This window comes from Psychrobacter sp. TB15, from assembly GCF_000511655.1.
GTDB classification, from domain to species: domain Bacteria; phylum Pseudomonadota; class Gammaproteobacteria; order Pseudomonadales; family Moraxellaceae; genus Psychrobacter; species Psychrobacter submarinus.
On the sequence record NZ_AYXN01000034.1, the window covers coordinates 1 to 49,576 of the forward strand.

Annotated in this window: 44 protein-coding genes, 3 tRNA genes and 1 pseudogene; 24 read left to right on the forward strand and 24 right to left on the reverse strand. The window is 44.3% G+C overall.

The features are described 5' to 3' along the window. Nucleotides 1–46: 46 nt before the first annotated feature. From W234_RS0108005 to acnB, 3 genes are all read right to left on the reverse strand, one after another. A protein-coding gene (locus W234_RS0108005; RefSeq protein ID WP_156923945.1) for an IS3 family transposase occupies nucleotides 47–1,212 on the reverse strand; the annotation gives its coding sequence in 2 pieces (ribosomal slippage) (nucleotides 47–957 and nucleotides 957–1,212; 1,167 coding nt in all). Between the two features lie 133 nt (nucleotides 1,213–1,345). Next, entirely contained in the window at nucleotides 1,346–1,906 is a 561-nt protein-coding gene (kwaA, locus tag W234_RS14675) for an anti-phage protein KwaA (RefSeq protein ID WP_198013354.1), read from the reverse strand. A 273-nt stretch (nucleotides 1,907–2,179) separates the two neighbouring features. Next, a complete protein-coding gene (acnB, locus tag W234_RS0108025) occupies nucleotides 2,180–4,783 on the reverse strand; it encodes a bifunctional aconitate hydratase 2/2-methylisocitrate dehydratase (protein WP_025646364.1) in 2,604 nt (867 codons plus the stop codon). A gap of 391 nt (nucleotides 4,784–5,174) precedes the next feature. On the opposite strand from acnB, the gene W234_RS0108030 reads away from it, so the two are divergent. The 4 genes from W234_RS0108030 (at nucleotide 5,175) to mtnP (ending at nucleotide 8,418) form a co-directional block, all read left to right on the forward strand. Then, nucleotides 5,175–5,594, forward strand: a complete 420-nt coding sequence (locus W234_RS0108030) for a carboxymuconolactone decarboxylase family protein (RefSeq protein ID WP_025646365.1) — start codon at nucleotides 5,175–5,177, stop codon at nucleotides 5,592–5,594. A gap of 117 nt (nucleotides 5,595–5,711) precedes the next feature. Continuing rightward, nucleotides 5,712–6,755: a lipoyl synthase gene (gene lipA, locus W234_RS0108035; RefSeq protein WP_025646366.1), complete on the forward strand. Its 1,044-nt coding sequence runs from the start codon at nucleotides 5,712–5,714 to the stop codon at nucleotides 6,753–6,755. Nucleotides 6,756–6,936: 181 nt separating this feature from the next. Next, a complete protein-coding gene (locus W234_RS0108040; RefSeq protein WP_025646367.1) occupies nucleotides 6,937–7,410 on the forward strand; it encodes a GFA family protein in 474 nt (157 codons plus the stop codon). 111 nt (nucleotides 7,411–7,521) lie between these two features. Then, on the forward strand, nucleotides 7,522–8,418 hold the full coding sequence (gene mtnP, locus W234_RS0108045) for an S-methyl-5'-thioadenosine phosphorylase (protein ID WP_025646369.1): 897 nt from the start codon (nucleotides 7,522–7,524) through the stop codon (nucleotides 8,416–8,418). Between the two features lie 68 nt (nucleotides 8,419–8,486). Here mtnP and W234_RS0108050 read toward each other — a convergent pair whose 3' ends face one another. From W234_RS0108050 to W234_RS0108070, 5 genes are all read right to left on the reverse strand, one after another. Then, nucleotides 8,487–9,125 carry a TIGR04282 family arsenosugar biosynthesis glycosyltransferase gene (locus W234_RS0108050; protein WP_025646370.1) on the reverse strand — a complete coding sequence of 213 codons (639 nt, stop codon included), beginning with the start codon at nucleotides 9,123–9,125 and terminating at the stop codon, nucleotides 8,487–8,489. A gap of 84 nt (nucleotides 9,126–9,209) precedes the next feature. Next, nucleotides 9,210–9,920: a TIGR04283 family arsenosugar biosynthesis glycosyltransferase gene (locus W234_RS0108055; protein ID WP_025646371.1), complete on the reverse strand. Its 711-nt coding sequence runs from the start codon at nucleotides 9,918–9,920 to the stop codon at nucleotides 9,210–9,212. 9 nt (nucleotides 9,921–9,929) lie between these two features. Then, nucleotides 9,930–10,751: a DUF547 domain-containing protein gene (locus W234_RS0108060; protein ID WP_025646372.1), complete on the reverse strand. Its 822-nt coding sequence runs from the start codon at nucleotides 10,749–10,751 to the stop codon at nucleotides 9,930–9,932. A 57-nt stretch (nucleotides 10,752–10,808) separates the two neighbouring features. Beyond that, nucleotides 10,809–11,786 carry an arsenosugar biosynthesis radical SAM (seleno)protein ArsS gene (gene arsS / locus W234_RS0108065; RefSeq protein ID WP_025646373.1) on the reverse strand — a complete coding sequence of 326 codons (978 nt, stop codon included), beginning with the start codon at nucleotides 11,784–11,786 and terminating at the stop codon, nucleotides 10,809–10,811. A gap of 236 nt (nucleotides 11,787–12,022) precedes the next feature. Next, complete coding sequence (locus tag W234_RS0108070) at nucleotides 12,023–13,234, reverse strand: FAD-dependent oxidoreductase (protein WP_025646374.1); 1,212 nt, start codon at nucleotides 13,232–13,234, stop codon at nucleotides 12,023–12,025. A 227-nt stretch (nucleotides 13,235–13,461) separates the two neighbouring features. Here W234_RS0108070 and W234_RS0108075 point away from each other — a divergent pair, with 227 nt between their 5' ends. The 5 genes from W234_RS0108075 to W234_RS0108095 all read left to right on the forward strand — a co-directional run bounded on the left by W234_RS0108075 (nucleotide 13,462) and on the right by W234_RS0108095 (nucleotide 18,470). Beyond that, nucleotides 13,462–14,403 carry an alpha/beta fold hydrolase gene (locus W234_RS0108075; RefSeq protein ID WP_025646375.1) on the forward strand — a complete coding sequence of 314 codons (942 nt, stop codon included), beginning with the start codon at nucleotides 13,462–13,464 and terminating at the stop codon, nucleotides 14,401–14,403. 184 nt (nucleotides 14,404–14,587) lie between these two features. Then, nucleotides 14,588–15,409: a 2,3,4,5-tetrahydropyridine-2,6-dicarboxylate N-succinyltransferase gene (gene dapD / locus W234_RS0108080; RefSeq protein ID WP_025646376.1), complete on the forward strand. Its 822-nt coding sequence runs from the start codon at nucleotides 14,588–14,590 to the stop codon at nucleotides 15,407–15,409. Nucleotides 15,410–15,905: 496 nt separating this feature from the next. After that, a complete protein-coding gene (locus W234_RS0108085; RefSeq protein ID WP_025646377.1) occupies nucleotides 15,906–17,066 on the forward strand; it encodes a multidrug resistance efflux transporter family protein in 1,161 nt (386 codons plus the stop codon). An 80-nt stretch (nucleotides 17,067–17,146) separates the two neighbouring features. Further along, nucleotides 17,147–17,782, forward strand: a complete 636-nt coding sequence (locus tag W234_RS0108090; RefSeq protein WP_025646378.1) for a trimeric intracellular cation channel family protein — start codon at nucleotides 17,147–17,149, stop codon at nucleotides 17,780–17,782. Between the two features lie 25 nt (nucleotides 17,783–17,807). Beyond that, on the forward strand, nucleotides 17,808–18,470 hold the full coding sequence (locus W234_RS0108095) for a trimeric intracellular cation channel family protein (RefSeq protein WP_025646379.1): 663 nt from the start codon (nucleotides 17,808–17,810) through the stop codon (nucleotides 18,468–18,470). Between the two features lie 4 nt (nucleotides 18,471–18,474). Here the strand turns inward: W234_RS0108095 and recJ are convergent, their stop codons facing one another. Beyond that, complete coding sequence (gene recJ / locus W234_RS0108100; RefSeq protein ID WP_025646380.1) at nucleotides 18,475–20,316, reverse strand: single-stranded-DNA-specific exonuclease RecJ; 1,842 nt, start codon at nucleotides 20,314–20,316, stop codon at nucleotides 18,475–18,477. 254 nt (nucleotides 20,317–20,570) lie between these two features. Between recJ and W234_RS0108105 the strand changes: the two genes are divergently transcribed. The 3 genes from W234_RS0108105 to W234_RS13840 all read left to right on the forward strand — a co-directional run bounded on the left by W234_RS0108105 (nucleotide 20,571) and on the right by W234_RS13840 (nucleotide 23,211). Beyond that, a complete protein-coding gene (locus W234_RS0108105) occupies nucleotides 20,571–21,086 on the forward strand; it encodes a hypothetical protein (RefSeq protein WP_025646381.1) in 516 nt (171 codons plus the stop codon). A 161-nt stretch (nucleotides 21,087–21,247) separates the two neighbouring features. After that, nucleotides 21,248–21,634, forward strand: coding sequence for a hypothetical protein (locus W234_RS0108110; protein ID WP_025646382.1), 387 nt, complete (start codon nucleotides 21,248–21,250; stop codon nucleotides 21,632–21,634). Between the two features lie 77 nt (nucleotides 21,635–21,711). After that, on the forward strand, nucleotides 21,712–23,211 hold the full coding sequence (locus W234_RS13840) for an alkaline phosphatase D family protein (RefSeq protein WP_227501942.1): 1,500 nt from the start codon (nucleotides 21,712–21,714) through the stop codon (nucleotides 23,209–23,211). Nucleotides 23,212–23,340: 129 nt separating this feature from the next. Here W234_RS13840 and W234_RS0108120 read toward each other — a convergent pair whose 3' ends face one another. Both W234_RS0108120 and uvrB read right to left on the reverse strand, forming a co-directional pair. After that, nucleotides 23,341–23,721: a hypothetical protein gene (locus W234_RS0108120; protein WP_313781148.1), complete on the reverse strand. Its 381-nt coding sequence runs from the start codon at nucleotides 23,719–23,721 to the stop codon at nucleotides 23,341–23,343. 222 nt (nucleotides 23,722–23,943) lie between these two features. Next, nucleotides 23,944–26,055, reverse strand: coding sequence for an excinuclease ABC subunit UvrB (uvrB, locus tag W234_RS0108125; RefSeq protein ID WP_025646385.1), 2,112 nt, complete (start codon nucleotides 26,053–26,055; stop codon nucleotides 23,944–23,946). Between the two features lie 460 nt (nucleotides 26,056–26,515). Here uvrB and dps point away from each other — a divergent pair, with 460 nt between their 5' ends. After that, entirely contained in the window at nucleotides 26,516–26,998 is a 483-nt protein-coding gene (gene dps / locus W234_RS0108130) for a DNA starvation/stationary phase protection protein Dps (RefSeq protein ID WP_025646386.1), read from the forward strand. A gap of 103 nt (nucleotides 26,999–27,101) precedes the next feature. On the opposite strand, the gene W234_RS14865 is transcribed toward dps, so the two are convergent. From W234_RS14865 to W234_RS0108170, 8 genes are all read right to left on the reverse strand, one after another. Then, nucleotides 27,102–27,608 (reverse strand): hypothetical protein, encoded by a 507-nt coding sequence (locus W234_RS14865; RefSeq protein WP_264673185.1) that lies wholly within the window; start codon nucleotides 27,606–27,608, stop codon nucleotides 27,102–27,104. Between the two features lie 27 nt (nucleotides 27,609–27,635). Continuing rightward, nucleotides 27,636–28,169 carry a cation diffusion facilitator family transporter gene (locus W234_RS14870; RefSeq protein WP_264673186.1) on the reverse strand — a complete coding sequence of 178 codons (534 nt, stop codon included), beginning with the start codon at nucleotides 28,167–28,169 and terminating at the stop codon, nucleotides 27,636–27,638. Between the two features lie 149 nt (nucleotides 28,170–28,318). Then, a complete protein-coding gene (locus W234_RS0108140; RefSeq protein WP_025646387.1) occupies nucleotides 28,319–28,888 on the reverse strand; it encodes an acyl-CoA thioesterase in 570 nt (189 codons plus the stop codon). A 166-nt stretch (nucleotides 28,889–29,054) separates the two neighbouring features. Next, nucleotides 29,055–29,480, reverse strand: a complete 426-nt coding sequence (locus W234_RS0108145; protein ID WP_025646388.1) for a DUF2177 family protein — start codon at nucleotides 29,478–29,480, stop codon at nucleotides 29,055–29,057. Between the two features lie 505 nt (nucleotides 29,481–29,985). Next, on the reverse strand, nucleotides 29,986–31,434 hold the full coding sequence (locus tag W234_RS0108150; RefSeq protein ID WP_025646389.1) for an SAM-dependent methyltransferase: 1,449 nt from the start codon (nucleotides 31,432–31,434) through the stop codon (nucleotides 29,986–29,988). Between the two features lie 161 nt (nucleotides 31,435–31,595). Next, nucleotides 31,596–32,612: a DUF1365 domain-containing protein gene (locus W234_RS0108160; RefSeq protein WP_025646390.1), complete on the reverse strand. Its 1,017-nt coding sequence runs from the start codon at nucleotides 32,610–32,612 to the stop codon at nucleotides 31,596–31,598. Between the two features lie 11 nt (nucleotides 32,613–32,623). Further along, nucleotides 32,624–34,354, reverse strand: coding sequence for an NAD(P)/FAD-dependent oxidoreductase (locus W234_RS0108165; RefSeq protein ID WP_025646391.1), 1,731 nt, complete (start codon nucleotides 34,352–34,354; stop codon nucleotides 32,624–32,626). Between the two features lie 69 nt (nucleotides 34,355–34,423). Beyond that, nucleotides 34,424–35,164: an SDR family NAD(P)-dependent oxidoreductase gene (locus tag W234_RS0108170; RefSeq protein WP_037059396.1), complete on the reverse strand. Its 741-nt coding sequence runs from the start codon at nucleotides 35,162–35,164 to the stop codon at nucleotides 34,424–34,426. Nucleotides 35,165–35,537: 373 nt separating this feature from the next. Here W234_RS0108170 and W234_RS0108175 point away from each other — a divergent pair, with 373 nt between their 5' ends. From W234_RS0108175 to W234_RS0108200, 5 genes are all read left to right on the forward strand, one after another. After that, nucleotides 35,538–36,740: a pyridoxal phosphate-dependent aminotransferase gene (locus W234_RS0108175; RefSeq protein WP_025646393.1), complete on the forward strand. Its 1,203-nt coding sequence runs from the start codon at nucleotides 35,538–35,540 to the stop codon at nucleotides 36,738–36,740. A 303-nt stretch (nucleotides 36,741–37,043) separates the two neighbouring features. Further along, nucleotides 37,044–37,119, forward strand: a tRNA-Asn gene (locus W234_RS0108185). 322 nt (nucleotides 37,120–37,441) lie between these two features. Then, nucleotides 37,442–37,517 (forward strand) — tRNA-Asn (locus W234_RS0108190). 559 nt (nucleotides 37,518–38,076) lie between these two features. Then, complete coding sequence (locus W234_RS0108195; RefSeq protein WP_025646394.1) at nucleotides 38,077–38,409, forward strand: hypothetical protein; 333 nt, start codon at nucleotides 38,077–38,079, stop codon at nucleotides 38,407–38,409. A 318-nt stretch (nucleotides 38,410–38,727) separates the two neighbouring features. Next, entirely contained in the window at nucleotides 38,728–39,456 is a 729-nt protein-coding gene (locus W234_RS0108200; protein WP_025646395.1) for a hypothetical protein, read from the forward strand. A gap of 128 nt (nucleotides 39,457–39,584) precedes the next feature. On the opposite strand, the gene W234_RS0108205 is transcribed toward W234_RS0108200, so the two are convergent. The 3 genes from W234_RS0108205 to W234_RS0108215 form a co-directional block, all read right to left on the reverse strand. Beyond that, nucleotides 39,585–39,675: transfer RNA gene (locus W234_RS0108205), tRNA-Ser, on the reverse strand. Between the two features lie 62 nt (nucleotides 39,676–39,737). Then, complete coding sequence (locus W234_RS0108210) at nucleotides 39,738–40,937, reverse strand: type I glyceraldehyde-3-phosphate dehydrogenase (protein WP_025646396.1); 1,200 nt, start codon at nucleotides 40,935–40,937, stop codon at nucleotides 39,738–39,740. Nucleotides 40,938–41,062: 125 nt separating this feature from the next. Further along, a complete protein-coding gene (locus W234_RS0108215; RefSeq protein WP_025646397.1) occupies nucleotides 41,063–43,006 on the reverse strand; it encodes an AAA family ATPase in 1,944 nt (647 codons plus the stop codon). Nucleotides 43,007–43,272: 266 nt separating this feature from the next. Between W234_RS0108215 and W234_RS0108225 the strand changes: the two genes are divergently transcribed. From W234_RS0108225 to W234_RS0108240, 4 genes are all read left to right on the forward strand, one after another. Further along, nucleotides 43,273–44,799 carry an aldehyde dehydrogenase family protein gene (locus tag W234_RS0108225; RefSeq protein WP_025646398.1) on the forward strand — a complete coding sequence of 509 codons (1,527 nt, stop codon included), beginning with the start codon at nucleotides 43,273–43,275 and terminating at the stop codon, nucleotides 44,797–44,799. 97 nt (nucleotides 44,800–44,896) lie between these two features. Continuing rightward, a complete protein-coding gene (gene adhP / locus W234_RS0108230) occupies nucleotides 44,897–45,925 on the forward strand; it encodes an alcohol dehydrogenase AdhP (RefSeq protein ID WP_025646399.1) in 1,029 nt (342 codons plus the stop codon). Nucleotides 45,926–46,107: 182 nt separating this feature from the next. Further along, the gene (locus W234_RS0108235; RefSeq protein WP_025646400.1) at nucleotides 46,108–46,437 is read left to right on the forward strand and encodes a DUF779 domain-containing protein; all 330 of its coding nucleotides are present in this window, start codon (nucleotides 46,108–46,110) and stop codon (nucleotides 46,435–46,437) included. A gap of 157 nt (nucleotides 46,438–46,594) precedes the next feature. Beyond that, nucleotides 46,595–47,194 (forward strand): YceI family protein, encoded by a 600-nt coding sequence (locus tag W234_RS0108240; RefSeq protein ID WP_025646401.1) that lies wholly within the window; start codon nucleotides 46,595–46,597, stop codon nucleotides 47,192–47,194. A 500-nt stretch (nucleotides 47,195–47,694) separates the two neighbouring features. On the opposite strand, the gene W234_RS0108245 is transcribed toward W234_RS0108240, so the two are convergent. Together W234_RS0108245 and W234_RS14545 are read right to left on the reverse strand one after the other, a co-directional pair. Further along, on the reverse strand, nucleotides 47,695–48,015 hold the full coding sequence (locus tag W234_RS0108245; RefSeq protein WP_025646402.1) for a hypothetical protein: 321 nt from the start codon (nucleotides 48,013–48,015) through the stop codon (nucleotides 47,695–47,697). Nucleotides 48,016–48,534: 519 nt separating this feature from the next. Further along, entirely contained in the window at nucleotides 48,535–48,711 is a 177-nt protein-coding gene (locus W234_RS14545; RefSeq protein WP_156923975.1) for a hypothetical protein, read from the reverse strand. Nucleotides 48,712–48,726: 15 nt separating this feature from the next. Between W234_RS14545 and W234_RS0108255 the strand changes: the two genes are divergently transcribed. Both W234_RS0108255 and W234_RS0108260 read left to right on the forward strand, forming a co-directional pair. Then, a complete protein-coding gene (locus W234_RS0108255; protein WP_025643546.1) occupies nucleotides 48,727–49,167 on the forward strand; it encodes a transposase family protein in 441 nt (146 codons plus the stop codon). A gap of 8 nt (nucleotides 49,168–49,175) precedes the next feature. Next, nucleotides 49,176–49,559, forward strand: a pseudogene (locus W234_RS0108260) (transposase family protein); the annotation flags it as partial. Nucleotides 49,560–49,576 lie beyond the last annotated feature (17 nt).

Consider the following 49,576-nt stretch of genomic DNA (forward strand, 5'->3'; position numbering starts at 1 on the left):
TGACCCCTGCCGTCAAATCCGTACACATAAACTTGGGAGATTTTAATTACGCAGCCTGACGATAATAATCAAACCACACCTGTCTTGGCGATTGATAGCCCAAACCCTTTTGAATCCTCGTCTGATTGTAGTACAGCTCGATATAACTGATAATATCATTGATGGCTGTGAACCTTGTTTTATAGTCTTGATGATATACCAGCTCATTCTTTAATGTGCCCCAGAAGCTTTCTATCGGAGCGTTATCGAAACAGTTGCCTTTGCCGCTCATTGAGCCTATAAATTGATGCTGCTTAATGGTCTTGTGGTAGGCGTGACTGCAATACTGACTGCCTCTGTCTGAATGAACGATTAGCCCTTTGTTTGGACGTTTATTCCTGATGGCCATGTTCAATGCGCGACAGACCAAATCTGCGGTCATGCGTTTGTTGATCGCATAGCCGACCAGCTCTTTGGTATATAAGTCTTTGACTCCCGCTAAATACAACCAGCCCTCATGTGTCCAGATATAGGTAATATCGCTTACCCATGCTTGGTTAGGGCGACTGGTGTCAAACTTCTGATCGAGCACGTTTGGATAGACCAGCTTGTTGTGATTGGAGTCGGTGGTGACTTTAAAGCGCTTATGACTACGACATTTAATGCCGTGTTGCTCTTTGATGCTTCTTACCATATACAGGCTAATGTTATGGCCTTGCTCGCTTAGATGAGCATGCAGTCGATCTGCGCCATAACGTTCTTTCGTTTCATTGTGAGCCGCTTTAACCAGTAATTCAGACTGGTTGCGATGTATCTGTTGGTCGCTGAGATCACGACTTAGCCAGTCGTAATAGCTTGATGGCTTAACCCTTAACACACGGCACATAGTGGTGATGCGAAAGAGGAACTGGTTGTCTTTGATAAAGGCGTACCTGACTAACTGTTTCTCGCGAAGTACGCCGTCGCCTTTTTTAAGATCTCGCGCTCCTCTTCGGCAACTTTAAGCTGTCGCTTTAGGCGTTTTACCTCTTCAAGCGCACTCATAAGTTCAGGGTCATACTGCTTTGTTCCTACAAGCTTGCCTTGATTAGCTTTGTTCTGCCAGTTGGATAGCGTTTGCATGGCGATGCCAAGTTGCTTTGCGGTCGCTGAAATATTGCCGTTGTTATCCGCTATCTTCTTGACGGCTTCAGCTTTAAATTCGTCACTGTAGGTTCTTACTTTCTTGGTCATGGTAAACTCCGATTAATACGCTTAGTTTACCAAGTTTACCTCTACGGTTTCTTCAGCATAGCTCATTTCATCAGAAAAAATACCATCCAATCTAGTTTGCAAATCCTCTAAAGTGTAGTTATCTTCCATTTAATTATCTCACCTTACCAATATAGACGTTATTACTAATTTTGATATAAGATACCTCATTACCATCAATTATACTATTCTTAGATAGAACAGTTATCGACTTAACATCATTACCTCTAAAACCTGCTTCTATTTTGTAAATAGAATAGCCCAGTATAGCTAACGAAGGATTAGAGAAATACATATCAGTTTTAGCATACATATACCCTATTATGGCTATTAAAGCTACAAAAAGTATTTGGTATCTATAATCATCAAAATCAAACGCAACCAAAGGAATTATATAGGTAACCAAGAAGACCAAGTGTTCATAGCTATCATTGCTTACTGACTTTACACTAAACGGTGTATGGTTATTAGCTCCTAACTTACTTCTCAATTTAAACATCAGTAAAAGAGAATATATGAATAGTAGTAAATTAAATAAGCTAAATAGATAGATAGAAAATAGTTCATTCAATTTGATAGAACTACATTTTTCACCCCAACAAACTGGTACAGTCAAGAAAAACACGAATATAAAAAGCATTGATAGTGAAATTAAATACAACTCATACTTTTTCATTATTCCCTCCACCATGCTATTTTAAATCTATTGTATATAAAAACATCGTTAAAAGGCTGTAAACTTTCAGCGTCAGCGACATCAAATGTCGTATTAAGTGTACTTATATAATATTTTTGTAACAACCTGAAGATCTGAGATCCTTTATTAATTTTTAAGTTTATAAAAACTTAATTATGTTTAACTTTTAAACAATCTTTATCATATAAAAAACCCCGCATCATTTTGATACGGGGTTTCTTTTTATCTTATTAATTAGCTTGAAAGCAAAGATTAAGTCAACTGAGCAACGTTAATTTTATCCGCTTCTTCAGTGTACTCTTCCATACGATCGAAGTTCATGTACTGATACACTTCATCGCCCATGCTGTTGAGCATACCAGCGTACTGCTGATATTCATCATTGGTTGGCAGTTTACCGAGTACTGCAGCGACTGCAGCAAGCTCTGCAGACGCGAGATAAACGTTTGCGCCTTGACCGAGACGGTTCGGGAAGTTACGAGTCGACGTCGAAACGGCAGTAGATTTCGGTGCGATACGCGCTTGGTTACCCATACATAGTGAGCAGCCTGGCATCTCAGTACGAGCGCCGGCTTGTGCGTAGACGTTGTAATAACCTTCTTCCATCAACTGACGGGCATCCATCTTAGTTGGTGGTGCGATCCATAGACGAGTCTTCAGGCTACCCGCTGGGACGTCTTGTAGCAGTTTACCTGCCGCGCGGAAATGACCGATGTTGGTCATGCACGAACCAATAAATACTTCATCAATGGTATCGCCTGCGACGTCAGCCAAAGTCTTGGCATCGTCTGGATCGTTCGGGCAGCATAGGATTGGCTCTTTGATCTCGCTCATGTCGATAGTCATATCGATGGTGTATTCCGCGTCCGCGTCAGCACGCATCAGGCTTGGGTTTGCTAACCAGTCTTGCATTTGCTCGATACGGCGGCTGATGGTACGCGCGTCGCCATAACCTTCTGAGATCATCCATTTAAGCAGCGTGATGTTTGAGTTTAGGTACTCAGTTACCGACTCTTCAGATAAGGTGATAGTACAACCAGCAGCACTACGCTCAGCTGAGGCATCAGATAGCTCAAACGCTTGCTCAGCAGTTAGGTCTTCTAGACCTTCGATCTCAAGAATACGACCGTTGAACTCGTTGATTTTTCCTTTCTTATCGACCGTCAAGTAACCTTCTTTGATGGCTTGGTAAGGAATGGCATGGACGAGGTCACGCAAGGTGATACCAGGCTGACGCTCACCGACGAAGCGCACACGCACAGACTCAGGCATATCAAGTGGCATCACACCAGTCGCGGCTGCGAATGCAACTAGACCAGAACCCGCTGGGAATGAGATGCCCATTGGGAAACGCGTGTGCGAGTCACCACCAGTACCCACAGTATCTGGAAGTAGCATACGGTTCAGCCAGCTGTGAATGATACCATCGCCCGGACGTAAGCTGACGCCGCCGCGGTTCATGATAAAGTCAGGTAGCGTGTGCTGAGTCTCAACGTCGACTGGCTTTGGATAAGCAGCGGTGTGACAGAATGACTGCATGACGAGGTCTGCTTGGAAACCTAGGCACGCCAAGTCTTTTAGCTCATCACGCGTCATCGGACCTGTGGTATCCTGAGAGCCAACGGTAGTCATTTTTGGCTCACAGTACATACCTGGGCGTACGCCTGGTAGACCACACGCTTTGCCGACCATTTTTTGCGCAAGGGTAAAGCCTTTACCCGTATCGGCTGGCTCTTCTGGCTTGGCGAATACGTCTGAATGACCCAGACCCATGTACTCACGAGCACGGTTAGTGAGACCACGACCAACGATCAATGGAATACGGCCACCAGCACGCACTTCGTCAAGTAGCGTTGGCGAGTTTAGTTTGAACTCTGAGATGATCTCGTCTGAGTCATGCTTAGTGATTTTGCCGTCATGTGGGTAGATGTCAAACACATCGCCCATGTTTAGGTTATCGACAGCTACTTTTTCGATTGGCAAGGCGCCAGAATCTTCCATCGTATTAAAGAAGATAGGAGCGATATTGTTACCCAGTACCAGACCGCCGCCGCGTTTGTTTGGTACGTTTGGAATATCTTCGCCCATCAGCCATAGCACTGAGTTGGTCGCAGACTTACGGCTAGAGCCAGTACCGACGACGTCACCAACGTACGCTAGCGGATGGCCTTTTTCTTTTAGCTCATCAATAAGGTTCATTGGACCGCGCACGCCCTCTTCGTCAGCAGTAATGCCGTCACGAGAGTTTTTGTGCATGGCAAGCGAGTGCAGTGGAATATCAGGACGGCTCCACGCGTCTTGCGCAGGAGATAAGTCATCAGTGTTGGTTTCGCCTGTGACTTTAAACGTCGTGTAAGTCGATTTCTTTGGTACCTCGTCACGGTTCAAAAACCACTCAGCGTCAGCCCAAGACTGAATCACTTCTTTTGCGATGTCGTTACCGGCTTCGGCTTTTTCAGTCACGTCATTGAACGCGTCAAATACGAGCAAAGTTTTCTTAAGTGCTTCTGCCGCATCTTGAGCAACTTCTTCATCATCCAATGCTGCCACTAATGGCTGTACGTTGTAGCCGCCTTGCATGGTGCCTAGAATTTCAACCGCTTTTTTCTTATCGATAAGTGGTGAGCTCGCCTCACCTTTAACGATAGCGGCCAAAAATGCAGCTTTTACATAAGCGGCTTGGTCAACGCCAGCTGGAATACGGTTTTCTAGCAGGTTCATTAAGAACGATTCTTCGCCCGCTGGTGGGTTTTTTAGTAGCTCAACCAACTGGGCTACCTGTTTTTCATTTAGTGGAAGCGGTACAGTTCCTAGCTCAGCACGTTCTTCGACATGTTTACGATAAGCTTCTAACACAATAATTGTCCTCGTAGTTGGGCTAGTACATTGCGTGAGTAGTCAGAATGACTGCCTGCGTCGATGCACTATAGGAAATAATTAAGGGAATGTGGTCATTGAAATATTTGTGCTGCAATGATAGCTTAAAACGCTCAAAAAGTTAATGGCTTAGGCTGCAAAAGGCGTAGAATCAAGCCATATTCAATATTTATTATAAAAATAGTAGTAGCTACTAGAGTAAATATTAGACATATAAGTTCAATGCATTGGAAAACTAACGATTCAATATTAACTCATGGTTCGATATTAAACTCATGATTCTATATTAAATAGCATCATGACATTAAATAATATCAAGACCGACTCGGCGAACGGTTCCGATTCAATTTTAAAAGTTAAGGATAGTAAAATGAGCAATAACAATGAGCACTCAAACTATAAAAAAGGGTTAAAAGTGCGCACTGAGGTCATGGGCGAGGCTCACGTTAAGCGCTCACTCGATGCCGCCACAGCCTTTACTCAGCCCTTGCAAGATTGGATCATTGAGCACGCTTGGGGCACCACTTGGCAAGACGATAGCGTCTTACCGCGTAAGTATCGCTCCTTGGTTACCTTAGGATTTTTGATTGCGCAAAAGAGCCCGAATGAGCTAAAAGGTCATATCAGAGGCGCGATTAACAATGGCGCAAGCATTAAGGAGATTCGCGAGGTACTCATGCACAGCCTGCCTTACTGCGGCGCGCCTGCTACCCAAGAGGCTTTTCGCGCGGCTATCGAAGTATTTAATGAAATGGGTATAGATATTGATAACTTAAACAAAAAGCCATAGCACAAAGGGTTGAATAATAAACCCTGAGCGCAATATCTGCTATAATAAAGACACCTATAAAGCATGCTGATAATTCCATAAACCCTTATACTATAAAGGGTTAAGAGATCATTGATTATGACTACTGCCGTACAAACCCATGTTCCTGCGCCAAGAGTAAAACCCAAAAAAGCCATTCAAGGTGAAAAGCTGCGCGGCTACGATAAAGTCGCGCGCATCCCGATTAAAGTAATCCCGACAGTCGAAGCGAAGCAAAAGCCGGATTGGATTCGAGTAAAAATGTCCTCACCTGCTGAGGTGGCGCGTATCAAAGCCAAACTACGCGAACAAAAGCTCTATACTGTTTGTGAAGAAGCCGCTTGCCCGAATCTTGCGCAGTGCTTTGGTGACGGCACCGCCACCTTTATGATTATGGGCGACATCTGTACGCGTCGTTGCCCGTTTTGTGATGTCGGTCATGGTCGCCCAAACGAGCTTGATAAGGATGAGCCGCGTCATACCGCCGAGACTATTCAAGGTCTTGAGCTCAAATATGCAGTGATTACCTCAGTCGATCGCGACGATTTAAAAGATGGCGGCGCGCAGCATTTTGTTGAAGTGCTCAACGAATCACGGGCGCTAAGCCCAAACTGCCTGATCGAAATCTTAGTGCCTGATTTCCGTGGCCGTATGGATATTGCCTTAGACTTACTCACCGAAACAGCTCCTGATGTCTTTAACCATAATATCGAGACGGTTCCGCGCCTGTATAAAGCCTTCCGTCCAGGTTCTGATTATCAGCACTCGCTCGATCTGCTCAAGCTTTATAAAGAGCGTCGCCCTGATATCGCGACCAAATGCGGCTTTATGGTTGGCCTCGGCGAGACCGAAGAAGAGGTATATGCGCTACTTGATGATCTCAAAGCGCATGATGTCGATATGATTACGGTGGGTCAATACTTGCAGCCGAGTAAAAATCACGCCCCTGTCGATCGCTATGTGCATCCGGACGAGTTTCAGCGCTATATGGACTACGGCAAAAAGATTGGCTTCTTTAGCATTTGGGCCGGTCCCATGGTACGCTCAAGCTACTTTGCCGATCGTCAGTATTACGGTGAAGATTGCCCTGCGCCGATTCGTAGTAAAAAGGCGCTTGAGGCGGAAGGTAAGCTTGGCTGTTAAGAATGGATTGATAACAAAAAATGGAGACCCTGCTTGGGTCTCTTTTTTTATGCTAATGATTAGCATAAGTCCTTAGCAACTCTACTTAAAGCCACTACACTGCCGGATACAGAAAATGCTATATTTTGTCTAATGAATTTCATAGATACATACCGCTAATTTTATAAAAAAGGACTACCTTATGAGTGACGACTTCACCCCGCAAGAAGGCTCTTGCTCCTGCTATAGCAATACTTATACCATCAACCATACTCCTATGGCTCGCTTTATTTGTCACTGCACGATTTGTCAGGACTATACCGGTAAAGCCTATAATGATGTGACGGTTTTACTAAAATCAGACCTTAGCGAATTAGAGATTGATAAAACCCGCTTTCGTAGTTGGAAAATGCCGCCTAATATCAGCCGCGGACTGTGTAAGCGTTGTCATAAGCCTAGTATAGAGACGGCGGTAGGCGGCAATCTGGTATTAATCCCTACTGATAATTATCCTGATAAAGCGTCCTTGCCAGAGCCTACTATGCACCTATTTTATAATCGCCGTATCAGAGACGTGGATGATAACTTGCCTAAATACGAAGGCTTTGTACAAAGTCAAAGCATGGTGGTTAAGGAGTTGGCTCAAGGGCTGTATAAAAGAGTTACCAAACGCTAATGGTTATCGTCAACCGCTCGGTTTAGTATTTTAAGCGCTATTTTATCTTAAAAGACAAGCGTTACTGATAATTACAATGACTCGTTTTTAACTCCTCCATCTGGGACTGATATGATTTCAACCTTAGTAGAAGACACCGCTCATTTATCCGCTGACATTGCCATTATCGGCGGTAGCGGCTTATATCAGATGCAAGCGCTAAGCAATAAGCGTCAGGTAAAAATCTCAACGCCTTATGGTAAGCCATCTGATGACATTGTCATGGGTGAGCTAAATGGCGTAACTGTCGCTTTTTTGACCCGCCACGGTCAAGGGCACAGATTTAGCCCGTCAGAAGTTCCCTACCGCGCTAATATTTATGCGCTAAAAACTTTGGGCGTACGCTATGTCATTTCAGTCTCAGCGGTAGGCTCACTACGAGAGCATCTCAAACCTTTAGATATGGTCATTCCAGATCAGATGATCGATATGACCAAACAGCGAGCCAGTACCTTTTTTAGTGAGGGAGCGGTGGCGCATGTAGCAATGGCCGATCCTTTATGTGCGGCGCTTGGTGGGGTGTTAAAGCGCGCTTATAGTCAGGCAAATATTAGCGAAGGCCAATGTCATAGTACCGCGACTTACCTCTGTATCGAAGGGCCGCAATTTTCTACTCGCGCTGAGTCCAATTGGTATCGACAGATGAATGCTGACATCATTGGCATGACCAATATGCCAGAGGCTAAGCTTGCACGTGAAGCGAGCATGGCGTATGCTACGCTTGCGCTAGTGACAGATTTTGATTCATGGCATCCAAGTGAGGAAGATGTCAGCGCTGATTATGCGATTCAAAACCTTATGAAAAACGCCGATAACGCGCAGCAAGTGGTCAAACAAGCCGTGGCTTTACTTGCCAGCGAGCAGCCTGACTCTATTGCTCATACCGCGCTAGCGCAAGCGTTAGTCACCCCTATTGAGGCGATGAGTGAAGAAACGAAGACCAAGCTTAATGCATTATTGCCCAAGTAATATCGACCTCTATCACAAAAAAAAGCCATCAAATAGTTGATGGCTTTTGCATTTGTCATAATCGTAAATTAATAATCCTTAAGCTCATAACCATCAAGCCATCCTGCAGGCAGATATTGTAAATCCTCTGGCTCATCGATATCAGGTAGAGGTTGTAGCGAAGCTAATGACCAATTTAGATCTTTAATACGCTGCTTAGTCACTGCTGCCACATCACTGACGCTCCACGTCATATTGGTAAATAGGTGCGCGTTTATTTGCCTAAAGCCAAGCAGTACGTAACCGCCATCAAAAGCAGGAATCATGACGCTATTTAAGTTGTCTAACTGCTGCGCGGCATCTTGAATCACTGCCGCCGTCAAACTGGGACAATCGCTTCCTATTAACAACACCTTTTTAAACTTTGACAAAGCTTGCGTACTAGCCGTGTACATACGCTCTCCTAAATCACCATCGGCTTGTGCTGACCATGTCAATGACTCTGGTAGATTCAGCGTTTGCCAGCAAGGAGTATTAGGAGGGGGACTGACACATAATTCAACGCTAAAGCCCGTTGCTAACGCTTGCTCTACGCTATGTAGTAATAGCTGCTTTGCCATTTTTGCTGCACCATCACTGCCAAGCGCAGGTTGCAAGCGGGTTTTTGCCATGCCTTTAGCAGGGAATTTAGCGAATAGGATAATGCAGGTATTTTGTTCTTGAGTCATATTAAGAGTTTTCTATATTTAATCCACTATACAACAAACCCAGTGTTAGCATAGCTGTATTATTCTGATTTAGGCTTATCTATATTACTTATAATAACGCGCTTTAATGTTGTCCGCCGAGACGCCGCGCCAATAATCAAAACGCAGCTGCCACATCAGCAGTATCGTGCGGCAAGTGCCATGCTGCTCCCAGCGCCTCGCCGAGGTAATGACTTTAGTCTTTAGACAAGCAGGTTTAGACTTTGCTTTAAGCTGCTTGCATAGTTCAACATCTTCCATCAGCGCTTGCTGAGGATAGCCGCCAACTTGCTCAAAAAGCTTACGGGTAATAAAAATCGCTTGATCACCAGTTGCAATACTCATTAATCGTGAGCGTAAGTTTATCATTTGGCTGACCACCCAAAGCATCGGCTGACGACTATTTAACCTGACATCAAAACGCCCCCACTCTGATTTTTGTATAGCCATTTGGATAACAGAAATAGCTTGAGTTGGCAGCTCAGTATCAGCGTGTAAAAATAGTAGTATGTCGCTTGTTGCTAAGGACGCGCCTTTGTTCATCTGCCGCGCACGACCTGCTTGTGACTTAACCACTTGCCAATTAATAGCTGACTGATTACTGTTATTTAAATCTGCAATAAACTTTTGTGCCCATTCGAAGGAATCATCGTTTGAACCGCCATCAACAAAGATAATTTGCGGCGGTGATGGGTTTAGCCCAGCGATATGAGTAAACAAATGAGGCAGATTATTTGCCTCATTGAGTATAGGAACGATAATAGAAACCGTGGACATGCTATCTCACTACTTCTTGTTCAAATTCCAATTATAATTGGTATAACTGATCTTAGTCTTGCCGCTTTTTAAGTCAGCAATTTGTGATTTATTAAGACCGAGCGGTGAGCTATAACGCGCCAAAAACCCTTCTAAATCTCTGGTGCCGCGCCAATTACTCTCAAAGTCCTCTTTATACCACTTAAATATTGGCGAGATCTCAAGCGTGCTGCCCTTGAGACGGTTACGACTACTATCGGCGAGGAAATTGCGGGTGACTTGCTCTAATTGTTTATCGAGTTTACTGCCTGTGTAAGCATCATCCAACAATGCAGGACAACCAATGCTAGCACAGTTCACCGCAAAGTGAATACGCGGCTCATTATAGCGCCCAGAACCGCGAATCAGGTTGTGCTCGATATCATCAAGCGAGCGCTTTTTACCCAGTACGTTGACAAAGTCTTGTTTCCAAGGCGAGCTAAATATACCGCCGATATCCTTAATCGACTTTATATTAGGGTACTTAGTCAGCACTAAATCCACAGTACCCGCATTATAGACGTTGATTAAAAACGCCAATTGCTCATCTTTGCTCCAGCGGTTAAACTCAGACCGACTGACCGTAGCCGTCGCTGCCAAATAGCCATCAAGCTTGCTTTGGTCCGCTTTCATGCCGTTGTAATTAACGACAGATGCTTTGCCCCCGTTGGTCATAGTGACGTTTTTGTTTAGTAAGCTATCCCAAGTACTGTGGTTAAAATCAGCATAGGCAGCGCTTGATAGCATAAGGCTTGCGGCAATAAGGGCTTTGGTCGTTAAAGCTTTAGAAAATGGAGTTTTAGTTATAAGCATGAGATGAGCTCCGTTAATGCTGATAAGTTTTTTAAATCAAGGTGCTTAGAACTAGCTCTAAGCCACACTTACTTTTTCGTCTTCTAAAGCGCCGCCGCAGCTACTACCTTGCCCTGCTGTGCAGCCGTAACAATGGTCACCGATAGCGATATCGTCACCAGTAGGATTTTGGGTGAGCAGATCGCGCAAATGCTGGCGCGATTTATTGGGTACAGGCATCTCAAGCTGTTGATTAAAGTCACAATCGAACAGCTCGCCGAGCCAATTAACACTAATGGTCGAGCGGCACATCACCTCTTTAAGATTCCCCGCATCATAGTTATCTTTGAGCAAATCCATATAAGGATGGAACTCGTTCTTAGCCAATAGTACCGCACCAAAACGTTGAATCGGCATATTGGTCAACGCAAAAAGCTGATTAAACTCTATATTAAAGTGCTCTTTTAATTCACGTTTATAGTCCGCCTCTAGCATCTGCTGATTGGGTGGTAAGGTCGCGCCTTGTGGGTTATATACTAGATTTAAAGTCAGACCTGTATCTGCACGTCCATAACCCAAAGCATTAAGCTTATGTAGCCCTAAAATACTGTCGTCAAACGCGCCTTTGCCGCGCTGCTTATCGACGTTCTCAAGTGAATAACAAGGCAGTGAGGCGACCACTTCGACGCCATTATCCGCTAAGAACTGCGCCGTATCCTCAAAACCTTCTTCCATCAAGATCGTCAAATTACAGCGATCAATGACTTTAACGCCAAGTTTACGAGCCTCGACGACTAAGTATTTAAAATCGTCATGCATCTCGGGTGCGCCGCCGGTCAAATCAAGTGTATCGATATTTTGCGCTTGCAGTACTTTTAAAATCAGCTCAACCAACTCGCGCGACATCATCTCAGTACGATAAGGGCTTGCTGCCACATGACAATGCACGCAGGACATATTGCACAGGTAACCTAGATTGACTTGCAGCGTGGTTAATTTACGGCGCTTAATAGCAGGAAAATCCGTATGTTCAAGCAATTCAATAGTGGATTTCATAGCGTATGACCTTTGGATGATAATGGTTTTAATCTTTGATATTTACTGAGTATACAAGCAGAATATAGGAAAACTTTAAAGATGAATAGCTTTTTTGAGTGTTAACTCATTTATTATTACACTGTTTAATTATTCTATTGTGACGCGCAGTGGTAGCCAGTGTAACTAAATAATCAATAGTGCTAAGCTATTGTTTTATAAATTAATATCTTTAATGCGGTTCGTGCAGCCTCTACTTATTTTGCGTTGACAAAACGCTTGTCGATATAGCGCTTAAGATACCAAATCCAGCATCCCTGCGCGCTGAAATTGCCCCAACTGCCGATTGCGTACTTGTCACCGCAAGCGAGCAAATACAAAGTGCGGTTTTTGGGTCGATAGCTTTTTAACTTATCTCCTACTAAATAAGCCAGTAAGTTATCCGCTTCCACTTTGCCGCCAAATACTGCATGCACCCCAGAATGTGCCATCTCTCGATCCACGCGTGACGCCACATCGCCTACGGCAAAGACATTATCATGCGAAGTGCTTTGCTGCTTATCATTGACCGCAATAAAGCCCTTATCTACCGTTTCAAGGTTAGTCTGCGCGGCCCACGCCGAACCCATCACCCCAGTAGCCGCAATAGTCGCATCGGCCGCTAGCGTTTGCTTAGAGGTCGCTAATTTACCACCAGCTAAACCTTTGGCGCGCTCGTAGATAATCTCAATATTACGGCGCTGTAATTGCTTGATGACGCGAGAGCGAAAGCCTGCATCAAAGCCTGATAGCAGCTGCTCACCGCAAACCAAATAAGCTTGATGACTAGGATTAATTTGCTGCAAAGCAAACTGCGCGGCCATCACCAGCTCCGTTGCTGCAGCGCCTGCTCCGACTACTGCAACTTTATAATCACTCACTTGCTCAGCTTGCTTAAGGATCTGCTGCCACTGCTCGACGAAATTGAATATGGGCCTTACGGGAATTACGGTATTCTTTAGATTTTTATCTGCCAAATCTTTATCTATTAAGTCTTCATTAACTAGGCCGTCTGTATTAAGCCAAGTCATATCAGTATCTGCGCCTGTATTGAGCGACAGCAGCTCGTAATCAAAACGTTCGTCTTTAGCGTTTTTAGCGTCTTTAGCGTTTTTGACAGTAATAACCGTTTGAGTATCCGCATCGACAGCTATGATAGGTCGCTGTATTAGCGTCACGCCAGCACGTCTGCACAGCGCAGCGATATCGATACTGATCTCACTACGCTTATAATGAGAAGCCATCCAGCCCGGCAACATACCAGAATAAATCGTCTGCGGATGCTCAGTAATCACGCTTACTTCTACCTCCTGAAGATTATCTAAACGCTTACGGGCAAGCCTACGTAGCAAACCTATATGAGCGTGCCCTGCTCCAGCGAGCAGTAGTTTTTTGATAGGGCGCTGTTTTTTAGGGAATAGCTTTTTCATAACTTAGGCTTTTATGGATGATTAGAAAATATCGCTAAGATTAAAACATAAGTTAATATAATTTTAAGTCAGTCTATTGTAGGATGGATAAAATGTTTGGCCATTAATAAGGCCAAACGATATATGATCGCGCTAAGGCCAATGCAAGCGCGCAATAGGCCGTAATATTATAAACAGGCTGTATATTAACTATTCAACTTATCAAGGACCCTTATATGAATACTGCTATGAGCAATACTGAGCAAATTACTTCATCGAATACCAGCCATTATTTGCATCATACTTTCTTTACGCCAAAAGACAGCTCGGTAGATATAACCGCCACCCTACTAATCGTTCATGGCATGGCGGAGCACAGTGGTCGTTATAGCGATTTTGCGCAGTTCTTAGCAGATCACGGTATCGCTGTTGCCACTTATGATCAGCTCGGTCATGGTAAAACGGTCAAGTCAGAGAGTGAGTTTGGCTTCTTTGGTGAAGAGCACCCAGTGCAGTCGTTGCTAAAAGATGTGATTATCATGGCCGATAGCCTAAAAGCGAAGCATCCGGACGTGCCGCACTTTATTATGGGGCATTCAATGGGCTCGTTTATTGTGCGTACGGTGATGAAGCATCATGCGCACAGTTTTGCTGGTGCGATCTTGATGGGTAGCGCTGATACTGATCCTTTAGCCAAGGTTATTTTACCTATCAATAAAGCGCTCGCCAAAATCGCTCCCAAAAAGCCAAATGCCGTGTTTGCTAACATCATGAATAAAATCTTTAATAGTAAGCTGAATAATCGTATTTCTTCTTCACAGTTTGCTTGGCTCACCGAAAACCAAGCCAGTATCGAAGCGTATGAAGCCGATCCTCTAACCGGTTTTGACTTTACTAATAATGGTTACTTAACGCTATTTAACTTAATGGAATCCGGTCTAAACAAAAACTGGGCCGCGACTATTAATAAAGACTTTCCGATGCTGTTTATCAGCGGACAAAATGACCCCGTGGGTAATATGAGCAAAGGCATACGTAAAGTAGTCAACCGCTTAAATGAGCAAAGCTTTAGTGAGGTGGAGGTCAAGCTATATCCGCATATGCGTCACGAGCCACTACACGAACTTGAAAAACAGAGGGTTTATCAAGACATCTTGGACTGGATAAATAGTCATATCAACACTGTATAGCAGCCACTACTCTCAAGCTATAGAGTCACTATGCAATCGAGCGAATCTGTCTGAAGTGTCATTGCCAAATTGAGCTGACTAAAAGCCTGTGATTTGCTAAAACCTATAAAATTGGCGACAATACCAGCAGCAAGTGATAGCTCTGTCTTTATCGTACTTTGAATATTAACTTTTAGGAATTTTTATGTCATTACAACAAACCATCGAACAAGCTTTTGAAAATCGTAACGAGTACAGCCCAGCCAATATGCCACAAGATGTTCGTGAAGCTATCGAGCAAGTGCTTGAGCAATTAGACAATGGCAGCTTGCGCGTTGCGGAAAAAAAGGACGGCGAATGGGTCGTTAATCAGTGGGCGAAAAAGGCCGTCCTACTCTCGTTCCGTCTTAATGACAATTATGTGCAAGCTGCCGGCGAGCATGTGCAGTTCTATGACAAAGTACCGACCAAATTTGCTGATTGGAGTGAGGCGCAGTTTAAAGAAGCAGGCGTACGCGTCGTGCCACCAGCAGTCGCTCGTAAAGGCTCTTATGTCGCAGCAGGCGCGGTACTGATGCCATCATACGTCAACATTGGCGCTTATGTTGATCAAGGCGCGATGGTCGATACGTGGGCGACCGTTGGCTCTTGCGCGCAAATCGGTAAAAACGTCCATCTATCAGGCGGCGTCGGTATCGGCGGTGTGCTTGAGCCGCTACAAGCCAACCCGACTATTATCGAAGACAACTGCTTCATTGGTGCGCGCTCTGAGATCGTCGAAGGCGTTATCGTTGAGGAAGGCGCAGTCATCTCTATGGGCGTCTATATCGGTCAATCTACACGCATTTATGACCGCGAAACGGGCGAGATTCATCGCGGTCGTGTCCCTGCAGGTTCAGTCGTCGTTCCAGGCAGCTTACCTTCTGAAGACGGTACGTACAGTCTATACGCTGCTATCATCGTCAAAAAAGTCGATGCGCAAACGCGTGCAAAAACAGCGGTTAATGAGCTGCTACGCTTAGACTAATCTGCTCGCGTATACGTTGATTTTTGTACCAAACCGTTTTTAGGGCGTGTCCTCAATTCAATCGATAGCCATCTAAATGGGCTAAAAATGGCTAAATCTGGCCAAACGGTGTCAAATAGCTGACTAATATCTCGATATTACTTGCGATATCTTCCTTGTTTGACTGCGATTTATCTCATTTTTATCACCATTTTTAAAATGAGGACACGCCCTAGTAAAATAACTTTATATACAGATGCTGGAGCATGGCTTCAGCATCTTTTTTTATATTTTAATTTTTTATGTATTAGCCGCAGCGTAATATCATTGGTTACGTTATAATTCACCGTGATTTTTTGCGCTATCCTCGCATAAAGCGGCCGCAGCTACGCCCTGACTTTTTGCACAAGCTTATCGCCTCGGCGTTATCATAAACAGCTAAATAGCTGTATCAAGGGCACAAGAAAAACGGTATAAATCGCTCACACGACACGGAAATAAGCATAAGGGCACAAAGATGATCAAGCTAATACTACTGGGCTTATTGGCAGGGGCGTTTTTTAGCTCGACATTTATTTTAAATGAGATGATGAGCGCGGCAGGCGGCCACTGGTTTTGGTCGGCGAGTCTGCGCTATGTCTTTATGTGGCTGATAATCACCGGCATCATCTTGTTTCAGCAAGGGATGGGGCGCCTCAAAGCTTTGACAGCGGTCTTTTGTCAGCACTGGGTTTTTTGGTGCCTCACAGGCAGTATTGGCTTTGGGCTGTTTTATGCAGGTATCTGCTATGCCGCCGATCATGTGGCAGGCTGGGTGGTCGCGGCGACCTTTATGTTTACCGTCGTTACCAGCTTATTGGTGCTGATGGTCTTTGGCCAGCGTTTTGATAAAAAATTCATCCTTTATGCCCTTTTGGTGTTTGTTGGCGTGGTGATGGTCAATGTCAGTGAGGGCTTGCACGCCGCTGCACTTGCCGACACTGATATTGCCCATGCCGTCCCTATAGCACAGATGCTGCTCTATGGCGCACTGCCCGCCCTTATTGCCGCCTTTAGCTATCCGATTGGCAATCAGTTGGTCTGGCAAGTCACTCATAACTCCCGCACGCCAGCGTTACCTGCCGACTTGGCAGATCAGTCGCACGCCGTATCTGGCATTGCCGACACCCTTGACGAGCCACTCACCTCTGAAGCTTATGATCTGCCGCCTACTTTATATGACACTAATACCATCAGCACCGCTCTAAATGCTCTGCCTGCCGCCGCACCTGCGCCGTCACTACTGCAAACTCTGATCCATCGTATCCCCTCGATTGAGACTACCTTACTACACAATGCCTTTAACAAAGTTTGGCTAATGACTCTGGGGAGTTTGCCATTTTGGCTACTTTTGGGCATGATAGTGCGACCCGAGCTGGCCGATAGCACACAAATGTTCAATACATTGCTGGTGGCTTTGTTGGCCGGGGTGGCGGCTACTACTATATTTTTGTACGCGCGCGGTCAGGCGATGACCTCAAGCGAAGTGGCTGGCGTCGATGCCACCCAAGCCAGTGAGGTGATTTTTGCCCTTATCGGTGGGATATTATTACTGGGTAACTCGGTACCTTCAGCGATGGGTTTGCTCGGTATTGGTTTGATCATTATCGGGCTGATATTTTTTGCTAAAGACGGTTAAACACAAAGCAAGCTTTTATTTATTATTGAATATAATTAACTATCTACCATAAAGAGCCGTCAGCATGGAAAAACATAACAATGGTTAATGACTTGATTTTTCCTGATATTTTATTGTATCTGCTAGATATGGTTGGGGTGATTGCTTGCGCTATCGCCGGCACCTTGCTGGCTCAGCATAAAGGCTTTGATATCGCCGGTTGTATCTTAGTCTCTATGGTGAATGCGATTGGCGGCGGAACTTTGCGCGATATGGCTTTGGATCGCCACCCGCTATTTTGGATGACCGATCTCAATTATGTCATCGTCATCACCGCAACCTCCCTTACCCTACAAGTGTTTTTTCATCTGTATCATAAAATCGACAATGCGCTGAGGTTCTTTGATGCAATAGGGCTTGCCGCCTTTAGCGTCATTGGCTTTAAGGTCGCTCTTCATCAAGATATGTCGCCTCTGATTGCCATTATGATGGGCGTTTGGACGGCTATTATTGGCGGCTTACTACGCGATATTATCTGCAATGAGATACCGCTTGTGCTGCAAAGAGAGATCTATATCACCGCGAGTATCGCAGGTTCCGTGACTTATCTATTGCTCGACTATTTAGGCCTAAACCCTGGGCTTAACGAGTTTATTATGCTCGGTGTTATCTTTGCCGTACGTATGTTAGCAGTAAAGTTTGACTGGCATCTGCCTTCCATTCGTCTCGTTGATTGATACTAATAACCACTTAGCCGCGCTTATGTTAAACATTGCTTTAGATACAACCTTAATCACTACTTTTAACCCGCGTTCGTTATTATATTTATTCGATATGATAGGTATCGTTGCGTGCAGTGTTTCTGGAACGATTTTGGCCAAGCACAAAAACTTCGATGTATTTGGCTGTTTATTGGTCTCAATTGTCACAGCGATTGGCGGTGGTACCGTGCGAGATGTGATCTTAGATAGGCATCCACTATTTTGGATGATGGATATGAGCTATCTGACAGTCATTACCATAGCTTCTATAACGACGCAGATATTTTTTCATCCCAACTCAAGGCGGGTTGATAAGTTTTTAAAACTCACTGATACCATTGGGCTATCAGCTTTTACGCTAATCGGTATCAAAGTTGCCGATAGCATGGGCGCTAATGTGCCCGTAGCCTTGCTATTAGGTGTTATTACGATCATTGTCGGTGGCATCATTCGCGATATGATCTGTAATGAGATTCCGCTGGTACTACAACAAGAGATCTATATCAGTGCCGCTTTAGCTGGCGGTATTTTGTACTTCGCTTTGTACAATTTGGGGGTAGCAGTTTGGGTTGCAGATATCTGTACTATGAGTGCTATCTTTAGCATCCGTATGTTGGCTATTCGCTACGATTGGCAGTTCCCATCCTTAGAATGGCGGCGTTAGACTCTTAGTTTACTAAAGCCAAATCTTTGACCATCAGCTGTAAGCTGCGTTTACCATTCCATTCATTGACATCGAGCTCAAAGAGGATATGTACCTTTTCGGCGCGGTAATCCCAGACATCGGTATCAAAATTAAAATAAATAGCATCGATAGGATACTGCACACCAGGATAGCGTAAGGAGAGTTTGAGATGCTTGTCTTTGAGTATCTTGAAGCTTAATACTTCAAAGACGCCATCGAATATTGGCGCGGCAAAGCCATGTCCCCAGATACTCGCGTCGGCCAACTCATCAGCGAACCATAAGCTAAAGTCGCTTGCTTGCAGCTCACCATCGGTGAATTTTTGCTCAGCGAAAACCTCTTGATCCAGCTCCGCCAATACCTCATCAAAAGCGGCGACAAACTCATCAAAATTGCGACGTTTAATCGTCAAGCCAGCGGCCATCGCATGACCACCAAAGTGGGTAATAAGCTCGGGGTTTTGCTCAGCGACTTGCTCAATAGCGTCGCGAATATGCACCCCAGCGATGGAGCGCGCCGAGCCTTTAATTGCGTCGTCGTCTCCCGTACGTTCGGTATCTGCAGGAGCAAAGACAATACTGGGCCGATAGTGACTTTCTTTTAGGCGGCCTGCGACGATACCGATGACGCCTTGATGCCAGTCGTCCTGATAGAGCACTAAGCTGCGCTTGGTAGCAGTGGCTGGCCCAGCACCTACGGTTGGTTTTGTTTTGACTGTAGGGGCGATAATAGTATCATCGCTGCCTTCTAGATCAGTCTCTAGAGTATTGTCAGCTGCGCTATCATTCTCTAAATCCTTAATAATTTGATCAGCCTGCGCCCGCATCTCGCCCTCGACTTGTCGGCGACTGCGATTAAGTCGCTCAAGATCATGTGCTAAGCGCTGGGCTGTCCCCCAGTCATCGGTCAATAAGCACTCAATACCGATGCGCATATTGTCCATACGTCCCGCTGCATTGATCCGTGGCCCCAATACAAAGCCAAAGTCCTGCGCATGCAGCTGCTTAGGGTCACGTCCTGCTTGCTCAAGCAAGGCTAAAATACCGATGCAGCAGCGCCCTTGGCGAATGGCATTTAGCCCATGATGGACAAGGATACGGTTATTTTTATCGAGTACGCCGACATCAGCAATAGTGCCGAGCGCTACTAAGTCTAGATATTGACTGACTTGCACCGCCGGTTTACCCGCTTCACGTCTAAGCTTTGCAAGCCTGCCTAAGACATAAAACGCGACACCGACTCCTACCAAAGCCTTACTATCAAAGCTGCAGTCTAGCTGATTAGGGTTAACCACTGCTTCAGCCGGCGGCGTCGCTTTGGTCGTTAGATGATGATCGGTAATGATAACGGTGATACCGTCCGCTTGCGCGCGGGCAACACCCTCATGACTTGAGATACCATTATCAACGGTAACAATCAAATCAGGCTGATAAGTCTCAATGCCTAATTCGACAATCTCAGGCGTTAGACCATAGCCGTACTTAAAGCGATCGGGCACTAAGAAATCGACTTGCGCGCCCATCTGAGTTAACGCACGCATCATCAGCGCCGTACTCGTTGCACCGTCACAGTCAAAGTCGCCGACGATTAAAATGCGCTTGCCCTCGTCGATAGCTGCATCTAATAAGCGCACTGCTTGTGTGACGCCATGCAAGTCTTCAGCAGGCAGCAAACCTGAAAGCTGAGTCTCAAGCTCTTCAGGCTGCATGATACCTCGGCCGGCATATAACCGAGCCAGGGTGAAAGACTGAGCAGCGAGCGCTTGCAGCGCGATGGGTAGCTCGTCGATACGAGCACCAGTAAAGCGGGGAGTTAAATTTAGCATAGCGGTATTCTACTGGCTTTAGTAGAGGGTCACAATATTAATTTTTATCTTACGACCACTTATCGTTTGAATAATCTGCTGCATAGCTGTTAGAGAAAAACTTATGATAGCAGTTACAAAAACCGTGCATTTTTGCGCTACTTTTCTGCAATTTGCTACAAAGCTATGATTGTACAGTGCAGATATTTCCTTAAACTATAAATTAACTTTTTTGTTTCCACTTTTAACTATTCACCCTATTATAAGGATAATTTATGAAAACGACGCCAAAAGCTGAAAAACTTCCTAACACTATTGATCCCAACTTAGACCTCGAACAAGTCAGAAAAGAGTGCTTAAAATTAGTCAAAAAACGTGCGAAGTTTTCAGCCGGTGTAGCGGTTGTGCCTGTACCGTTTTTTGATGTTGCTGTTGATGCAGGTATGCTCACTCAGCTCATCCCTGAGATTAGTGAGCGTTTTGGCCTCATCGAAGACCGCAAATCAGCCATTGATCTAGAGTCGCGTGAGGTACACTGGAGCGCTATCAGAGATCGGACCGTTGACTTCGCAGGTTTAATGGCCACTCGCGGTATCGTCAAAAAGACCGTTCAAGGCTTCGGCGGCCGTATCGCAGCAAAACAAGTGACGAAGTTTGTACCATTAGGCGGGCAACTCGTTGCAGCGACTATGGGCTACACTATCTTCAAAAAAATTGCCTCTGATCATGTTGAGGATTGCTACAAACTTGCCAAAGAGATTCAGCAAAAACAAAGCAGCAAAAACGTCTAAACCATCAGTTAAATCATTAATGACTAGATACTTGCAACCATATCGCCAGTTAAGCGTCGCTTAGCTGGTTTTTTATATCTCATGTATAAAGCTTGCCACTATTAATTAAAAACCAGTCGTGCTATTTTGCCTATTACAAATTCAGCTTAAAGGACTAAATAATGAAAAAACTTGTACTCTCCACTACTATGCTAGCGGCTCTTGCTCTAACAGGCTGCGCTTCTACTGGCGCTACTAGCAATTCAGGCGATGCTATCGGTACCGCCAATGAGATCGGTATGAATGTCTTCAAAGCCGCTATTGATAACCAATGCCGTAGCCAAATCGAAAACCAAAATGCGTGGCGTATTGCTAGTGCGGCGATGAGTGATGAGCAAGAAGAAGCGGTTAAATCTCGGGTATGTGGCTGCGTCAGTGAGCAAGCACCGCAGCAAGTGACTCTCGTTGAATTAGGTAATGCGGCAATAGATCCAAGCTATCGTACGCAACTGGTCACTCGAGTCGTCGCAAAATCGCTACAAAGCTGCTATGGCAGTATCGTCGGCTAAGCGGTTACAAACCGCGTCATTGTGCAAATAAACTAGATGACTTAGGGTATCAAGGCGCTGCGCCTTTTGTTCATGGTATTGCCAGCGGTGACCCTCTATATGATAAAGTAATATTATGGACACGCATCACCAATGACGGTAGCATCAATGCCACTAGCATCCCTGTTGGCTATGTCGTTGCGACTGATCCAGAGCTACAAAACGTCATAGCTAGAGGTAAAAGCCGAACCACTGCTGAGACTGACTTTACAGTAAAAGTGGATCCTAAACTGCCTGAGCCTAATACCACTTACTACTATCAGTTTGAGGCTTTAGGCTACGCTTCTCCTGTCGGCCGCACCCGCACTATCCCTAATGCTGATCTGCCAGCAAGCGAAGTTGATCGCGTACGCTTGGCAATAGTGTCTTGCTCTAATTATGGCTATGGTTATTTTAACGGTTATGCCGATATCGCTAAGCAAGCGGATATCTCGGCAGTCCTGCATTTGGGCGATTACATTTACGAGTATCCAGAAGGTTTTTATCGCGACAACGATTTGAAAGACGAGCGACCAATTTTCCCTGAGAATGAAATTATAAGCTTAGAAGATTATCGCCTGCGTTACGCTTGTTATCGTACTGACATTGACCTACAAGAGTGTCATCGTCAGCATCCGTTTATCGCAGTTTGGGATGATCACGAAATCGCCGATAACTCATGGAAAGGCGGTGCCAGATTCCATTTTCCTAGTAAAGGCAGCTATATAGAGCGCAAGATGTCAGCGGTGCGCGCGTATCATGAGTGGATGCCGATTCGCGATGATGATAGCAATGAGCTAGATAGTCAACTGCGTATTTATAGACGTTTTGAGTTTGGTAAGCTGTTTGACTTAAATATGTTAGACACTCGTATCTTTGGCCGTGAGAAGCTTGACGCCTCTGCTAGCAATGAGCCTGAGCGTCAACTGCTCGGACTTGAGCAAGAAAACTGGCTCTATCTAAACCTAATGGATGGTAAAAATCGCGGCGCAGCTTGGCAAGTGCTAGGTCAGCAAGTAATTTTAGCGCCATTTATGGGAGCGTCTGCAACCAACTCTGGTGATATTTGGAACGGCTATGCTAGTGCTCGTAATCGTTTATTAGACTTTATTGAAGATAACAATATTGACAATACCGTCGTACTCACTGGCGACTATCATGCCTCATTTGCCTTTGATGTGGCCAAAAACCCTTTTGAGCCTAGCAGCTATAATCCAGGCACTGGAGAAGGCTCGCTGGCGGTAGAGTTCGTCTGTCCGGCTTTAACGTCATTAGCTTTACCTGAGGATAACTCCGGCCCAGAAGCCAATCCGCACCAAAAATTTAATAATCAAGTTGATCATGGCTACATGCTTCTTGATATCACTGAGCAAGCCTTTGGCTGTGAATGGTACTATACCGATACCTTAAAAGAGCGCAACGATAGCACTCGCTTTGCCAAAGGCTTAGTCACGCAAACATCAACGAATCATTTGGTAGATAGCTCACAAGCTCGAGCTATTATGGACTCACCCGCTCTGGCCTCCAAAGACAAAGCTGTCGCAGTAAAAAAGGTTTGATTCGAGTGTATTAAAACCAAGCGACGATCAAGTCACAATAAAAGAGGTGCGCTAAACAATTAGTGCACCTCTTTTTTGTAGACTCTATAGAAACTCTCTAGACAACGCTACTCTAAAACCTTCAAGCGCTTAGAGCTTATCGGCATCAGTAATAACCGTATCAGGACCTACAGCTGCCGCCATCGGTAGTACTTTACTACGGCGGAAATACTTAGAATGCGTATTTATGATCTCATTAACACTATCGATGAGATCTTCAATCACGTCGTCATAAAGACCGTGATGCAGCTCAGTCTCAAAATCAGTAAAGGGATGCTTACGCGCCGCCGCTCTGACATCAGTAATGCCTTGTTTGCTATAAAACACATTGACACTACCGTCACTATTTAGCACACAAATCAGCTCTCCCTCATCAATCATCATATCGAAACGCTGCGGCGTAAAAATATAATCATCGACGTCGAGTAACTCTTTTTCGATTCCTTTTTTAAATAACGCTTTGACGTCCATTATGGTTATACTCCTAGAATAATTTATTGAAAATCTTATTTTTTAGCTAAAGTCTGTATAAGCCGGAGCTTCAGCTACCTTTATCAAACGATACTTTATCAATTTATTCTATAAAATGAACTCGCTATTTTTAAGGTAAAAAATGTAAAACTGCGTTTATAGTTAGTAAGAATAGCCGCTCTTCGTTATATCGAAATATCGGGTTTTCAACTTCGCATACTTCTAAATCAAATGCGCCTTGAGCTCTAGCACTTTATCGCGTGTCTTAGCAGCATCCTCAAACTTGAGGTCACGCGAGAACTGCTTCATTAGCTTCTCAAGACGGTTGATCTCTTTAGCCAGCAGATCAGGGCTTCTGAGTATACTGATATCGACATCCGGCAGATTGCTCTTAACTGGAATCGCTTGATTGTCGTTAGCATCAAGCTCTTCACCGGTATCGATTTTATCAGTGACACTACGGCGCGCACCTTTTGGCGTGATGTTATGCTCCACATTAAAGGCGATTTGCTTTTCGCGGCGGCGATCGGTCTCCTCTATCGCCTTTTCCATACTTGGCGTCATACTATCGGCGTAAAGAATCGCTTTACCGTTTAGGTGGCGAGCAGCGCGGCCAATGGTCTGAATAAGGGAGCGCTCAGAGCGCAAAAAGCCTTCTTTATCGGCATCAAATATCGCCACCAATGACACTTCTGGCATATCGAGCCCTTCACGCAGCAGGTTAATGCCGACGAGTACATCATGGACACCCGTACGCAGCTCATGAATGATTTGCATACGCTCAACGGTATCGATGTCGGAGTGCAAATAGGCCACCTTAATATCGTATTCTTTGAGATAGCTGGTGAGATCCTCCGCCATGCGTTTGGTCAAAGTGGTAATCAATACGCGCTCATCCAGCTCGCGGCGTTTGGTAATCTCTGAGAGCACATCATCGACCTGCGTGAGCACGGGACGAATCTCAATCTCAGGATCAATCAAGCCTGTTGGTCGCACCACTTGCTCGACGACTTGCTCGCTGTGCTCAAGCTCGTATTGCGCCGGGGTCGCACTAACATAAATGGTCTTGGGCTTGATGCGCTCCCACTCTTCAAACTTCATCGGCCGATTATTCATCGCGCTTGGCAGACGAAAGCCGTAATTCACCAAGTTCTCTTTACGCGACCTATCACCTTTATACATCGCGCCGACCTGCGAGACAGTCACATGCGACTCGTCGATAAACAGCAGCGCATCTTCTGGAATATAATCAAACAACGTTGGCGGCGCCTCACCCCAAGGACGACCAGATAGATGCTGCGAGTAGTTCTCAATACCATTACAGTAGCCGAGCTGCTGAATCATCTCTAGATCATACTGCGTGCGCTCTTTGAGGCGCTGCGCTTCAATCAGTTTATTATTATCACGAAAGTACTCAAGACGCGGTTCAAGCTCAGCACGAATGGTCTCGCTGGCGGCCTCAAGGCGATTACGCGGTGTCACATAATGCGACTTGGGATAAATGGTAATCCGTGGCACACTGCGCACGGTTTTGCCTGTCAAAGGATCGAACCAAGTGATTTTTTCGACCTCGTCATCAAACAGGTGAATACGAATCGCCAGCTGCTCAGACTCCGCAGGATAGATGTCAAGTAGCTCCCCGCGCAAGCGATACGTACCACGGCCAAAATCCAGCTCGTTACGCGTATACTGCATCTCAACCAAACGCTTAATCGTCGCGGTGCGATCTATCTTATCGCCGACGACGACGTGCAAGAGCATTTTGAGATAACTCTCCGGATCGCCCAGACCGTAAATACAAGAGACGGATGCGACGATAATAGCATCCCGGCGCTCAAGCAATGCCCGCGTTGCCGACAGACGCATCTGATCAATATGATCATTAATGGCGCTGTCTTTTTCGATAAAGGTATCACTTGCCGCGACATAAGCTTCGGGCTGATAATAGTCATAATAGCTGACAAAATACTCAACAGCGTTATTCGGGAAAAAGGCTTTAAACTCGCCATATAACTGCGCCGCCAAAGTTTTATTATGCGCCATGATAATCGTTGGGCGCTGGCACTCACTAATCACCTTAGCCATGGTATAAGTCTTACCCGAACCCGTCACGCCAAGCAGCAGCTGCTCATCCATATCAGCATTGATACCTTTAACGAGCTTTTCAATCGCCTGCGGTTGATCGCCTGCAGGCTCAAAGTCGGTGACCATCTCAAAGGCGCGGCTCGATATTTGCGTCCCTGACGCATTGACACCACTGATCTCAGCTTCGCCTTGTAGCTGAGTGGCTAATTGATTTAACTGGCGCGACGAGCGCGGTTCGGGCATACGCATATTAGCTTTCTTCTTTTTTAAGTTTACAATTATGTGGGGGCTTTATACCTGTTTTTAAAGGTTATTTGCTGGCCTTGATGCTAGTAATTTGGTGTTAATTACAGACCATAATCACTGACTATCAAAGCTGATATTCAGCTATCAGTTATGAGTGAGTATTGATAAGAAGCTCATTAAGATACTTTGTTAAATCAAAGGCTGCTGCCCCGCTTAGGTAATCAAAGATTATCTATAAGGCTTTTTTAGGCTGTTATATTTACAAAGCTTTTCATGCTTAACAAAGCCATTACATGACCACCTAATAAAGCCTAACGCTCATGGGTTCCATACCTTTAATAAGCTGTTATTATTAGTATCGAAAGTTGATAAGAAAACGCTGACTAAGAGCTTTAAACTAAGAGTCTAAAAATTTAGTCGGTTATTAGATAACAATTAAATATAATCAAAAATGGAGTAATCTATGAGAGAACGTTATGCAAGTGGTATAAATGATGATACTGCCAAAAAAATGGTTGAGCTGTTAAACTCTAATCTAGCCAACTTGATTGATTTGAGTATGGATAGCAAGCAGTGCCATTGGAACTTACAAGGTACTGGATTTATCGGGGTGCATCAGTTATTAGATGAAACTTATGAGCGTCTGACAGAAGCTTTTGATACTGTCGCTGAACGTATTGTCATTTTGGGCGGCAAAGCAAATGGCATCTCTAAGCGTGTCGTTGAAGATTCTATTTTAGAAACTTACCCAACTGACATTACTGAAGTTGAGCAGCATGTTCGTGAGCTGACCAATCGTTATAAGACTATTGCAGCTTCACTACGTGAAGGTATCGATACAGCTGGTGATGCAGGCGACGAAGATACTGCGGATTTATTAACCGAAGTTAGCCGTACTATCGATAAAGATGCTTGGTTCATCGGTGCTAATGCGCCTAAAAAATAGTATTTCTATCACTGTTATTTGCTAAGTTATAGAATACAAAAAAAATCGCCTAGATGGCGGTTTTTTTTGGTTTGATACTTTTTTGGTTTGATACTAGGGTTATTTAGCTTCGCACTGGATCTGGAGAGCTTTTATGGGGCGCTATGGTTTTGGCATTAGGCGCAGATAGCGTCAGGATGGCCTCTTGAAATATCTTATTGGCACGAAACTGGCTCTCGATGCTCTCAAAGATCTGCGCGATACTCTCTTCTCTTTGATTACCTCTGACATCTACAGCCGCTACCATAAATATCTTTTTTGGTCCCACCCATTCTAAATGTAAGTAAGAGACGCTATCGACTCCTTCATGTCTCAAAAGCTCGCTTAATACATAATCATGCGTACTATCTGAAACTTTATACCCCACCAAAAAGTCGCGATTACGACTGATCAAAAATATCGCCACAGCGCCCAATAACACGCCCACGATAATGGAACCTAACGCATCCCAAAAAGCCTGCCCGGTATAGACGTGCATGCCCATTGCCGCTGCCGCGATAACTAGACCAGTAACCGCCGCTAAGTCCTCAAAAAACACCCCGCGCAAAGTGGGGTTAGAAGTCTCAACCACATAACCAATAGCGCTAACCTCGATAGCCTAACCTTGCTTTTTACTTTGCAAATAAGCTTGCACTAACGAGAAGCCCTCAAGTACAAAAGCCACTGCCAAAATAATAAAAGCGATCGTATAATTGGTCTCAGCTTCTGGTGCATTCCATTCGGTAATACCTGTATAAATAGAGACAATGGAGCCTGCCATAAACACGCCAAAAGCCGCTATCATCGACCACACATAAGCTTCTTTACCATAGCCTAACGGATGACTTTTATCCGCAGGTTTGACGGCTTTTTGCTCAGCGACTAATAAAAAAACACCATTGCCCGTATCCGCCCATGAGTGCGCCGCCTCCGCTACCATAGACGCCGAGCCGGTGATAAAAGCGGCAACGGACTTAGCAATAGCGATCAAAAAGTTAGCGCCAATAGCAATCAAAACCGTAATCACCGAGCTAGACTTTTTATCTTTATTATCAGGATCTGGTTCAGGCTTTTGCGCGTTTGGTTTATGACGCGTCAGCTCTGGACCACCTAAGTGTAATTGCGGGTTGGCGACGGAGGGTTTTAGACTCATAAGGAACTCTATAGCATGGGTTAAAAGTTTAAAGGCTGAAAAGATTATTATCTATATTATAGAGACTAAAATAAATTAACCTTTATTCTTTTACAGTAGCTCATCCGTTAACTGATGGTAACTTTTGACGATGTTACTTAGATTCTGGGTTACTTAGATTCTGGGTTGGTCTGCGTATTTTCAGCTGTGCGGGTCAACTCTCCGACTTCTTTACTGATATCGCAACTAGGACGATGTGCGCTTTGCATACGCATCTCTTTTCGCTCTAATGCTGCATCAGCGCGGCATTGTTGGCTCTCGTTTTTGATTTCTAGCGGCGGTACAGGCGTAGGCTTGCCGTTATCGTCGATCGCGACCATGGTAAAGTAGCAGCTATTGGTATGGCGGATCGTCCGCGCGCGTACATCTTCAGCTTCGACTCTGATACCGACCTCCATTGAGGTGGTACCGACGTAATTAACACTAGCGGCAAACGTGACGAGCTCGCCGACATAGATAGGCTCACGGAACATCACCTGATCGACCGATAGCGTGACAACGTAGCTACCACTGTAGCGACTGGCGCAGGCATAAGCGACCTGATCGAGCATTTTGAGCAAGTCACCACCGTGGACATTACCGATGAAGTTGGCCATGTCTGGAGTCATCAGTATCGACATATAAAGTTCGTGGTTTAAAGGGGCTTTTTTGGCGGTGGAGCTGGTGTTGAACTGAGCCATAGTGATCCTTAGTTACTGTGCGGAAGTCATTGTGAAAGTGTCATTGTGGTTTGTTGTGCAAAGTTTATTTGTCATTTATACAGTAGGCGATTATTTAGTGCAAATCGATAAAACCAAAAAAACGGCTTAACCTAAGTTAAACCGCCGTTATTAATCGCTCAAGAAATTAAGCTGTAGCCGCTTTATTTAGCCAGCGAAAACGATATGCTAACCAAGCTGTGCCCGCACTGACTGAACCAGTTAAAAAACCGCCCCAAGTAAAGTCTACCAAGGCAGTATCTAGCGTATAGCCTTTAAATAAGGCCAAACTGGTAAAGTCATAAGTACCGTATGCCATTAAGCCAAGTAAGCCGCCCAATAAGAAAATATGCCCGATAGAAGCTTCTGCTTTTATTTGCGGATAAAGAACAATAATACATAAAGCTAAGATATAGAACATATAGAACACAGCCGCCGCCATCATATTTGGCTCATTCGCTAAAAGATGACCGATACGCTCTTCATAAAACAGCCCTTTCATCGTTGACAGCCAGACAAAATCCACGCCCAAAAACATAGCAACAGCAACGAGATAAACAAACGTATAGCCCATAACAATATCCTTTTATCATACTACACATAGATTTTCACTGCCCCTATGTCTAGCCTATTTTATTTGCGTAATCTATTAGACTTACTACTATGCTTTAACTGTACTTCAATATAACGTCTTTAGGTTTAGTAATCGTTATGGCTTTAAGTGTCTTAATTGTAAAGCATATCAATTGTGAGTGTCTATAATTTATAAAGCTTTTATAACGATAACTATTCTAGGGCGTATTGAACATTCAAATATTAGGACTGCTGATAGATAAAATCGCACCAAACTAGGCGTAAACCGACGATAATGTCGAGGCCTTAGCTAGGTTTACAACACAGTTTGGGGTGATTTTTGCATCAGCCCTTTGGGGCGGGGCTCTTTTTTGCCAATACATGGTGAAATTGTCTATCCTAGAATGACTAGCATTCGAAAATTTCACTGCGTATTGCCTGAAAAATAGCCGCCGCCAGTGCCACATTTGAATGTTCAACACGCCCTAATGTTAGACCTCTTATACTTAAGCAAATGCAGCCGCAATGCTAGAAGCGCTACGCTGATTAATAGTACTGTCCATGGGCTTGTTTATCACATCAGTTACAGGCGAATCAGAGAAATGTAAAATATCGATATTGTCAGGTTTCACCGCAGTCAGTTGGACAACGCCAATGGTGCGCTCCAAAAAGCCGCCTTCGCAGTAACAAAAATAAAACTCCCATAGACGGATAAAGGCTTCGTCATAGCCAAGTGCTTTAATCTCCTCGCGCTGCGACATAAAGGCAATACGCCAATCGCGTAAAGTATGCGCGTAGTCAAAGCCATAGTCATGCAGTTGCTTAATAACCATATCCGTCTGCTGGGTGAACTGGTTATTCAGCTCTTGATTAGAGAGCAGACAGCCGCCTGGGAAGATATGGGTCTGAATAAAATCCACTGAATCAATATAGTCTTGATAGTTTTGATCGTTAAAGGTGATGGCTTGTAGTACCATTAGTCCCGTAGGCTTAAGCAAATCATTGCACTTAGCAAAAAAGGTGGGCAAATACTCATAACCGACTGCCTCTATCATCTCAATGCTGACTAGCTTGTCATACTGTCCTGACAGATTGCGATAGTCCTCTTTGAGTAAAGTTATCTTGTCAGACAGCCCTGCCGCGTCAATGCGCGCCTGTGCTTCATCGAACTGCGCATCGGATATGGTTGTGGTCGTTACATGACAGCCGTAATGACTCGCAGCATAAATGGCAAAACCGCCCCAGCCAGTGCCAATCTCTATTACCTGATCATCGGCAGTCAATTGCAGGCGCTGACAGATAAGCGCAAGCTTATGCTGCTGAGCCTCGCTAAGGGTGGCCTCTGGGTTTTTGTAGACGGCCGAGGAGTACATCATGGTCTCATCTAAAAAACGCTGATACATATCATTGCCCAAGTCATAGTGAGCTAAGATATTGGATTTAGAGCCTGACTGGTCATTACTACGTAGCTGATGATTGGCTCTCTCAAAGGCTTTGCTTATACCGGCAAAGCGGTTCTCAAGCTTATTGAGCACTGCTATATTACGCGCCGCCAAGCGTATCAAGCCTGTCAAATCATCGGTATCCCACTCGCCATTAATGTAGCTATCGGCAAGCGCTATAGAGCCGCCAAAAAGCAGCTGACGATAGACACTGATATCATGAATCGTGAGGGTTACATGTAGAAAATGACGACCGATAGCAGAGCTACTTTTGCTATTGATAGCCTGACTACCAAAGCTATATGCTTGCGTCTGCTGAGCATAATCCTCTATTACTGTGATACCGCCAAACTGTACTCGTTTTAACGCTTGAAATATCGCCTTTCTAGCTAAAGCATTAACGCCGTTACTCACAGGTCGCAAAAGAGCGCTATCATTTAAAGTCTGACTCACACGGGCATTGATTTTCTCTAATCTACTGCTTGGCTGGCGATCGGTTGGTCGGGGTGACATCGCTATGGTATCCTCTTGTCCGTTTAAGAGAGTCGCCTATGGATCAACGCTCAATATTAATATTTTTCTTTACTACTGTTGTTCAAAGCTTTTATGTCGTTAAAAGCTATGGTCTAGATCTGTTACATCAGCTCAGTTTTAGCCGGCTGAGTGATTACTTGTTAATTATTTACTGACTGCTCACTATCTGCTAGCTTCTCATCGTAATTGATATAAGGCACTTTTTTGAATGCATAGAGTTTAAAAGCATGCCAATAGATACGAGTGAGTGAGGTGAAATTCATCAATGGATTTTGTTTTAAGCTTTGGCGGATGCTCTCTTGGGTCATCGGCTCTCCACTCATTTTTATGCCCGTTTTGAGTACTTCACCGCGCTTGTCACTGATATTGATCGCTATCCGAATATCAAAAACATCGTTTTGCTTAGTCTTATCATCAGCCTTATTGCTTTTAGACGGTTGTGGTTTGACGCTGACCTGCCAGCGATAGAGCTGATCGATAGGATTAAAGGGCGAGACATGAAAATCTTTATCATGACAAAGCTCCGTCTCCTCGCCTTTTAATAAAAAACTATAATAGTGACGCTTATCCCACGGTGTATTAGACACTTCTGCTAGTAAATGGGTGGGCGTTTGCTCACTATCAAAACCGATGTAAAAGTTCACTGGGCTAAAATAAACACCAACATTGCGGCACACTATCAAGCCAATAATTTCGCCTGTCGGCGTGCTGCCCGTTTTATCTTTAAAGACAGCATTTAAACGCTGCAACAATCCCTCTATACTTTGAACATTAGCATCAGCACTAGTATCGACATTAGCATCAGTCGCTATTTCTTGATTCGCCTGATCTAATGGCAAACCTTGCAAGTAGTCATCGGCATAAAACTGCTGTAACGCTTTATGTTTCGCTGAAAATATCGGCAAGCCTTTGATAATTGCTGCACCAAAGGGAAGTTTATTGAACAGTTTTGCGCTATGAGTATGGTTATTTTGAAGCTGCATGCTTGCGACTTCTGGTAATCCATCACCTGCTGCCAAAGCGCTAATATTGACGCCCCAATAACGATACGGATAGATAAATTTATGCACACTCGGTAATAGGCGACTGTGCCACGTTGTGCCATGAAACAGCTGATGGGTAAATTGACTATTAGACGAGTGGTCTCTTTTAGGCATTAAGCGCTCTTTCATTTATGTTTACTGCTGTGAAGGACTCTAGCCAACAGACCGTGCTTTTTTGTTTTAGCAGCGGTTAGAACTTTAGGCTTAGCTGCTATCGATGCGATATAAGCAAGCAATTCTTGATTGGTCTCCGCACTAAGCAGTTGGCGATTGTCTAATTTGTGCCTAGATTTATCCGCTCTGACTGGTATGTCTTTATAGACAAAGGGCGTATGCGCCGACTCACCATGTGGCAAATGACTGGCGTCAACCTCGTCTTTGATGTCAATCTGACTACCTAAAGACTGACAAACTCGCAAGCCACTGCGCACGCCATCTTCGTGAAAACCGTTGAACCAATAAGCGCCGCAAAAGTGCGTGTGCAAACCACTACTAGAGATGGTTGACCACTGCTTTTGCGCCTCTATCATCGGCTTGTCAAACACCGGATGGCTATAATCAATTGTCTTGATGATTTGGGCGCTGTCAATCTTGTGATTAAGAGTGACCAGATAATTGTGCTGCTTCGTCAGCCTTTGTAAGATATTCATATGATACGTCAGTACTGGCTTCGCAGAAGTTTGCTCGACTGTGTTATCCGTCTTGCCATCGGCATCAAGCAAGTAGTTCCAACTCGCCCAAGCCAATGGTTTATTGGGCAGGACGCTAGTATCGGTATGCAACACAGCTGTGTTAGAAGTAAAGCGAAAATGACTTAAGACCTCAGTCTCATCGCTAGTCGCATCTTGCAAAATCTTTAAAGCAGTATCGGCGTGACACGCAAAAATCACCTCATCAAAGTCTAAACTTTCTATACTCTTGCCATTACTCATCTTCAAAGTCACTTTAGCGTCAGTACTGTCAGCTTTGTTGTCCTTATTACGAGTGACCGACTGTACGGGAGAGTTGACTCGCACTTGCCCGCCTTTTTTAACAAAGCGCGTCACCAACTTATTAACATATTGCTTAGAGCCGCCTTTAATCGTGAACCACTGCGGGCGATTGACCACGTCTAGCAGACCATGATTATCAAAGAACTGCGCAAAGAAGACTAACGGGAAATCTTGTACGTCTTCTAAGCTCGTTGACCAAATAGCTGACACCATAGGCAGCAGGTAGTTATCAGTAAATAATTTTCCGTAACGTTTACTGGCTAAATACTCGCTCAAGGTTTGCTGAGTGTAGCGAGTGACCGCTTCGCCATTGCTGCGAGCCGCTTCAAAATCCTGACGCAGCTGCTTCATCTGCTTGTTAAATTGCAATGTATCTTGCACAAAGCGCCAAAACTTCGGGCTGATAATATTTTTACGCTGCGATAGCAAGGTATTGATGGTATGACCGTTATACTCAAAGTTGCGGGCAACGTTTTTGACCGAAAAGCTCATATCTGTCGATTGAAACGGCACTTGCAGCTCATGCAACAGACGAAAAAAATTTGGATAAGTGCGCTCATTAAAGACAATAAAACCGGTATCAATCGCACTTTTTTCTGCCTGACTTTTTTTACTAAACCTAGACTTTGACTTTTTGCCGTCTTGTAATGCCACATCGATAGTATTGACGTGACCACCGATATAATCATTAGCTTCAAAGACGGTAACGTCGTGCTCTTCTACTAAATAGTGCGCGCAAGTGAGTCCTGAGACGCCTGAACCGATAATGGCAATATGTTTTTTAGTTTTACCATTCTTTTGGCGATTATCATCGCTAGTACTACTCTGTGCGGCGGTTACAGCGTTACGGCGAAACAACGGCATGCCTATTATCCTTTAGACTTTTTTAATATATTTGACTGTCTTGATGTACGTAGCTCTCTGGCGACTCACTTATGACTTTTTGTACAGCTGCTTACTGACTTGCTGCCACGCCACATCAGGCAGAGTGCCTAAAGTTTTTAGTGGCAAAGTTAGTTTTTTTGGAAACTCAATGACTTCGTGCTCAGCTTCGATACCATCACGAATGGCTTGACTGGCTTGCTGAGGAGTCTGCAAAAACGGCATCGGAAAATCGTTTTGCTCAGTCATCGGCGTATCGACAAACCCTGGCACAACTAAGCTGACCGCGACATCAAATGGTGCAAGACTGATTTGCAACGTTTTCATAAGATAATGAATCGCCGCCTTAGAGCTGCCATAAGCTTCTGCGCGAGCAAAAGGCACATAAGCAGAGGCCGAGCCTAGACCGACTAGGCGACCTTTTGAGGCGATAAGTTTAGGTAGCACGCCTTCGATAGCGTGCGAGAGTGTGCCCATATTGACTGACATCACTTTCATGAAGCTTTCGCTGTCAAAGTTCGGCATATCTAAGTACTCGCAAGCCCCCGCGCAGCAAATTGCTAGGTCAATGGTATCTAGCTTCTCAAAAGCCGCGATGACCGCTTCTCTATCCATCAAGTCCAAATCTATGGGTGTCGCGCCTAAACTTTTGAGTTCCGCTAAAGCCTCATCATCGCGCCCTACCGCGTAGACGTGCTGATCCTTTGCTAAATAGTCTTTTGCAAGTTGCATACCTATACCTGAGGTCGCACCTGTGATTACGATATGCAGTCTTTCAGTCGTTGTTGCCATTACACTAGTCCCTTTTTAATGATGATTGCATTCTCACTATTAACCCATAGTTGTTTTAGCAATAGCTGAGTTTATAATAGCTAAATAATACAAATAAAAGTTATCGTTATTGTTGTAACTTCGCAAACGTAAAATAAAAGTTAGATATGGTTATTCAGAGTCTGACTTTGCCAAAGACCATAAATTTTCTGTTACTAGTGTGGTAGGACAGCCTACCGTCTACATGCTACAATAAAGCCGCTACTCGCGCTTATTGAGGCGCGTGGACACAGCGATAATTCTACTTTTATAGTGACACTTCTAATAACGACCATTTAATAACGGCGTTTCTATCCTATCTCTATTTTCTATTCAGACTTATTAAGGATTTTTTATGAGCGAGCTGCAACTATCTGACCGCGTTAATGGCATCAAACCTTCACCAACTCTTGCTATTACCAACAAAGCCAAAGAGCTAAAAGCGGCTGGTAAAGACATTATCGGTTTGGGTGCAGGCGAGCCAGATTTTGATACCCCAGAGCACGTCAAGCAAGCGGCGATTGAAGCGATTAATAATGGCTTTACTAAATACACTGCCGTTGACGGTACGCCTGAGCTAAAAAAAGCCATCATCGACAAGTTCAAGCGTGATAATGACATCAGCTATGAGCCAAATGAGATCCTAGTATCGGTAGGTGGTAAGCAGTCGTTCTTTAATTTAGCGCAAGCCTTTATTAATCCAGGCGATGAAGTCATTATTCCAGCACCATACTGGGTCAGCTATCCTGACATGGTACTTATCGCTGAAGGTAAGCCGGTCATCGTAGAATGCCCTGCTGAGCAAGATTTCAAGATCACCGCTGAGCAATTAGAAGCTGCCATCACTGACAAAACCAAAATGCTGGTGCTAAACAGCCCCTCTAACCCAACTGGCATGATTTACACTTTAGACGAGTTAAAGGCGCTGGCTGAAGTGCTGAAAAAGCATCCGCAAGTTTATGTGGCCTCAGATGATATGTATGAGCACATTCGCTGGACGGGAGATAAGTTCTATAATATCTTAAACGCCGCTCCTGAATTAAAAGAGCGCGCGATTATCTTAAATGGTGTATCAAAAGCGTATGCCATGACCGGCTGGCGTATCGGTTATGCCGGTGGTCCTGCCAAGCTGATTGGCGCGATGAAAAAAGTACAATCGCAGTCGACCTCTTGCCCAACCTCTATCAGTCAAGTAGCAGCAGCTGCCGCTATTAGCGGCGATCAAAGTGTCCTAACACCTATGGTCGATGCGTTTGAGAAGCGCTGCGACTTAGTTGTCGACGGTCTAAATGCGATTAAGGGTATTACTTGCCTGCGCCCTGACGGTGCCTTCTATGTCTATCCTAATATTAAGCCTTTGATTAAAGCAGCTGGTCTATCTTCGTGCACCGAGTTCTCAGAATGGTTGCTTGAGAAAGTTGGCGTCGCGGTAGTCCCTGGCGATGCATTCGGTTTAGGCGGCTTTATGCGTATCTCTTACGCCACTGATGAAGCGACTTTAAAAGATGCCCTGTCGCGTATTGAATCGGCGGTTGCTGATTTGGATGTTGCAGAGTAATTAGCCAATCTAAACGTGAGCAGCATTGAGCAAATTTGATGATTTAGCAAAAAGACGTCTATTAAAGACGTCTTTTTTGTGGCTACGGCATACTCGCCAATAGTGTCAAGCACTAAGGCGTACCCTAGCTGTCAGAAGAAGAATAAGCCTTAATTTTGCCAATTTAGCTAAAATTTGCATTAAAAAATAAAAAAGGCTTGACGTATTTTTTATCTTTGCTAGAATACGCTCCACTTAGCAGCAACTCATTGTCTAAATAAGTCGTTGTTAAGCTCGTTATGAGCATAAACACTCATAGCTTATTCCTCAATAGCTCAGTTGGTAGAGCGTCGGACTGTTAATCCGTGTGTCCCTGGTTCGAGCCCAGGTTGAGGAGCCAAATTTTTGACTATTAGTCAATCGTTAGCTGGTTATCTACGAATATCTTAATGACCAGCTAATCTGTTTTGTTGAATCACTTTGATTCAATTATGGCATTTGCCAAGACCCTTATCTTTTTGATAAGGGTTTTTTTATGACTGATATCTTACATTTTTGACCCTTTGCACAAATCGCTAGAGACTTTAGACGAGGTTTAAAGAGTTCAAAAATATTGCGCTTAAAGGTTGACAGTCTCAAGTGACTTGGCTAAAATATGCCACACATAACGCGAACTACTTAGCAAACACTGCTAATTTAAGTTTAAAGTTATACCCTTTTATTCCTCAATAGCTCAGTTGGTAGAGCGTCGGACTGTTAATCCGTGTGTCCCTGGTTCGAGCCCAGGTTGAGGAGCCATATTCTATAAAGAGGCCTTCATCATGATGTGATGGGGGCTTTTTTATGTGCGTTATTTTCTGGCTTAGCTATTTTTTTGCGCTATTTTATTGTATGGTAAGACAGATAGCTGGTTTATTTAGATAGCGTGTTTTAGAGAGCTTTTTTGCTAGTGCTGATGACTCCTATATACTGATTACCATTATGAATAGCGCAGCGCACTTATAGCATTGCACACTCTAAAGTCGGCTATCTTTTTTCTTAATATTAGGGCGTGTTGAACATTCACAAATGCGCACTGCTGATCGCTAAAATAGTTCTAGTCTAAGTGAAAATTGCAGGTAATGCTTATTGCATTGGCTAGATTTTCACAACGACTAGGGCGATTTTAGCATCAGCCCTAACTACAACAACAGGGACAGGACTATTTTTTGCCGCTTTATTGATAAAAATAGACGCTTAGAACGACTAAACTTACTATTTTTATCTGCAAATCGACTAAAAAATAGTCTCTGTCAGTGCCATGGTCGAATGTTCAACACGCCCTATTATCCCTACTCACTAAAAGTAATGGTTTATTATGATACCTGTACGCATAAAAAATAAATTCTCTGATCATCCCCAAAAAATCATGCGTCCGATTAGCATTCGCCTCTCTGAGGAAATGATTGAGCTATTACAGTCTACCTCTTCAGAGCTTGGCTTTAAGCGCATTCAGGGGCTGATTCGCTTGTATATACGCCAAGGGTTGGATCGCGACCATCAAGACTATACTTTGGCGCATGATGAGGTGTTTATTGAGTCCTTACGTAAGCGCGGCGTTAGTCAGCGTATTATCGATGAGGCTATTGTGGTGACTCATAATAACAATATCACCCATCCTCTATCTGAGCTACAAGACGATGATAAGTGATGAGGGCGACCTCTATCGTTAGACGATATCGTTAACGCCTACTCAAAGACTCAAAAAAAGCTAAGTTTGCTTAATCGCGCTTAGCTTTTTTTATGTCATATTCTTGATCATTTATCCTTGGACTGACAACTCTTTAGTCTCACCCCCTCTAAACGCTACCCTTTTTTCTAATTTCTCAGACTCTTTATCGCAAAATGCTTTTGATAAACAAAGATAATTAAACCCACAGCGCACATAAACAAGGTATATTAAAGCTAAACAGCCTTCACTGATCTGAAAATAATAACTATCCAACTAAACGCTATAAGGAGAGAGGTGATGAACAAGAGAGAAATAAGGAAGTTAGCCGTTGTACTCTTCACAGTGTCACTAAGCATGCCGGTCATCAATGGCTGCTCAATGCCGCAAAACGATCCAACGAAACAGACTATTCCTACCGACTCTGATCAATGGCAAGAAAAACTAGGCAAAACTTTTGAGCAATTATCTGAAAGCGATAGACAGCTGCTAAGCCGCTATATGCTACGCATGAAACTCAGTGATGCTTATGATTCAGGAGCGATGCCGCGCACGACAATCAGGCAAGCTTTGTTACAACAGCGCGAGTATGAACGCTTGCACCCTAATAACCCAACTGGCGAAAAAAGCCCTGTAGTCGCCACGAATCAGCCCACTGGTATCAACGCCCAGACTTATCCTATAGCGCTATTACCCGTTAAGACCAGCGATAGCGATAGCCTAAACCAGGTCAAGCTACAATTTATGCTCTCCAACCATGGTGATACCCCTATCGAGAGCTTTAAGGGTTCGTTATTGATGAAAGACGCTAAGTTAAAAGAAGGTAAAGCGTTCAATATCCCCTTGACTCAATTCGTCACTCCTATCGAGCCTGAACAGTCAGGCAAGATAATTATCGAAACAAGTATCGAGAATATCAATGTTATGCGCGCGATTAGAAACGCACAAGATGTGACGATAGAGATTAATGAAGGGACTTTGACGCTCACTGATGGACAAATATTCGAATTCGATAAAGCCTTAGAATAGTCATTGTCAAATGCATTGATATTGCAAAAAGACTGAATACGTTTATAAAAATATATTCGTAAAACGTAGCCATAAAAAAAGCCCTTATCCATTCAGATAAGGGCTTTTATGTTCACATAGAACAAATTTGGCGGAGACGGAGAGATTCGAACTCTCGAAGGGCTATGAACCCTTGCCGGTTTTCAAGACCGGTGCATTCAACCGCTCTGCCACGTCTCCATAGGTGCAACATTATAGCGACCTCAAATAAAAATGCAATAGCTGAAGCAAAAAAAACTATATTATTTTAACCATAGGCGTTTCTTGCGCGCGCAGACGTTGGTGTTCGCCAAATGCAGGCACATATCTAGCAGTCTATTGGCATAGCCCCATTCATTATCGTACCAAGCAAACACCTTGTATTGGTCGCCAACTTGCATTAATTGCTGACCATCAATAATCAGTGATTCAGGCTGATGGATAAAATCACTAGAGACTAACGGCTCATCAGTATAAGCCATAATGCCTATTAACGCTCCGTCACTAGCCGTCTGCAGGGCTTCTCTGATCGCATCGATACTGACGTCTGCACTGTCAAAGACAAAGGTGACGTCAATAGCAGCGACATCAATAGTAGGCACGCGAATAGAATGACCATTAATCTTACCAGCCATAGCAGGCAATACGCGCTCAGTGGCGGCGATACTGCTAGAAGTGGTTGGAATAATGTTGTGCCCAGAAGCACGCGCACGTCTCAGATCGCGGTGCGCTTGATCCAGCACGGTCTGATCAGCGGTGACGGCATGTATCTCTGTCATCATTGCAGAGCGCACGCCAAAGGCTTGGTCTAAAGTGTCAATCAAAGGTACTAGCGCCTGAGTGGTACAAGAAACGCTTGAAACAATAGGAAGATCATTGGTTAACTGTTCAGCATTGACGCCCATCACAATGCACGCCTCGACATCATCGAAAGGAGCCGCGCCAATAATGACCTGCTTTGCTCCGGCATCAATGTGCCGGTAAGCCTGCTCATAAGAGCGAAAATGGCCAGTACACTCTAGCACGACATCGATACCTAAGGTCTGCCATAGCAGCTGCTCAGGATTGGCCTCTGAGAGCATACGAATACAGTAAGTCCGAGTGTGTTTTGTGATACAAAGCTGAGTCTCAGTATCGCTGTGTGTGTCAGTATCGCTGTGCCTATCAGTATTGGTTATAATCTCAGCACTAACGCCAAGGGCACTTAAACGTCCATGAGTGCTATCAAATCTAAGTAAGTGCAGCAGCGTATCAGCCGGCGCTAAATCATTAATAGCCACCAAATGGATGGCATTGCCAAGTACCTCAAAGCGCTCTATCAGTGCGCGCAGTACGTTGCGTCCTATACGTCCAAAACCATTAATAGCGACTCTGAGCGGCCGTTTACGCACGCTGGTACCTTCTATTAAGCTCGCCTTGGTCTGCGGCGTTTTGTTTTGGCTTTTAGGCTTTACATCAGACATAAATAATATCGCTATAAATATAGAAGATAGAGTGGCTTTAAACCGTTCGGCTGACGACTGAGTCTAAGTAATAGCTGAGTTGATGACTAGATTTGCGAGGTTTCTAGAGTAGCATCGTATCTAGACTACGGCGTGATAAATATCAGCGCCAAACGTATCGTATTATAGTCTATCGTTTGCTTGAGCTGCTCATAAATAGGCTTAAGCTTGATGCTACCATCATCATTGAAGTCATTAGGATTATTGGCAACTTTTATGGCGACATAGGCATTACCTACGGCGGTCATAACCTCATCATCAGGACGCAGATGATCGCAGGCCAGACTCGGATCTTGCGCTTTAAGCTCGCTAATATGACGCATAATCGTCGATTGTGCTAGCTCTCGCGTCTGCGCAATCTCAATGATAGATAGGCTCTCTTCTAACAGCGCTTTTGTCGCGAGTAAGGTTGCTTCAGACTTATCAGCGACTTGGTTGCCCAGTTTCTGTTTTTTATTTTGCTGGGCTTTATCTTGCTCACGGCGTCTTTTTTGTAGCTTAGCATACGCCTCAATCACTGCTTGACTAGTCGTGCCTCCTGATTTTAGTACAAACTTATCATGACTTTGCTGTAGGCTTTTTTCATCGAGCATAGCATAGTTAGCGTCCGCCTCATTTGAGAGCTCTAAGAAACGCTTATCTGCGCCGCGGGCTAACGGGTCTAGCTGCAAGCTCATAGTATTCATGCCCAGCAGCTTCAGTCCCTCTAAAGACTTCAATCGCGATAAAGCTACATAGCCTTGACCTAACTCAAAAGTGCGCGACAGATCAATCTCTGCGGCATCTAAAGTCATGCCTTGCGATTTATGAATCGTAATCGCCCACGCCAGACACAATGGTACTTGCTCATAGCTAGCGAGCACATCGCCTGTCTCATCTTCAATAATCCACTCTTCTGGTTCAGCGATGACTTCGCGCCCTGAATTCAGCCTAACCACTGGCATTTTTGGCGCGGCTGAGGACTTATCTTTGGTGTTGGCTTTGGCTTTTTTATCTTTATCTGCTGTTTTGCTACTATCTTCATCGTCGATAGCAATCGTGTCATCTTCGGCCATATCCGCTTTGGCATCACTTTTGGCTTTATCTTTAGCCTTGCTGTCATCGACTTTTACCGCCGCAAAGCCAATCAGCTCCCCCATCGTACCGTTTGAGACGCCAAGCTCGTTGTTATTCTTAATGAACATCACTTTCGCGCCAACTTTTAGGATCAGCTCATCTTGCGTGCGTACGGTCTTCTTTAGAGTATCTACCAGCTTACTCTCACCCACAGATGAGGCTTCAAATCGTCTCGTCTCACCCTCTAGTGCCGCAAGCTCCTTGTCATTGATCTTATTGACGTTGAGGTTATGGGTATATAGCCGCGTGCGCTTGATATCGACGTTTTGATCAAAGGTGTTCTCAAGCGCCGCAATCGCTTCAAAGCTGACATCCTGACGGCGGATCTGATTTAAGATATCGTCCAAATCAAGACCACCATCGGCAGCCGCGCGCTCTTGTCTATGCTGCTCAGATAGATAGCAGATGCGAAAGCCTGCATCGAGCCAGGCTTCACTCATAAAAGCGAACTTATCGCGATTACTCTCGCCTTTACTACCTATAGGCGGCAGCTGAAAAAAGTCGCCTGCGACGACGACCTGAATCCCGCCAAAGGGGTTATCATTTTTGCGGACGTGTTTGAGCACTTGATTGACTAGATTGAGCTGCTTGGCATGCAGCATAGATATCTCATCGATGATAAGTACCGCGGTGTCTTTGAGTCTATCGGCCAAAAACTGCTTGCGCGCCAAGTTACTCAAATCCCGCTCCGTCAGCTCATCTTTGATACCGATGCCCGACCAGCTATGAATGGTGGTGCCATTCATATGAGTGGCTGCAATACCTGTACTGGCTGTCACCGCTACAGGTACGCGGCGCGCACGTAAGTAATGAATATATTGGTTAAGCGTATAGGTTTTACCTGAGCCTGCTGAGCCGGTCAAAAACACGTTCTTACCGGTTTTTAGAATATTAAGAGCAGAAGATTGACGCATAAACCTAGACCAATTAACAAAAGATAAAAAAGACTCGATAAGCAGCTTTGGGCCGACAAGGAGCCAAATGTTTGGCAGCAATTATAACAGCTACGCACGCTTTGCAAACTATTTTAACGAGGCAAGCTTAACAAACCAAAAGTTATATGAACGTAAAACCATTATTATTAAAAGTTGCTATCGCTTCTTGTGAAATCTCAGTACGATAGACAGATAGCAATAGCTAAAGTCAGGAAGATTTATTCACTCATAAAAAGGAAAGCTCCATGTTATATGACACCCCTAATACTGAAAATAGCCCAGTTCAATTTCGCGACACATACGATAACTTTATCAATGGCGAATGGGTCGCACCAGTCGATGGCGAATACTTTGATAATCTTAGTCCTATCGATGGTAAAACCATCTGCCAAGTAGCACGCTCAAAAGAAGCCGATATCGAAAAAGCTTTAGATGCTGCACACGCGGCCAAAGACGCTTGGGGCAAAACCAGCGTCACTGAGCGCGCTAATTTACTACTTAAAATCGCCGACAAGATGGAAGAGAACCTTGAGGCCATCGCCATTGCTGAGTGTTATGAGAATGGCAAGGCAGTGCGCGAAACCTTAGCCGCTGATATCCCTCTCGCGATTGATCATTTCCGCTACTTTGCCAGCGCCATTCGCGCGCAAGAAGGCGGTATCAGCCAAATTGATGAAGATACCGTCGCTTACCACTTCCATGAGCCTTTAGGCGTAGTCGGTCAAATTATTCCTTGGAACTTTCCGATTCTAATGGGGGTATGGAAACTGGCTCCGGCTCTCGCTGCGGGTAACTGCATTGTCCTAAAACCTGCCGAGCAAACCCCCGCCTCTATCCTATTTATGCTAGAGACCATTGGCATTGCCGATATCTTGCCAAAAGGCGTCCTCAACGTAGTGAATGGTTTTGGCGTTGAAGCCGGTAAACCGCTGGCTTCCAATCCGCGTATTAATAAAGTCGCCTTTACCGGCGAGACTACCACCGGTCGCCTAATCATGCAGTACGCTAGTGAAAACATCATTCCAGTCACCTTGGAGCTAGGCGGCAAAAGCCCTAATATTTTCTTCGCCGATGTCATGGATGAAGATGATGATTTCTTAGACAAAGCCGTTGAAGGTCTAGTGATGTTTGCGCTCAATCAAGGCGAGGTCTGCACTTGTCCCTCACGCGCGCTGGTGCATGAGAGTATCTATGATGAGTTTATCAAACGCTGTGTTGAGCGCGTCAAAGCCATTAAGATGGGCAACCCACTTGATACCGATACTATGATTGGCGCGCAAGCCAGCTCTGATCAATTAGAGAAAATCTTATCTTACTTAGATATCGGCAAAAAAGAAGGCGCAAAAGTATTGGTCGGCGGCGAGCGTGCCAAACATGACGGCGATCTTGGCGATGGCTACTATGTACAGCCGACTATTTTTGAGGGCACTAACGACATGCGCGTGTTCCAAGAAGAAATCTTCGGTCCCGTACTTGCGGTCACGACTTTTAAAGACGATGAAGAAGCGATGAGTATCGCTAATGATACGTTATATGGCCTTGGCGCTGGCGTTTGGACGCGTAGTGTACACAAAGCTTACCGCTTCGGACGTGGTATTCAAGCTGGACGCGTATGGACCAACTGCTACCACATCTACCCTGCGCATTCTGCATTTGGTGGCTACAAGCAATCGGGTATCGGCCGCGAAAACCATCTAATGATGCTTGATCATTATCAGCAAACCAAAAACATGCTGGTTTCTTATAGTCCCAAAAAGATGGGCTTCTTTTAAGCCTGTCTGTCACGCACTTTATGGCAGCCACCATAAAATAATGAGTTGGTAGATATGATATCTATCAACTCACCATCCACGATAAGGAGAAAGTAACATGGCTAATAAAATGAAAGCAGCTGTCCTACATGAGTTTAATCAACCGCTACAGATTGAAGAAGTAGACATCCCAACCGTAGGTGCCGGTCAGATCTTAGTAAAAATGGAGGCCTCAGGCGTCTGTCACACGGACCTTCATGCCGTTGAAGGAGATTGGCCAGTCAAACCAAGTCCACCATTTATCCCTGGACACGAAGGCGTCGGTATCATCACCTCTGTCGGCGACAACGTCCATCACGTCAAAGAAGGCGACCGAGTCGGTGTGCCCTGGCTCTACTCTGCTTGCGGACACTGTACGCATTGTTTAGGTGGCTGGGAGACGTTGTGCCTAAAGCAAGAAAATTCAGGTTATTCGGTGAATGGTAGCTTTGCAGAGTATGTCCTGGCGGACGCCGACTATGTAGGCATTATCCCAGAAAGCGTCGACTCTGTAGAGATTGCCCCTGTCTTATGCGCAGGTGTCACTGTCTATAAAGGCCTAAAAATGACGGATACCAAGCCTGGTGATTGGGTAGTGATTTCAGGTATCGGCGGCCTCGGTCACATGGCGGTACAGTATGCTGTGGCTATGGGACTTAATGTTGCTGCGGTCGATATTGATGATGAAAAGCTAGCGTTCGCCGAAAAACTCGGCGCTAAAGTCACTGTTAATGCCAAAAACACAGATCCTGGCGAGTACCTACAACAGGAAATCGGCGGCGCGCATGGAGTACTAGTCACAGCGGTATCCTCTACAGCGTTTGAGCAAGCACTGAGCATGTTAAGACGTGGTGGTACTTTGGTCTGTAATGGCCTACCTACAGGCGACTTCCCAGTTTCTATCTTTGATACGGTATTGAACGGTATTACTATTCGCGGCTCAATTGTCGGTACACGCCTTGATCTACAAGAGTCGTTAGATATGGCAGCTAAAGGCAAAGTGAAAGCGACCGTTGCCGCTGAACCACTCGAGAATATCAATGATATCTTCGATCGTATGCGTGATGGCAAAATCGAGGGACGTATTGTGATTGACTATGCCAAGTAATGATTAACAAGTAGCATTGCGATGTTATATCAGTATTGCTATCACTTGTCATTGAAACTCTAAAAAATGGTCGTATTGTTTTTGATGCCATACTATTCATAGTATGACTAAGAACAATGCGACCTTTTATGTTATGACAGGGCAATTTTGGAAAATCTTAACTAAAAGACAAGGAGTACACTATGAAACTTGCAGCGACAGCGTCTTGCGCCGAATTAATCGAGCTTTTAAAGTCCAAGCATGGTGATTTAATGTTCCATCAGTCTGGCGGCTGCTGCGATGGTAGCTCACCGATGTGCTATCCGCTAGGCGAGTTCAAAACTGGCGCGCAAGATGTGCTTGTTGGCGAGCTGGTAGGCTGTCCGTTTTATATGGGTAAAGCACAATTTGAGCTCTGGCAGCATACTGACTTAACTATCGATGTAGTCGATGGTCGCGGCGCAAGTTTTTCGCTTGAGATACCTGAAGGCAAGCGCTTTATCGTGCGCTCTGAGGTTTGCACGGTAGACTAATATGACTACTAATTAATATGAATAATACAAGGTAATCAAATATATAGAGTATGATATCGAATCATTTTTTACTATAAAATCGAGCTAACTTTTGTTAGGCTAACGCCAATGCCCTAACTAGATTTGCTTTTTAAAAACTGTCTGTCGGATCATATGTATGAATACCATCACTACTATTTTGCTCAAGACCACTTTAAGTATTAGCCTGCTACTGCCTTTATCAACGCTAACATCAGCCTCTACTCCGCAAAAATGGAAGTTAGATACCCCAAAAACCAAAGTCGACTTTGAGGTAGCATATTTAGGGAATGGTACGGTTGAAGGCCAGTTTCATAACATGGATGGTTCTATCAATTACGATGTAAAAAACCCAACAAGTACTACCATTAATTTTACTGTAAAAACGAGCAGCATTGATGCTGGTGGCAATTTGCGTAATGCCTTTTTGCGTCGCAAGGAGCTACTCAACACAGCTAAATACCCGACTATGAGATTTGTCTCCAAAAAGGTCAGCATGATCAATGCCAAAGAAGCGCATGTCACAGGCGACTTTACGGTTTTGGGAAAGACCAAACCTTTAACCGTAAAAGTAGTCTTATCTGATGTCAAAAAAGACCCCAAAACCGCGCGTCCGTTTTTAAACTTTCAAGCTATTGGTAAAGTGAATCGCCTCAGTTATGGCGTAACCGCCTTTCCAAATATGGTGGGTACAGTCATTCCGATTAACATCACAGGACAGCTTGTATCGGCAAACTAAAGGGAATACGGCGACTGTAATATTTATGACGCTTTGACTTAAGCATAAAAACCCAGCGCCAAACGTTTGTTATTGACGTTTTACGCCGGATTTTAGTTTGATTGCTAATGAGTATGTATTATCTATACCCTGTTCTAATAACAATAGATAAGTAGGGCGTGTTGAACATTCGACCTTGGCACTGACAGAGACTATTTTTTAGGCGATTTGCAGATAAAAATGGTAAGTTTAGTTGTTCTAAGCGTCTATTTTTATCAATAAAGCGGCAAAAAATAGTCCTGTCCCTGCAGGCTGATGCTAAAATCGCCCTAGTCGTTGCGACTGTTTAAATAAAATCAGCTATCCAATGCAATAAGCATTACCTGCAATTTTAACGACGACTAGAACACAGCTTTGATTAACTAGTAGCGATCAGCAGTGCGCATTTGTGAATGTTCAACACGCCCTAGTAAAAGACCTAACGATTACAGTAATTGTCAGGTCTTTTTAACATTGCCTTGTTAGTACTGCCAAGGCTGATCCTGTTCGATACCGGCTTTATCTATTTTATTTCTTTTTTTCTGAATCTTAGTATCTATTTTTTCTTGCTTTTTTAACGCTTTTTGATTGATATCATCTATCAAGCCTTGGATCTTCTTATCCACTTTGTCTTGCTCTTTTTGACGGACCTTATCAACTTTAGCTAACTCCTTTTGACGCGCTTTATCTATTTTATCTTGCTCTTTTTGACGCAGTTTATTGAGCTTACTCAGCTGCTTTCTTGCCTTTTTACTTAAGGTAATATCATCTTTCGCTTGGTTATTAGCAGATTTATTCGACATAATAGCTCTCCTTTATCAGATTATATAAACTCTCTTTAAACTTGATAATGCTTACATTCGATAGTAAGTCAGTATCCCTGTCTAATCAACGCGTCACTACAAAACAGGTACACGCCCTTAATCTGTCTGTAGATCGGCAAACTTGAGACAACACGAATCATGGTTCACTATAGAACACTACCTTAATCTCAATACACTAAATTAGGGAAAAATAGCCTCTAGATGTGAGCATTTTAATAGTCGTGAAATATGCGAGACATGGCTCAGTTTTCTTTAAAAGCTTATGCGCGCCTCGTCCCTCGGCAGTATGGCAACCTTTTGTTTAGGTTAATACTTTGCTGTCACCGCGCTCAACTTCGTCCAAAGCAAAGCATTACAAACGAGCAGAGTTTATTATTTGTTGTAGGGTGGCGTTAGACTTGTCACACTTTCGAAGAAAATGACAATAAGACGTAACCCATCGACCTGAACTATGAACTCTCGATGTTAAGAAAATGATACCAATTTAATTTGTTACAACTAAACCTCTCTTACCCATTTTGCAACCCACTTTTCAATTGAAGTTTGGGAATTCTGCTCAACAAGCCTTAGCCAATTATCTTTTTCATCTTTCGCCAAAATTGAAGCGGCTCTTAATATAGCTAATAGACCTCTTGCAAAAGTAGCAGAGGGAATTAAAATAAGAAGAACATTCATCGTTGTCTAAGAACCATGCCAAACATAGATAAGCTACTCAAACAAAGTGACGCTGGTTTTAAACGCTACACTGGCATTCATAAAGCCACCTTTTATGACATGCTTGATGCCATGCAAGAGCATGAAGCATCTAAGACCAAATCAGGTAGACCAAGTGTGCTCAGTCTTAAGGAGCAGATACTACTAGCCCTGACTTATTGGCGTGAATACCGCACGCTTTATCATATCAGTATGGACTTTGGTATTCATGAGTCTTCTGCTAGCCGTATCATTCGTAAAGTAGAAGACACACTGATTGACTCTGGCAAGTTTGAATTACCTAAAAAGCTGCCTAGTCGTGTCGATGACGACATCAATTGGTCAGTCGTCATTGTTGATGCTACCGAAACCCCTATTGAGCGTCCAAAAAAAACCAAAGAGACTACTACAGCGGTAAGAAAAAACAACACACCTTAAAAGCGCAGGTTATCGTTCATTGGCAAACTGGTTTGATACTTGATGTGCAAACCTGTAAAGGGTCAATCCACGATTTTAAGCTGTATAAAGATACTTGTCCTGACTGGTTACCTTGTGACGCCAAGCTACTAGCCGATAGTGGTTATCAAGGGTTAGCAAAGTTACATGAGCAAACTTTCACGCCATTTAAGAAACCTCGTGGTGGTCAGTTATTAGAGATATGCAAACAGGCCAATCACTATCTGGCAAAGTTCCGTATTGTGGTTGAGCACAAAATAGGCTTAATCAAGTTGTTTAAAATCGTGGCTCATAAATATCGCAACCGTCGTCAGCGCTATGATCTTAGAATGAAGCTGTTTGCTGGTATCATTAATTCCGAGCTTAAATTATGACTTTTGCAAGAGGTCTA

What these genes read in the sequence shown, in the direction of transcription:
- W234_RS0108110 (WP_025646382.1), top strand. Translation starts at nt 21,248, where the DNA reads ATGAAAAAACTTGTACTCTCCACTACTATGCTAGCGGCTCTTGCTCTA.
- W234_RS0108070 (WP_025646374.1), bottom strand. Translation starts at nt 13,234, where the DNA reads ATGAAAAAGCTATTCCCTAAAAAACAGCGCCCTATCAAAAAACTACTG.
- W234_RS0108090 (WP_025646378.1), top strand. Translation starts at nt 17,147, where the DNA reads ATGGTTAATGACTTGATTTTTCCTGATATTTTATTGTATCTGCTAGAT.
- W234_RS0108200 (WP_025646395.1), top strand. Translation starts at nt 38,728, where the DNA reads ATGAACAAGAGAGAAATAAGGAAGTTAGCCGTTGTACTCTTCACAGTG.
- W234_RS0108175 (WP_025646393.1), top strand. Translation starts at nt 35,538, where the DNA reads ATGAGCGAGCTGCAACTATCTGACCGCGTTAATGGCATCAAACCTTCA.
- arsS (WP_025646373.1), bottom strand. Translation starts at nt 11,786, where the DNA reads ATGAAATCCACTATTGAATTGCTTGAACATACGGATTTTCCTGCTATT.
- W234_RS0108140 (WP_025646387.1), bottom strand. Translation starts at nt 28,888, where the DNA reads ATGGCTCAGTTCAACACCAGCTCCACCGCCAAAAAAGCCCCTTTAAAC.
- W234_RS0108095 (WP_025646379.1), top strand. Translation starts at nt 17,808, where the DNA reads ATGTTAAACATTGCTTTAGATACAACCTTAATCACTACTTTTAACCCG.
- adhP (WP_025646399.1), top strand. Translation starts at nt 44,897, where the DNA reads ATGGCTAATAAAATGAAAGCAGCTGTCCTACATGAGTTTAATCAACCG.
- W234_RS0108240 (WP_025646401.1), top strand. Translation starts at nt 46,595, where the DNA reads ATGAATACCATCACTACTATTTTGCTCAAGACCACTTTAAGTATTAGC.
- W234_RS0108105 (WP_025646381.1), top strand. Translation starts at nt 20,571, where the DNA reads ATGAAAACGACGCCAAAAGCTGAAAAACTTCCTAACACTATTGATCCC.
- W234_RS0108225 (WP_025646398.1), top strand. Translation starts at nt 43,273, where the DNA reads ATGTTATATGACACCCCTAATACTGAAAATAGCCCAGTTCAATTTCGC.
- mtnP (WP_025646369.1), top strand. Translation starts at nt 7,522, where the DNA reads ATGATTTCAACCTTAGTAGAAGACACCGCTCATTTATCCGCTGACATT.
- W234_RS0108245 (WP_025646402.1), bottom strand. Translation starts at nt 48,015, where the DNA reads ATGTCGAATAAATCTGCTAATAACCAAGCGAAAGATGATATTACCTTA.
- W234_RS0108170 (WP_037059396.1), bottom strand. Translation starts at nt 35,164, where the DNA reads ATGGCAACAACGACTGAAAGACTGCATATCGTAATCACAGGTGCGACC.
- lipA (WP_025646366.1), top strand. Translation starts at nt 5,712, where the DNA reads ATGACTACTGCCGTACAAACCCATGTTCCTGCGCCAAGAGTAAAACCC.
- W234_RS0108210 (WP_025646396.1), bottom strand. Translation starts at nt 40,937, where the DNA reads ATGTCTGATGTAAAGCCTAAAAGCCAAAACAAAACGCCGCAGACCAAG.
- W234_RS0108055 (WP_025646371.1), bottom strand. Translation starts at nt 9,920, where the DNA reads ATGTCCACGGTTTCTATTATCGTTCCTATACTCAATGAGGCAAATAAT.
- W234_RS0108215 (WP_025646397.1), bottom strand. Translation starts at nt 43,006, where the DNA reads ATGCGTCAATCTTCTGCTCTTAATATTCTAAAAACCGGTAAGAACGTG.
- W234_RS0108040 (WP_025646367.1), top strand. Translation starts at nt 6,937, where the DNA reads ATGAGTGACGACTTCACCCCGCAAGAAGGCTCTTGCTCCTGCTATAGC.
- dps (WP_025646386.1), top strand. Translation starts at nt 26,516, where the DNA reads ATGAGAGAACGTTATGCAAGTGGTATAAATGATGATACTGCCAAAAAA.
- dapD (WP_025646376.1), top strand. Translation starts at nt 14,588, where the DNA reads ATGTCATTACAACAAACCATCGAACAAGCTTTTGAAAATCGTAACGAG.
- W234_RS14545 (WP_156923975.1), bottom strand. Translation starts at nt 48,711, where the DNA reads ATGAATGTTCTTCTTATTTTAATTCCCTCTGCTACTTTTGCAAGAGGT.
- W234_RS0108145 (WP_025646388.1), bottom strand. Translation starts at nt 29,480, where the DNA reads ATGGGCTATACGTTTGTTTATCTCGTTGCTGTTGCTATGTTTTTGGGC.
- W234_RS0108235 (WP_025646400.1), top strand. Translation starts at nt 46,108, where the DNA reads ATGAAACTTGCAGCGACAGCGTCTTGCGCCGAATTAATCGAGCTTTTA.
- recJ (WP_025646380.1), bottom strand. Translation starts at nt 20,316, where the DNA reads ATGCTAAATTTAACTCCCCGCTTTACTGGTGCTCGTATCGACGAGCTA.
- W234_RS0108075 (WP_025646375.1), top strand. Translation starts at nt 13,462, where the DNA reads ATGAGCAATACTGAGCAAATTACTTCATCGAATACCAGCCATTATTTG.
- W234_RS0108030 (WP_025646365.1), top strand. Translation starts at nt 5,175, where the DNA reads ATGAGCAATAACAATGAGCACTCAAACTATAAAAAAGGGTTAAAAGTG.
- W234_RS0108195 (WP_025646394.1), top strand. Translation starts at nt 38,077, where the DNA reads ATGATACCTGTACGCATAAAAAATAAATTCTCTGATCATCCCCAAAAA.
- W234_RS0108060 (WP_025646372.1), bottom strand. Translation starts at nt 10,751, where the DNA reads ATGCTTATAACTAAAACTCCATTTTCTAAAGCTTTAACGACCAAAGCC.
- uvrB (WP_025646385.1), bottom strand. Translation starts at nt 26,055, where the DNA reads ATGCGTATGCCCGAACCGCGCTCGTCGCGCCAGTTAAATCAATTAGCC.
- W234_RS0108050 (WP_025646370.1), bottom strand. Translation starts at nt 9,125, where the DNA reads ATGACTCAAGAACAAAATACCTGCATTATCCTATTCGCTAAATTCCCT.
- W234_RS0108160 (WP_025646390.1), bottom strand. Translation starts at nt 32,612, where the DNA reads ATGCCTAAAAGAGACCACTCGTCTAATAGTCAATTTACCCATCAGCTG.
- W234_RS0108255 (WP_025643546.1), top strand. Translation starts at nt 48,727, where the DNA reads ATGCCAAACATAGATAAGCTACTCAAACAAAGTGACGCTGGTTTTAAA.
- W234_RS0108120 (WP_313781148.1), bottom strand. Translation starts at nt 23,721, where the DNA reads ATGGACGTCAAAGCGTTATTTAAAAAAGGAATCGAAAAAGAGTTACTC.
- W234_RS0108085 (WP_025646377.1), top strand. Translation starts at nt 15,906, where the DNA reads ATGATCAAGCTAATACTACTGGGCTTATTGGCAGGGGCGTTTTTTAGC.
- kwaA (WP_198013354.1), bottom strand. Translation starts at nt 1,906, where the DNA reads ATGAAAAAGTATGAGTTGTATTTAATTTCACTATCAATGCTTTTTATA.
- W234_RS0108165 (WP_025646391.1), bottom strand. Translation starts at nt 34,354, where the DNA reads ATGCCGTTGTTTCGCCGTAACGCTGTAACCGCCGCACAGAGTAGTACT.
- W234_RS0108150 (WP_025646389.1), bottom strand. Translation starts at nt 31,434, where the DNA reads ATGTCACCCCGACCAACCGATCGCCAGCCAAGCAGTAGATTAGAGAAA.
- W234_RS14870 (WP_264673186.1), bottom strand. Translation starts at nt 28,169, where the DNA reads ATGAGTCTAAAACCCTCCGTCGCCAACCCGCAATTACACTTAGGTGGT.